Raw genomic sequence first — 57,380 nt, 5'->3', positions numbered from 1 at the left:
GGGCACGGCCGTCTGGCCGCTCGGCGCGGTGAGGGTGATCGGGCCGCCGCTGGCGAGGCCCGCCGCCGTCCCGGAGAAGACCGAGGCGCCTCCCGCGGTCGTGACGGAGACGCGGATCTTGCTGCACAGGTCGGTGGCCGACCCCGTCGTGGCGGAGCCGGCCGTCGCGGTCTGCGTGCAGGTGCCGGGCGAGAGCGTGAAGGTGCGGACGGCGGCCGTGCCCGTGGCCTGGATGCTGACCTGCGTGGTCGCGGCGGGGCCGCCGGGGGTCATGGCGGTGTCGCCGCCGAACTTGTTGATGGTCGAGCAGGTCGCCGCCGACGAGCCGGCGCCGCCGTCGGTGCTGCTGCAGGTGGTGCCGCTCGTCGTGCCGGGCACGGACGACGACACCAGCGCCTCCTTCATGGCCAGCGAGGCCGTGCCGACGGTGTTCTTGTCGTTCGCGATGCTGGCCGTGAACGACGAGAGCGTGCCCGTCATCGTGAGGCTGAGCACGATCGAGCCGATGACGCCGGCCGCGAGGGCGAGCGGGGTGGTGCGGACGCGCCGACGGCGCAGGGAGACGTGGGAGGACATGGTGGAGTGCCTTCGGGGTCGTTCTGCGCGTGTCGGGGTCGCGGCCGCCTCGGGAGCAGGGCCGCGGCGGCGGGTCGCCGCGCGCAGTGACCTGGACGCTAAACGAAGCCCCAACGCCGCGTCACGGCCGTCGTGCCCCCAGTTCGAGGCGTGATCGTGCGTCGGGGCGGCGTGCCGCGCCGTACCGTCTGCGCCCCGGTCCGATCGACCGACGACGCCGACGGTCATCGTCCACCGAACGCGGCAGGATGCGCGGTGGCGGAGGCGGAGGAGGCTCCGGCACGAGCGGACCGTCCGGTTCGGATGACTCCCGCAGCTTCTCCGGGGGGTCTGCACATCGGGGGCCGCCACGCTGTGGTCATGCCCGACTTCAAGCGCCTCCTGGGCGCCGCCGCGAAAGCGCTCGGCGACTCGTCGTCCTCGTCCTCCTCTTCTGCGTCGTCCTCCGGCGGGCGCGGCGGCTCGCGCCCCGGCTCCGGCACGGACTGGCGCGACCTCGTCCGCACCGCGGCCGACAAGCTCACGGGTGACGAGCGCCAGCAGGGTGCGGGAGGCGCGGGCCAGGCCCCGGGGCGCGCCCCCGGTCAGCAGCCCCACCAGTCCGTCCCGTCGGCGGGGCAGGCCGCCCCGCAGGTCCGAGCCTCCGAGGCCGACCGCGTCGCGCTCGGCAAGTACGACTACCTCCTGCGCACGGCCGAGCCGGAGCAGCTCGAGCAGGTGCACCGCGACGCGTTCGCGCGGCTCACGCCCGAGCAGCGCGAGCTCGTGCAGGCCCGCCTCGGCGAGGAGCTGCCCGCCCACGAGCAGCCCCGCAGCGGCGGCACCGACGACCTCGCCCGCGCGGCGACGCGGGGCGAGACGGCGCACCCCGGGCTGATGCAGCGGGTGTTCGGCGGCGGCGCCGGGGCCGGCACCGGCACGGGCACTTCGGGCTCGGGCTCCCGCACGGGCTCGGGCGCCGGGAAGTTCGCGGCGGGTGCGGCGGCCGGGGTCGGGGTCGCCGCGCTCGGCGGTCTCGCCCTGACGGTCGCGGCGGGTGCCGCGGTCAGCAGCGTGGCCGCGCCGCTCCTCTCCGGTGCGCTGGCGGACGGCGTCGACTTCGGCGGCCTGGCCGAGAACTTCGGGCTCGAGGGCATCGCCGGGATCGGCGAGGGCCTCGGCGGCCTCACGGAGGGCGTCGACGGCCTCGCGCAGGCCGGCGAGGAGGGCCTCACCGGCCTCGGCGAGCAGGTCGGCGGCCTCGGCGAGGGCTTCCAGATCCCCGGCCTGGGCGACCTCTTCGACCGCTGACGCGCCTCCCCTGGTCCAGGTGCCTCGATCTGGCCCCTCGGCACCCGCCGAGCCCCAGCTCGAGGCACCTCGTCGCCCCCGCCCCGCACCAACGCTGCACCCGCGCACCTCAGTTGCCGATTTGAGGGGCTCAGCAGCCCGCTGGACCCCTCAATTCGGCAACTGACCGCACCGACCGTGGCCGACCCAGCCCACGGGCTTCACGCCACTCAAGCCCCGAGCGCCCCGAGCGCCCCGATGCGCGCCTGCACCGCCACCGCCGCCGCCCCGCGTGCCCACGCCCCGAAGTCCGCTGCGCCGGTCAGCACCCGCACCTCCGACGCGTCGGGGTCGCGGTCGGCGGCGATGCCCGCGCGCAGCTCCGTCGCGGCGACGGGCACGTCGACGAGGCCGACGCCCTCGCCCGACAGCACCACGGTGCCGACCATCGTGAGGTTCGCGACCGCCGCGACCATCCGGCCGAGCGAGCGGCCGGCCGTGCCGACGACCTGCACGGCGACCGGGTCGCCCGAGGCGGCGAGCGCCAGCAGCTCGTCGTAGGCGACGCGGCGACCGAGGCCCACCGCGGCCGAGGCGCACATGCTCGTCGTCGACAGCATCGCCGTCGAGCAGCCACGGTGGCCGTCGACGCAGATCGGCCCGGTCGGGTCGAGGGGGACGTGCCCGCCGAGGCCGAGGCCCGTGTCGGGCGTGATGACCTGCCGCCCGTGGACCACCAGCCCGTAGCCGACGCCGGCCCCGACCGTCACCACCGCGAAGTCGTCCACGCCGCGACCGAGGCCGAACCAGCGCTCCGCCTCGGTCAGCGCCACGACGTCGTTCTCCACGACGACCGGCACCCCGAGCCGCTCCGCGAGCATCCCGCCCAGGTCGACCTCCCGCCACGCGAGGAACGTCGCCCGCAGCACCGTCCGCTGCCCTGTCACCTTGCCGCCGATGCTCACCCCGACGCCCGCGAGGCCCTCGAGGCCGGCGACGCCGCCGCCGTGCGAGCTCGCCGTGAGCTCCCGCACCACCGCGACCAGCGCCTCCACCACCTCCTCCGGCGACCGACCCGCCAGGTCGGCGACGTGCTCGCCGAGCGCCTTCGCGCGCAGGTCGGTCAGCACGCCGAACGCCTGGTCGCCGGTGAGCTTGACGCCGACGAAGCGCTGCAGGTCGGCCTGCACGTCGAGCGGCTTCGCGGGCCTGCCGACGGCTCCGGCGAACTCGACGGCCCCCTCGACGAACAGCCCGCTGTCGAGGAAGGGCTTGCTCAGCCGCGTCAGGCTCGCGGGCGACAGCCCCAGCCGACGCCCGAGCTCCGCCCGCGCGATCGGCCCGTGGATGAGCACCTCACGCACCAGCTCGCGGCCGGACTCGCTCAGCGCAGGCTCCGTCGTCGGCATGGGCACCCTCCTGCGTCGTCGCGGCCGTGGGCAGGCCCACGGAGGCCGCGGGTCTGCGGTCCGCCGAGCATATCTTCCGCTGTGGACCGAAAGGAGGCGCGGAGAGGGCCCCGAGGTCGACTTGACACCCCTATTCCTTCCGTCATAGAACTAACCCATGCAGCGCCGCACCGATGCCCTCCCGCCCGAGCTCCACGTCCGCCGGGGAGGCACGAGCCTCGTGCTCGACACCTCGGGCGCCGGCCTGCCGAGCATCGTCCACTGGGGCCCCGACCTCGGCGAGCTGAGCGACGCCGCCCTGGCCGGCCTCGTGCTCGCCTCCCGCCCCCAGCGCACCTCGGGCGCGATCGACGAGCCCGCCCGCCTCACCCTCCTGCCCCTCGAGTCCGACGGTTGGCAGGGCACGCCCGGGCTCCTCGGCAGCCGTGCCGGCGCCTCCTTCTCGCCCGCCTTCAGGGTGACCGACCTCCACGTGGCCGAGACCGGCACGACCGGCGGAACCGGCACCACCGCGAGCAACGGCTTCGCCGGCACCCCCGCCGCCGCCCCCGGCATCGCGGGCTCCCCCGGCACCACCGTCACCGTCACCGCCGACGACCCCGCCGCCGAGCTGCGCCTCGTCGTCACCCTGCGGCTCGACGTGCACGGCCTGCTGCACCAGCGCCTCCGCCTCACCAACACCGCGGCCGGCTCGACCGACGCCCTCGACCTCGACGCCTCGGCCGCCGCCGCCCTCGACACCGCCCCGACCTACGAGCTCGGCGAGCTCGCCGCCAGCTTCCCCCTGCCGCACACCGCGGGCGAGGTGCTCGACACGACGGGCCGCCACCTCCGCGAGCGCACGCCCCAGCGCCACGCCCTCACGGTCGGCCGGTACGACCGCGAGAGCCGCCGGGGCCGCCCCGGCGCCGACGCGACCCTGCTCGTCGCGACCGGCACGCCCGGCTTCGCGTTCGAGCGCGGGCTCGTCCACGCCGCCCACCTCGCCTGGAGCGGCAACCACCGCGTCAGCGTCGAGCGCATCGTCACGGGCGCGACGCACACCCGTCTCGCCGAGCTGCTCGCTCCCGGCGAGGTCCGCCTCGGGCCGGGCGAGAGCTACGAGACGCCGTGGTCGATCGGCTCGTGGGGCGACGGACTGACGCAGCTCTCGTCGCGCTTCCACCGCCTCCTCCGTGCCCGCCCCGACCACCCGTCGACGCCGCGCCCGGTGACCCTCAACACGTGGGAGGCCGTCTACTTCGACCACGACCTCGCCCGGCTCACCGCCCTGGCCGACGCCGGGGCCCGCGTCGGCATCGAGCGCTTCGTGCTCGACGACGGCTGGTTCCACGGCCGTCGTGACGACACGACGTCGCTCGGCGACTGGTGGGTCGACGAGACGGTGTGGCCCGACGGCCTGGCGCCGCTGATCGAGCACGTCACCGGCCTCGGCATGCAGTTCGGCATCTGGGTCGAGCCCGAGATGGTCAGCCCCGACAGCGAGCTCGCCCGGGCGCACCCCGACTGGATCCTCGGGCCCGGCGAGGGCCGCCTGCCCGCCGTCGCGCGCCAGCAGCAGGTGCTCGACCTGTCGAACCCCCACGCGTTCGACCACGTCCTCGGCCAGCTCGACGCGCTGGTGAGCGACCACGACGTCGCCTACCTGAAGTGGGACCACAACCGCGACCTGCTGGAGGCGGGGGCCGGCTCGCCCGCGCGGCCGGCGGTCCACGAGAACGTCGTGGCCCTCTACCGCCTGCTCGACGCGCTGCGCACGCGGCACCCCGGCCTCGAGATCGAGAGCTGCGCCTCCGGCGGGGCCCGCGTCGACCTCGGCGTCCTCGACCACACCGACCGCATCTGGACGAGCGACTGCATCGACCCCGTCGAGCGCCTCGTGAACCAGAAGCACACCGGCCTGCTCGTGCCGGTCGAGCTGATGGGCGCGCACGTCAGCGGCCCCCGGTCGCACTCGACCGGCCGTCGCCACGACCTGTCGTTCCGCGCCGGCGTCGCCCTGCCCGGCCACTTCGGCGTCGAGTGGGACATCAGCTCGCCCGACGTCGACGACGCGACCCTCGACGAGCTGTCCGCGTGGATCGCCGTGCACAAGGCCCACCGCGACCTGCTGCACACCGGGGCCGTCGTGCACGCCGACCTGCCCGACGCGGGCATGGACCTCCGCGGCGTCGTCGCGGCCGACCTCGGCCGCGCGCTCTACACGTTCACCCAGGTCGCCACCAGCGCGAGCTACCCGCCCGGACCGGTCACGCTGCCCGGCCTCGACGACGAGCGCGACTACCGCGTGGCCCTCGCGGCCCCGACGGCCCCGCTCGCCGGGCCCGGCCAGTCGCCGCTCGCCTGGGCCCTCGACGGCGTCGTGCTGAGCGGCCGGGCCCTGCGGCTCAGCGGCGTGCAGGCGCCCGTCCTCTTCCCCGAGCAGCTCGTGCTGATCGAGGCGGTCGCGCTCTAGGGCACCGCCCGGGCCCCGGGGCACGCCGAGGCCCCCGGGAGCGCGCCGTCGTCAGCGCGCTCCCGGGCGCCTCGGCGACGGGTCAGGCCTGCGGGAGGCGCGGTGCGGCCTCCTGGGGAGCGGGCACGTCGAAGCGCGCCCCGCCCGGCTTCGGCCCGAGCACCGACAGGATGAAGATCACGAAGCCGCCGAGGTACGGCACGAGGTTCAGCAGGATCAGCCAGCCGCTGAGGTCGACGTCGTGCAGGCGACGGACGCCGATCGAGAGCCACGGGATGATCGTGCCGAACGCGACCAGTGCCAGGACGATGCCGAACGGGTAGAAGCCGGGGCCCGGCTGCGAGGTGCCGTCGACCGCGGTCGTGGCGCCCGCTGCGCCGGCGATGCCGCCGCCGATGCCGAGGACGATGAAGACGACGGTGTTGACCAGCACGGCCCACCAGTACTCGCTGCGGCTCGCCCGCCCCGAGAACGTCGCGTACTTCTGGAAGAAGCGCTTGATCGACTCGACCGGCCCCGCGCCGTAGAGGGGCGCCCAGAGCGGCACCGTGCCGTCGGCGGCCAGCGGGACGGGGGTGCCGTAGAGCGGCTGGGGCGGAGCGACCGCGGCAGCGGGCTGCTGGCCGTACGGCTGCTGGCCGTACGGCTGCTGCCCGTACGGCTGCTGCCCGGAGGACTGCTGGCCGTAGGGCTGCTGCTGCCCGGACGGCGACTGCTCGCCGTACGGGTGCTGCCCCGACGGCGCCTGGGGGCTCAGTCGCGGCTGGCCCTCCGCGGGCGGCGATCCGTACGGCCAGCGCGGCGCCTCCCCGGGCTGCTGCCCCTGCTCGCCGCCCTGACCCTGACCCTGCCCGCCCTGGCCGTTCCGTCCGTCGTCGCTCATGTCGTTCCCCCCTGCTCGCGTCGCACCCTGCGACGTCGCCAGGGTACCGACCCGAGAGAACCTCGTGCGCCCCGTGGCAAGCTGGGCCCATGACCGACCGCGACCTCCCCGGCCTGCTCGCCGCCGCCTCCGTCGACCCCGCCGTCTTCGCGCTCCGGCCCGACTACCGCGCCTCGCTCGTGGCCGTCGACGGCATCGTGCCCGGCCCGAGCGACGACGAGAGCGAGGCGCTGCTGCAGGCCGCCGAGCGGGCGGCCGCCGCGGCCCTGACGGAGGCGCCCGTCGACGAGCTGCCGCACGTCGCTGCCTGGCGCGACGCGTACCGGGCGTTCGGCGCCAAGCCGCAGCGCACGCGCAACAGCGCCGAGGCGCTCATCCGCCGCGCGGAGTCCGGCCTGCCGCGGGTCAACCGCCTCACCGACCTCTACAACGCCGTCTCGGTCTCGCACGCGATCCCGCTCGGCGGCGAGGACCTCTCGCGCTACGTCGGGGCGCCCCGCCTCGTCCGCGCCGTCGGCGACGAGGCGTTCGAGACGAGCGCGGGCGGCGAGCCCGTGACCGAGCACCCCGACGCCGGCGAGGTCGTCTGGTGCGACGACGAGGGCGTCACCTGCCGCCGCTGGAACTGGCGACAGGGCCCGCGCACCGCGCTCCGCGACGACACCACGTCGGCCCTGTTCGTCCTCGACGCGCTCGACCCGCTCACCGACGACCAGCTGGAGGCGGCGGTCGCCGACCTGGAGCAGCACCTGACCCGGCTCGGCCCCGACGTCCGCACGGCCCGCCGCGTCATCCGAGCCGACTGACGTGGCCGACCCCGGCGACACCGCTGCCGCCGCCGCCCTGCCCCAGGGCTGGGTCGTGATCGGCACGCGCGACTGGCGCAGCGTCTGGGGCGTCGGAGCGCAGCCGTTCTTCATCGCCCTGATCAGCCTGCACCTGGTCAACGTCGCGGCCACCTTCGCCGCCGACGGCGTGCCGGTCGTCGTCACGATCGGCACGGCCCTCGCCCTGGTCGTCGTCACCGTGGCGGTCGCCTGGGTCGCGCGCACCCGCCGCTGGCCGCTGGCCGCGGTATCCCTGGGCACGGGCGAGCTCCGCGCCGGGTCACGCTCGGTCGAGCTCGCGTCGGTGGACGCCGCCCAGATCGGCGTCCTTCCCCAGCGACGACGCGAGCCGGTCGTCACCCTGCGCCTGTCGGCCGGCGGGAAGGCGCGCGTCGAGGCCTTCCTGCGCGACCGTCGCGGAGCGACCCTCACCGACGAGCACCGCCTCGTGCTCGCCGAGGCGCTCCGCCGCACGTCGATCGTGCTGCCCGTCTCGCCCGACGACCCCAAGGGCCGCTTCACGCGCATCAACTTCCCCGGTCACCTCGACCGCGACGAGGCCGTCGCTACCGCGCTCCGCCCCGAGACCGCCGACGCCCACGTGCTCGGCGCGAAGCGCCTCTACCAGCGCTGACGCGCGGCCCCGCGCCTCCCCCGTTCATCGAGGTGACCCGTTCCGGGCCCTCACGCGCGCCGAGCACCCAGAACGGGGCACCTCGAGGCCCGCGGGCGCCCCCGCGCGCCCGGCCCCGCGCCTCCTACAACCAGCGCTTGAGCCGGAACGCCCCCCAGAGCCCGCCGCCGATCGCGGCCATCAGCCCGAGCGCGAACGGGTAGCCGAGCGCCCAGTGCAGCTCGGGCATGACGTCGAAGTTCATGCCGTAGATCGCGCCGACGAGGGTCGGCGCGAAGAGGATGGCGGCCCAGGCCGAGATGCGCTTGGTGACCTCGTTCTGGTCCTGGGCGACGAGCGTGGCGTTCAGCGCGAGCGCGTTCTGCAGCACGGCGCGGAAGGTGTCGGCCCGGTCGACGACGCGGATGACGTGGTCCTGCACGTCGCGCAGCCGCCGCTCGAGCTCGGTGCCGAGCCCGTACTTCTCGCCGCCGCGCAGCAGCCCGTCGAGCATCGCGATCAGCGGCCGCGACGCCTTCTGGAAGTCGCTGACCTCGCCGAACAGCTCGTAGATGCGCCGCGCGACGCCGGGCGCGCCGGAGAACAGCTGCTGCTCGATCTCGTCGATGTCGTTCTCGAGGCCGTCGATGACCGGCTTGTAGGCGTCGACGACCGCGTCGAGCAGGGCCCAGAGCATCGCCTGCGGCCCGGCCCCGAGCAGGTCGGGCTTGGTGCGCAGCCGCGAGACGCTGCGGGCGACGTGCCGGGCGTCGATGTGCGAGACGTGGTTGATGCCGATGAAGAAGTCGGGCCCGACGAAGCCGTGGATCTCGCCGAACGCCACGGTCTCCTCGTCGTCGAGGTAGACCGCGGGCCGCACGACGACGAAGAGCGTGGTGCCGTACCGCTCGAGCTTGGCGCGCTGGTGGCCCGAGCCGGCGTCCTCGACGGCGAGCTCGTGCAGGTCGAAGCGCCGCTGCAGCGAGGCCAGCTCGGCGGCGTCGGGCTCGCTGAGCACGACCCACGCGGTGCCGCCGGTCTCGGCGAGGGCCGCGTACGTCTCGTCGAGCGTGTCGTGCGAGGCGTGCAGGCGGCCGTCGACGTAGACGTCGTTGATCTGGAGGGGCATCCGGCCAGTCTCCCAGAGCGGGGGCCGCCCCGAGGAGGCGCGGGTCGAGCCCCCGAGGAGGCGCGGTGCGTCAGTGCCCGGCCGCGAACCGCGTCTGGACCTGCGAGGCCGTCTGCGCCGAGTTGTTGTAGATCGTGCTGCCGTCGACCTGGCCCGCGAACCAGCTGCTGGTCGGCGCCGACCCGAGGCCGGTCAGCGGCACGTAGCCGACTCGCCAGTAGCCCGTGGCGGCCTGGGCGGTCTTCGAGGTGGTGTCGGTGACGACGGCCTGGCCGTCGACGTAGATGACGACGCCGGCGGTGCTCGAGAGCGTCGCGACGACGTGGTGCCAGGCGCCGTCGTTGTAGGCGCGGGGGGTGACGGTCGTCTTCACCGTGCTGGTCGTGGGGCGGACGCCGAGCGCGAGGGTGCCGGTGTTCGTCATGTAGAGGGCGCGGTCGGTGGTCGTGGTGGTGCCGGTCTGCGCCGACGAGAAGCCGACGAGCGCGCCGCCGCGGGTCGTGGTGGTGCGGAACCAGGTCTCGGCCGTGAACGAGGGCTGCCCGCCGAGCATGACGGCCGTGGTGACCTGGCCCGAGGTGCCGTCGAGCTGCAGCGACGGGCTCGAGTTCGCCGCGCACGACCCGCCGACGAACGAGGCGCCGGAGCTCAGGGTGCCGACGCGGGCGAAGGCGCTGCCGTCGGTGGTGGTCGTGCCCGACGTCTCGTTGTACGAGAAGCCGAAGGAGGTCTGGTCGTTGTACGCGTCGGTGAGGCAGTCGAAGGTCGACGCGGCGCCGAAGGCGCTCGACGGGTTCGCGACCTGGGCCGAGAAGGCGGCGCCGGCGCCGCCCGAGACGACGAGGGTCACGGCGAGGCCCGAGACGAGGCCGACCACGGCGAGCGTGCTGCCGGCGACCCGGAGCCGGGCCGCACGACGGACGCTGCGGCGGGCGGCCACGCGACCGCCGGCGAGGGCGACCGGACGGCGGGAGGTGCGGGGCGACTCCTCGGGGCCCTCCAGGCCCGTGAGCAGGTAGCGGTCGGCGCGGGCGCCGAGCACGAGCAGCATCAGGAGGCTGCCCGTGACGAGCAGGTGGCCGGTCTGGCCGGCCTGGGCCCAGACGAAGGGCGTGCCGAGGTACGGCACGCGCAGGTAGCCGACGCCGACGACCGCGTCGCGGGCGACCGGGGTGCTGTCGGCCTGCGGGTTGGCGTCGCCCTTGGTGACGATCGTGGTGCCCTCGCCGTTGTCGAGGTAGCGGTGCAGGCGGAGGTGGTCGGCGCGGTCGGGGTCCTGGAAGAGGAGCACCTGGCCCTGGCGGATCGCCGACTCGGCGACGGGCTTCGCGACCACGATGTCACCGGGGTGGATGCGCGGCTCCATCGAGCCGGTCATGACCGTCGTGGGGGTCCAGCCGATCACGGCGGGGACGGCGGCCCAGAGGAGGAGGCCCACCACGGTGGCGAGGACGGTTCGCGAGAGCACCCCGACCAGCAGGCGGAGCCAGTGCGACCACGACCGAGAGGCACGCCGCGACCCGGCGACCTGCGCCGCGGCGGTGGCCGGGCTGAGGAAGTCGAAGGTGGTCATGGCGTGCCTCGTGGTCTCGTGGTGCGTGCGTGGTGAGTGCTGTCGTGCTGCGGTGCTGTGCTGCGGTGCTGCTGTCGTGCTGCGCTCCGGGTCGGACGGGGCGGTGGTGCGGTGGTGCGTCGGGGGCGGTGCGGTGGTGCTCGGGGTGGGCGTGCGACCGGCGAGGTGGGGGGCCGGGTGGTGCAGTGGTGCTGTCGTGCGGTGCGGCGTCGCGGGCGATCGGGCGTCCTGCGGTGCTGCTGCTCCTCCGGCCGGCTCAGGGGGCCGGAGGAGGTCCTCGCCGTCCGCCCCGCGGGGGGTCGGGGCGGGCGGCGAGGTGGGGCCCGTCGCGACGCAGGGGGGGGAGGAGCGGCGACGGGAGTCGGTGGAGCTCTCAGCGGTCGGGGCCGCCGGCTGTCGGGGCCGGCGGCCGGGCGACTAGCTGTTCTGCGCCTCCCAGGTGAGGGCGATCGCGGCGGTGCCGCCCTGCTGGGCGTTGGTCGCCGCGGCGTTGACCGTGTAGGTCACCTGGTAGGTGCGGACCTCGGGGGTCGTGCCGCCGACGGTCGCCCAGGTGCCGACGCCGTTGCCGTAGTTGGTGGCGGCGGTGCTGAGGCCGGCGACCGTGCCGGAGTAGACGGCGCCCGCGGCGCCCTGGGCGGGCGTGTAGCCGGTGCAGGAGCCGAAGCCGCCGCCGGTGCCCTGCGTGATGTTCAGCGTGATGTTGTCGCCGAGGGCCTTGGTGGTCGAGTAGCTGCTGCTGTAGAGCTTGACGGCCGAGGCGAGCGAGCCGGTCGAGGTGACCGCGATGCACTTGGAGCCGGTCGAGCCGGGCTTGAGGTTCGTGGCCTGGAACATCGCGGCGCCGGTCGAGCCGTCGGCCGTGGTGCCGCCGTCGTCGTCGGTGAGGGCGACGCTGCCCGCGGTCCAGTTGCTGGTCGGGTTGGCCGTGGTCGACGAGAACGCCGAGTAGGAGGCCTGCGAGACGACGAGGCCGGAGGCGACGAGGGCGGCGGGGATGGCGATCCAGGCGGCGAGGCGGGCGATGCGGGGGGTGGGACGCGACATGGGGAGCTCCAGGTGGTTGGGGTGGAACGGGAAGTTGGGGGGAGAGCCTCGGAGAACAATTTGCTCGGTATCCGAGTGGTTGGCCTCTCAAGTGGTACGACAATCAAGTTACTTGTCACCCGAGTAGCACGCAAGCCGAAGCATGCCCCCACTCAAGGGGACATGGCTCGACGGGCGAACTACTCGTCATCCGAGCTATGCTCGTCGTCGAGGCAGTTCGCTCCCCGCCCTCGGCGGGTCGACCTCGCCCCTCGTCGTGACCCCCCGCACCGTGTCGCCCCGCACGCTCGCGCACGACCCGCCCCCGAGGCCCCGGAGCCCACCCCATGACCGACGTCTCCCCCCAGCCGCCCGCCGGCGCCGCGCCTCCCCTCCACGACGACGGGCTGCTCGACGTGTCGGGCGTCCTCGACGCGTTCCGTGCCCTGCAGAAGGAGAACGAGCGCGTGGAGCGCCTCGTCGCGACCTACTACGGCATCGGCACGAGCGACCTGCGCTGCCTCCGCTTCGTCGGCGAGAACGCCGCCTCGACGCCCAAGGCCACCGCCGAGGCGCTCGAGCTGTCGACGGGCGCCACCACCAGCCTGATCGACCGGCTCGGCGCCGCCGGCTTCGTGCACCGCGCCCCGCACCCCACCGACCGGCGCAGCGTCGTGCTCGAGCTGGCCCCGGCGGGCCGCAAGGCCATCGACGAGATCGACGAGTTCTACCGCGGGGCGTTCCGCGACGCGGTCGATCCGCACCACCTCGACTTCCTGGCCGCGGCGATGCGCGCGATCGGCGACTCCCTCGTCCGGTCGGCCGCGCAGGCGGACGCCGACCTGGCCGCCCTGGCTGCCGGTGCGGCCGAGGGGTCGGCGCAGGCTCCGGCATCGTTGGACTAGCTCCGCCCCCGGTCGGCGCTCCTCGCGGCCAGACCCTCCCGCGCAGCCGGTCGTAGGGTGGCGCGATGACTCCCTCCGACGTGCTCATCGACGCCTTCTCGCGCCTGCCCGCCATCGCCCGCTCGGCCGTCGACGGCCTCTCGGTCGACGACCTCGCCTGGCGGGCCGACCCCGAGGCCAACACGATCGCCTGGCTCGTCTGGCACACCGCGCGCGGTCAAGACGTGCAGGTCGCCGACCTCGCGGGCAGCGACGAGGTGTGGTCGGTCGACGGCTGGGTCGGGGCGTTCGGCCTGCCCTTCTCCCCCGCCGAGATGGGCTACGGCATGTCGCCCGCCGACGTCGCCTCGGTGCGGGTCGAGGGCGACCTGCTCGTGGCCTACCTCGAGGCGGTCACCCTGCGCACCCGCGGCTACCTCGACGACCTGGACGCCGCCTCCTGGGACGACGTTGTCGACGAGCAGTGGGACCCGCCGGTCACGGCGGGGGCGCGGCTCGTGAGCATCCTCGGCGACTGCCAGCAGCACCTCGGCCAGGCGTCGTTCGTGCGCGGGCTGCTCGACCGCCGCTAGCCCGGCCACCCCGTCGACCCGGGGAGGCGCGGGTCGGCGGCCAGCACAGCCTGCGGCCGGCAGTGCCCGCCCCTCGATCAGCGCAGGGAGTGCGGCACGCACCTCGCCGGCACCGTGAAGCCCAGGCGGTCGGCCACCTCGTCGAGCTGCGCCCGGGCCGTCGCGTGGTGCTCGAGGTAGAGCGGGTCGACCAGGGCGAAGGCGCGGGGCGAGGTGTCGGCGTGCACGACCAGCCGCCACAGGTCGAGCTCGTCGGCGGCGTCCTCCGTGTCGGAGAGCCGCCGGGCGAGCTCGGCGAGGTCGTCGTGCGGCACGGGCGGGTCGTGCTGCTCGGCCCAGGTGCGGAACTCGACGGGGACGGTGACGACGCCGTCACCGTCGAGGGCGTCGCGGACGGTCCGGCGCAGGGCCGCCGGATCACGACGCGGCCCGGGGACGACGTCCTGGGCGACGGCGGCGAGCCCCCCTCCGACCGCGGCTCCGAGGACGGCACCGGCCGCGAGCGACGCCCACTCGTGCAGGTGACCCACCTCGCGGGTCACCGCGACGCCGATGACGGCCCCGGCGATCGTCGCTGCGGCGTACAGCCACCGCGTCGACCACCGGGTGGGCTCGGCGGCCCAGCCCCGACGTCGGAGCTCCCGTTCCACCGCGGCCGTGGGCACCCCCGGGGCTGCGACGAACCAGCATGACCCCTCGTCGTCACCAGGGATGCTCACGAACGCCGTCATCGGTCCACCTCGGAGTGCCGGCGAGACGGAACGTAGCCGGTCGCGGCCGCGACGGCCCTGAGTTCGTCCACCGCGGTCGCCTCGGCGGCGACCAGCACGGCCACGGCCCGGCGGGCGACTGCCTCGCCGCCCGGGCCCTCGTCGCCCCGGCCGTCCTCGCGCTCCTGTCCGTCGGCGTCAGCGACTGCCCACCTCGCGCCACGGAGCTCCTCGACGAGCCCCACGGCCGCGGTGACGCGCCAGACCGCCTCGGCCGGGGTGTCGTCGCGCAGCCACGAGAGCACGTGACGCGGCACCGGGACGACCTGTGCCGAGGGAGCGGGGCCGACGAGATCGGGCGCGAGACGGTCGCTGACGCTGAACGCCAGGGCGATCGCGCCGACGAGGACGGCGAGGACGCCGACGACGGCGATGCTCATCGCGCCGAACCCCTCCGTGAGGGGCAGCGCCTCCACGCCTGCCGCGACGCCCGCGCCCCCGGTCGCCGTGGTGACGACGAACAGCACCAGCGGCGCCCACCGCAGCACGCGCCGCCCGCGCCCGACGTTCGTCGGGGCCGCCGACCGGCGCAGCTCGGCGACGGCGTCGGCGGCCGCGTCGGGCGTCAGCGCGGGGTCGACGACGTACCAGCGCCGGCGGTCGTGGACGAGCACCGGCACCAGGCCGGGGCGTTCACGGGTCGGGGGCACCTCGCGAGCCTAGGGGCGGTCCTGCCTCCGTGACGCGGGCGGTGCGGGCGGGCCGACCCGCGCCTCCCTCGGGCCCCCCGCACGCGACGACGGGCGCCCACCTCGTGAGGTGAGCGCCCGTCGGGTGCCGTGGTGCTGCGGGGCCGTTACGCGCCCGCGCCGGCGAGGCGGTCGAGCAGGGCGTCGCCGGAGCGGGCCTCGATCATCTCGGCGTCGATCTCGGCGCGGTCGAGCAGCTCCTCCATGCGGCGGCGGCGCTGGCGCGTGATCAGCGTCACGACCGTGCCCTCCTTACCGGCGCGGCCCGTGCGGCCCGAGCGGTGCATGTAGGTCTTGTACTCGTCGGGCATGTCGGCCTGGACGACCAGCTCGATGTCGTCGACGTGGATGCCGCGGGCGGCGACGTCGGTCGCGACGAGCACGTTCACGCGGCCGCTGGTGAGCATCTGCAGGTTGCGGGTGCGACGGGCCTGGTTGAGGTCGCCGTGGAGGCTCGTGGCGCGGATGCCCGCGTCCTCCAGCTGGTCGGCGAGCTGCTCGGCGAAGGCGCGCGTGCGGGCGAAGACGAGGGTCTTGCCCGGGCCGGAGGCGAGCTGCTCGATGACGGCCGTCTTGTCGCGCTGCTCGATCAGCAGCACGCGGTGGTCGATCGTGGCGCTGGCCTGGTCCTCGCCGGCGACCTCGTGCACGGCCGGGTCGACGAGGAACTCGTCGACGAGCTTCGCGACGCCCTTGTCGAGGGTCGCGCTGAAGAGCAGCTTCTGGGCGCGGTCGCCGTTCGGCTTCACGTCGGCGGTCTCGCGGATGATGCGCTGCACCGGCTCGAGGAAGCCCAGGTCGCACATGTGGTCGGCCTCGTCGAGCACCGTGATGGTGACCTCGCTGAGGTCGAGGCGGCCCTGGTCGATGAGGTCCTCGATGCGGCCGGGGGTGCCGATGACGATGTCGACGCCGCGGTTGATGGCGCCGACCTGGCGGGCCTGCGGCACGCCGCCGTAGACCTGCGTCGTGAAGAGGCCGACCGAGCGAGCGATGGGCTGCACGGTGCGGTCGATCTGCATCGCGAGCTCGCGCGTCGGGGCGAGGATGAGCGCGCGCGGCTTGCGGCCGGGCTTGCGGCCCTTGGCGCCGTTGTTCTCCATCAGCTTCTCGACCAGCGGAGCGCCGAAGGCGATCGTCTTGCCGGAGCCCGTGCGGCCACGGCCGAGGACGTCCTTGCCGGCCAGCACGTCGGGGATCGTCGCCGCCTGGATGGCGAACGGAGCGGCGGCGCCCATCGACGCCAGCTGGCGCTCGATGTTGTCGCCGAGGCCCAGGTCGCCGAAGCTCACACCCTCGACGTCGGCCGCGGTGACCACGGCGGCCTGCAGCTTCTCGAGCTTGACGTCGTCCTCGGGCGAGTAGTGGCCCGCGTCGCGCTGGGGGTAGAAGTCGCTGCCGCGGTCGGAGCGCTGGGGGCGGTCGCTGCGGTCGAAGCTGCGCTGGGGGCGGTCGCTGCGGGAGTCGCGGTCGAAGGAGCGCTGGGGGCGATCGGTGCGGGAGTCGCGGTCGAAGCTGCGGGGTGCGCGGTCGTCGCGGGGCGGGCGCCCGGCGGGCGAGTAGTTCTTGGGCGCGCGGTCGTCGCGGCGGGCGGGGCGCTCGTCGCGGTCGTACGAGCGGGGGGCGCGGTCGTCGCGCTGGGGGCGCGCATCGCGGTCCCAGCTGCGCGGGGCGCGGTCGTCGCGCTGCGGGCGGGCGTCGCGGTCGTAGCCGCGCGGGGCGCGGTCGTCGCGGCCGCCGCGGTCGTCACGGCCGCCACGGTCGTTGCGGGCCGGGCGCTCCGAGCGCTCCCAGGGGCGGCTCGGACGACCGTCGCGGCCGGCGCGCGCTGCCTCGCGGCCGCCGTCCCGGCCGAAGCGGGGGGCGCCTCCGTCACGGCCACGCTCGCCGTTGCGGGCGTCGTGGTCGCGGGGGGCGAAGCGGCTGTTGCCGGTCTTCTCGCGGGGCTCCCAGTTGGGGCGGCCGCTGCCGCTGCGGGGGGCCTCGCCGCGGCGCTCGGCGCGGGCGTCGCTGTTCCAGCGGTCCTTGCGGGCGGGGGCTCCGGCCTCGTCGGGGCGGTGGCCGCGGTGCTTGGGGCTCTTGGAGCCGCCGCCGCGGGGGCCGTCGTCGTTGCGGGCGCGCGAAGGCGTCTTGTCGTAGGGGGGCATGGTGGTTCTCTCCGGGCTTGCGCGGTGACGCGAGGTGATACCCGGGCAGCCTTTGGCCAGGACCGTTCACGTTCGTGAATTCATCTCGACGACATCCGTCGAGAATCCGGCCCACAAGACTGACAAACCCTCTATGCGTGATCGTCGCTGTGCTCAGCGCCCGATCGGTTCGCGCCACAGGCGCGGTGTCTTGAGCCGACCCACCTACGGTACCCGACGCCTCCCGCCCGCGGAACCCCCGCCTCCCGAGCCCCCTGTTGCACATGCCGACCATCCGCCCGCGCCGCGCCCCCTGGTACCCGGATATCCCACTACTACAGCCCCCACGGTCGGGTTCTGCAGCCCGACCACGGCACCCCCTCCGAATTTGAGAGTGATCCGACCTGCACGGCCGTCGCAGCCGCACGCCGCCGCCCGCCCCGACCAGATCCCTCCCGCATTCCGAGCGCGGCCAGCCGCGCGGCCCTGCCCAGCGCTCCGCGCGCCGACACCGTCACCTCAGGCCCCCGTCACCCCGCCGCACTCTCAAATTCGAGAGCGATACGACCCGAGCAGCCGCCACAGCCGCACGCCGCCGCCCGCCCCGACCAGATCCCTCCCGCATTCCGAGCGCGGCCAGCCGCGCGGCCCTGCCCAGCGCTTCGCGCACTGACACCGCTGCACAACCCGACCATCCGCACCCGCCACGGCCCCTGGTACCCGGATCTTCCACTACTACAGCCTCGACGGTCGGGTTCTGCAGCACGACAGTGGCACCCCCTCCGAATTTGCGAGTGATCCGCCCCGCACGGCCTCCGCAGCCGCGCGCCGCCGCCCGCACCGACCAGATCTCCCTCGCATTCCGAGCGCGGCCAGCCGCGCGGCCCTCCCCAGCGCTCCGCGCACCGACACCGCTGCACAAGCCGACCATCCGCACCCACCACGGCCCCTGGTACCCGGATCTCCCACTACTACAGCCCCGACGGTCGGGTTCTGCAGCCCGACCTCGGCCCCCTCCGAATCTGAGAGTGATCCGACCTGCACGGCCGCCACAGCCGCACGACACCGCCCGCCCCGACCAGATCCCTCTCGCATTCCGAGCGCGACTCAGGGCGCGGCGCGCATCCCCCGTACGCCCCCGCGCGACGAAGGGCGCCGCCCACCTCGCGGTGACACGGCGCCCTCGGCACGTCGAGCGACCAGCTACGCCGGCGACGCCCCCGCAGCCTCGCGGTCGCCCGAGGCACCCCCGGCGCCCCCGGCGCCCCCGGCACCCCCGGCGCCCCCGGCGCCCCCGGCACCCCCAGCACCCGCGGCGCCCTCCGCCGCCCGGTCGGCCCGACGCTCGCCGACCCGCTCGTAGAGGTAGTACATGACCGGCAGCACGACGAGCGTCAGCACCGTCGACGACACCAGCCCGCCGATGACGACGATCGCGAGCGGCTGCGAGATGAACCCGCCGTGCCCGGTGATGCCGAGCGCCATCGGGGTCAGGGCGAAGATCGTCGCGGTCGCCGTCATGAGGATGGGCCGCAGACGTCGCGACGCCCCCTCGAGCAGCGCCTCGCGCACCCGGAGCCCCTTCTCGCGGTACTGGTTGACGAGGTCGATCAGCACGATCGCGTTCGTCACCACGATGCCCACCAGCATCAGCACGCCGATCAGCGACGCGACGCCGAGCGGGATGCCCGAGGCCAGCTGCAGCAGGATCGCCCCGGTGGCCGCGAACGGGATCGACACCAGCAGGAGGAGCGGCTGCAGCAGGCTGCGGAAGGTCGCCACCATGACGATGTAGACGATCAGGATCGCGATGAGCACCGCGAGGCCGAGCTGCGAGAAGGCGTTGGCCTGGTCGGCCGTCGCCCCGCCGACCACCGCGTCGGCGCCGGCCGGCAGCGAGACGTCGGCGAGCGCGTCGGAGACCTCGGTGCCCGCGCTCGACAGGTCGTCGCCCGAGGGGGTGATGGTGACCGTCGCGGTGCGGACGGCGTCCTTCGTCGTCACCGAGGTCGGCCCGGTGCTCTGGTCGACCGTCGCGACCGAGTCGAGACGGACGGGGCCCGTGGGGCTCGGCAGCTGGATCGCCCGGAGGTCGTCGAGCGTCGCCGGCGGCGTCGGGTCGAGCGTGTAGACGTCGACCGAGCTGTCGTCGATCTCGACCGAGCCGACGCGGAACGCCTGCACGGCCTGCGAGACGATGCCGCCGACGGCGACCTCGCTGAGGCCGATCCGGGCCGCCGCGTCGCGGTCGACGGTGACGCCGATGATCGGCTGGGCCGACTGCAGGTTCGAGCTCGCCTCCGCGGTGCCGGGGAGGTCCTGCACCTCGGCCAGCACGGCGTCGGTCGCGGTCTGCAGGGTGTCGGGGTCGGGCGCCGAGACGTCGACGGTGATGTCGTTGTCCGTGCCGAAGCCGCTCGAGGCCGCCAGCTCGATCGTGCCCGCGTCGCTGACGCCGTCGAGCTGCGAGCGGACGTCGGCCTGGAGGGCCTCCTGGTCGGCGTCCTCGTCGGTCGTGATCGAGTACGTCACCGTGCTGTCGCCGCTGCCGCCGAAGAAGCTCGCGATCGAGGTGCCGCTCGAGCCGATGGTCAGCTGGACGGTGTCGATGCCGTCGACGCCCTCGAGCACGTCCTCGACCCGCGTCGCCGCGGTCGAGAGGGTGTCGAGGCTCGACGCCGGGGCGAGGGTCTGCGTCACCGTGAAGGTGTTCTGCCCGCTCGACCCGAGGAAGTTCGTCTTCATCAGGGGGATGACGGCGCCCGTCCCCGCGAGCACGAGCAGCGCCGCGACGAGGGTCACGGCGGGGCGGCGCAGCGTCCCGCGCAGCACCGGCACGTAGACGCGACGCAGACGATCGAGCGGCGTCGGGTCGGTGGGGTCGGAGGCGGCCGTGGTGAGCGGCTCCCGCGAGCCGACCCGCGCCTCCGCGCCGACGCCGTCACCAGCACCCGCACCCGCACCCGCACCCGCCCCGCCGGCGTGCTTGTGCGCCTTCGGCGCCCGCAGGAACCAGTACGCCAGCACAGGCACGATCGTCAGCGCCACGAACAGCGAGGCGATCAGGGCGATCGTCACCGTCAGCGCGAACGGCCGGAACAGCTCGCCCGTGATGTTGCCGACGAACGCCAGCGGCAGGAACACCACGACGGTCGTGACGGTCGACGCCGTGATGGCGCCGGCGACCTCGCGGACGCCCACCGAGATGGCCTGCAGCCGGTCCGTGCCCGCCGTCAGGTGCCGCTTGATGTTCTCGATCACGACGATCGAGTCGTCGACGACGCGGCCGATGGCGATCGTCAGCGCCCCGAGCGTGAGGATGTTGAGCGTGTAGCCCGCCGCCTGCAGCCCGATGAACGTGATCAGCACGCTGGTCGGGATGCTGATCGCGGTGACGATGGTCGACCGCACCGAGAGCAGGAAGACGAGGATGACGACGACCGCGAACGCGAGGCCGAGCAGGCCCTCGGTCGCGAGGCTGTCGATCGACTGCTGGATGAAGGGCGCCTGGTCGAAGACGACGGTCAGCTCGACGCCGTCGCCGAGGTCGGTGGCGAGGCCCGGGATGGCGTCGCGGACGATCTCGGAGACGTCGACGGTGTTCGCGTCGAGGGTCTTCGTGACCGCCACGGTGAGGGCGTCCTGCCCGTTGACCCGGCTGATCGAGGTGACGGGCGCGCTGGTCAGCTGCACGTCGGCGACGTCGCCGATCGTGACGAGCGAGGTGCCCGACCCGCCGAGCAGCGGCAGGGCCGCGATCTGGTCGGTGCTCGTGATGCGCTCGCCGGCCTGGATCGACAGGGTCTGGCCGTTCTCGGTGATCGTGCCGCCGGGGATCAGCGTGCCGTTCGCGTCGAGGGCGTCCTGGAAGGCCTGGGCGGTGAGGCCCGCCGCGGCGAGCGCCGTCTGGTCGGGCGTGATCGTGACGCGCTGGCCCGCGTCGCCGTAGATCGACGCCTCGCGCACGCCGTCGAGCTTCTGCAGGTCGGGCACGGTCGTGGTCGTGAGGCGGTCGACGAGGGTCTGCGCGTCGGCCTGGTCGTAGCCGGTCACGGCGATCTGGATCACCGGGAGGTCGTCGAGGCTGCCCGTGACGACCTGCGTGTCGACCGAGTCGGGCAGCGAGAGCCGGTTGATCGCCGACTGGATCTTCTGCTCGGCGGAGTTCAGGTCGGTGCCGTAGGTGAACTCGGCCGACACCGTGCTCTGCGAGGTGCTCGACGTGGCCGTCGTGCCCTCGAGCCCGGGGATGATCTGCACCGCCTGCTCGATCGGCGTCGACACGTCGTCGTTGACGACCTCGGGGGTCGCACCGGGGTACGAGCTGACGATCGCGATCTGGGGGAACTGCACGCTCGGCGCGAGCTCCTGCTTGAGGCTCGTCAGGGCGATGCCGCCGAAGACCGCGACCACGATGGTGACGAGGGCGATCAGGGCGCGGTTGCGCAGGCTGAAGACGGAGAGGAGGTGCACGGGGCTCCCGGAGACGTGGCTGGTGAAGGCCGATGAGGAGGACGTGCACGTCGTGCACCCCTCCATTGTCGTCAGTCTCTCTGGGAACGCGGCTACACGACCTCCGCCATCACCGCACCGCGGGGCACCTGCACGCCGTCGATCCCCTCCCACGCCGCGGCGAGCGCCGCGAGGGCCCGGTCGGTCTCGTCGTCGGGGTACGAGAACGGCACGCGGAGGAACCGCTCGAACGCGCCGTCGACGCCGAACATCGGCCCCGCGGCGAGCAGCAGCCCCTGCTGCCGGGCCGCGAAGGTGAGCTGTGAGCTGACGGGCGCCCCGAGGGCCACCCAGGTCGTGAGCCCGCCGGCCGGCGACGGCACCTGCCACCCGGGGAACGCGGAGCGCAGCCCGGCCACGACGCGGTCGCGACCCCGTCTCAGCTGGCCGGCCCGCGCCTCCAGGATCCCCTCCATGTCGCCGAGCAGGTCGGCGACGATCAGCTGCTCGAGCACCGGGGTGCCGAGGTCGCCCGCCGACCGCGCGCGCACCAGGCGGTCGACGAGGGGGCGCTCGGCGCGGATCCAGCCGATCCGCAGTCCGCCCCAGAGCGACTTGCCCGCCGAGCCGATCAGCACGGCGGGCCCGTAGGCCGCCATCGGCAACGGCGAGGAGGCGCGGGGCCCGCCCCCGAGGGAGCCCCCGCCGAGCGGGCCCACACCGAGCGGGCCCCCGATCCGCAGCTCCGCCATCGTCTCGTCCGCGACGACGACCGTCCCCTCGTCCGCCGCGGCCTCGAGCACGCGCACGCGCTGGTCGGCCGGCATGGTCGCCCCGGTCGGGTTGTGGAAGTCGGGCATGAGGTAGGCGATCGTCGGGCTGGTGCGCCGGAGCGTCTGGAGCAGGGCCGACTCGTCCCACCCGTCTCGCACGGTCACGCTGACGGGGGCGAGCCGCGCGCCCGCGCCGCGCAGCGCCTCGAACGCGTGCGGGTAGCCGGGCGCCTCGACGACCGCGCGGTCGCCCCGGCCGACGAGCACGCGCGCGAGCAGGGCGATGGCGTGCTGCGCCCCGAGGGTGACGACGATCTGCTCGGCGTCGGTCGGCAGGCCGCGGGCCCGGTAGCGCTCGGCGATCGCCTCGCGCAGCACCGGGCGGCCGACGGTGTCGTAGCCGCTGTCGGCGAGGTAGCCGCCGATGCTCGCGGCGGCGCGCTGGGCGGCCTCGGCGATGCCGTCGACGGCGGGCAGCGCGGCCTTGGTGAGGTCGAGCAGCCCGGCCGACGACGAGGCGCGCGGCAGGCTCGTCCGGGCCGGCAGCCGGACGGTGCTGCCGCTGCCGCGCACGCTCTGCACGTGCCCGGTCTCGCGCAGCGACGCGTACGCGGCGGCGACGGTGGTGCGGCTGACCCCGAGGTGGGCCGACAGGTCGCGCTCGCTCGGCAGGCGCGTGCCGACGGGCAGCCGCCCGTCCACGACCAGCAGCCGGACGCGGTCCGCCAGGGCGGCGTAGCCGGGAGCCGAGGAGGCGCGCCACGAGTCGAGCAGGGAGCCGAGGGCCCGCGACGAGACGGCCGGTCCGCTGGTGGTCACCGTGGTCATGCGGCCACACTAGGGCGATTGGCACCTTGCGACCAGTCCACCTGACCGATTGGATCGTCGACGTGCCGCACCTCCGCCTCCCCCTGACCTCCCTCCGCCGCGGCGACCACCTCGGGCGCCTCGCCCGCCTCGCCGTCGGCCTCGTGCTCTACGGGGTCGCCCTCGCGCTGATGGTCCGGGCCGGCATCGGGCTCGCCCCGTGGGACGTCCTGTCGACCGGCATCGTCGCGCAGACCGGCCTCTCGTACGGGGTGGTGGTCGTCGCGACCAGCGTGCTCGTGCTGCTCGCGTGGATCCCCCTGCGCCAGCGGGTCCGGTTTGGCACGGTCGCGAACACGATCACGATCGGCCCGGTCGCCGACGTCGTGCTCCGGGTGCTGCCCGAGCAGACGGCGTGGTGGGCCCAGGGCCTCACCTTCGCGCTCGGCCTCGCCCTGCTCGCCGTGGCGAGCGGCCTCTACATCAGCGCCGACCACGGGCCCGGGCCGCGCGACGGCCTCATGCTCGGCCTCAACCGACGGCTGGGCTGGCGGATCGGCGTCGCGCGCACGGCGATCGAGGTGACGGTGCTCGCGATCGGCTGGCTCCTCGGCGGTCAGGTCGGCATCGGCACGGCCCTCGAGGCGCTGCTGATCGGCCCGATGGTCGCCGTGACCATCCCCGCGCTCGCCCGTCGTCGCCCCGCGGCCGGCACCCCGGGCACGCCGCCCGCCGCGACGCCCGCCGAGCCCTCCCCCGGGGCGCCGACCCGCGACTCCTCGACGCCCGTCGCCGACCTGCCGGAGGCGCGCCTCCCCTGAGCCCGGAGCCCCCGGTACGAGACGGTTCGGAGTCCGCCCGACGGATCGGGAATGAACGTCGTCGCCGCCGAGTTGACAGTCCCTCGCCGCGGAGTAGAGTCGCCGCTCGTGACTGACGACGTCCGGTCGCCGAAGCGGTGGCTGATCGGCGAACCCCTCCCCTCCGAGAAGCTCGAGGGGCAGCTGCTGCCGAAGCACCTCGCGCTGCCGATCTTCGCCAGCGACCCGTTGAGCTCGGTGGCGTACGCGCCGCAGGAGCTGCTGATGATCCTGCTGATCGGCGGCCTGGGGTTCCTGACCCTCGCGCCGTGGGTCGCGGTCGCGGTCGTCGTGCTGCTGCTCGTGGTCGTCGCGTCGTACCGCCAGCTGATCAAGGCCTACCCGTCGGGAGGCGGCGACTACGAGGTCGCCCACCGCAACCTCGGCGAGAAGGCAGGCCTCGTCGTGGCCTCCGCGCTCCTGGTCGACTACGTCATGACGGTCGCCGTGTCGGTGGCCTCCGGCGTCGACAACATCATCTCTGCGGTGCCCGAGCTGGCGCCGATCCGGGTCGAGCTGGCGGTCTTCTTCGTCATCGTGCTGGCCGCGGTGAACCTGCGGGGAGTCCGCGAGTCGAGCAAGGCGTTCGCCGTGCCGACCTACCTCTTCGTGTCGAGCGTCTTCGTGATGATCGTGATCGCCCTGGTGCGCACGGCCGTCGGCGACCCGCCCGTGGCCGAGAGCGCCGAGTACACGGTCCAGGCCGACCAGCTGACGCAGGCCGCGTTCATCCTGCTGCTGCTCCGGGCGTTCTCGAGCGGCTGCTCGGCGCTGACCGGCGTCGAGGCGATCGCCAACGGCGTGCCGGCCTTCCGTCGCCCCAAGGTGCAGAACGCCCAGAAGACGCTCGTGCTGATGGGCGGCATCGCCATCGTGCTGTTCGCCGGCCTCGTCGCCGTCGCGCTGATCGCGAAGGTGCACTACGCCGAGGACGCCTGCGACCTGCAGGGCTTCGTCGACTGCGAGGGCACGCCGCAGCGCAGCCTCATCGCGCAGATCGCGAGCGCGGTGTTCGGCGGCTCGCTGTTCGGCATCCCGTTCTACCTGATCCAGGCGTGCACCGCGGCGGTGCTGCTGCTCGCGGCCAACACGGCGTTCAACGGGTTCCCGCTGCTCGGCTCGATCCTCGCCCGCGACCAGTACGCGCCGAAGGCGCTCAACACGCGCGGCGACCGCCTGATCTACTCGAACGGCGTCATCGTGCTGGCCCTGGTGGCCTGCGCCATCCTGCTCGTGTACCAGGCCAGCGTCACCGGCCTGATCCAGCTCTACATCATCGGCGTCTTCGTGTCGTTCACGCTCGGGCAGACCGGCATGGTCGTGCACTGGACCCGCATGCTGCGCGAGGGCTGCGCCGACCGCGGTGCCGTGTACCGGGCCCGCGGCATCAACGCCTTCGGGGCGCTGCTGACGGCGTCGGTGCTGATCGTCGTCACGGTGACGAAGTTCACGCACGGTGCCTGGCTGGTCTTCGTCATCATGCCGATCCTGTTCACGCTGATGCTCGGGGTGAACCGCTACTACCGCGACGTGCTGGTCGAGATCGAGCCCGACGCGACGACGCAGTTCGGCTCGCACGGCGACCACGCGATCGTGCTGGTCGGCACGATGCAGAAGCCCGTGCTCAAGGCCCTCGACTACGCCATCGCGGCGCGGCACGAGTCGCTCGAGGCGATCCACGTCGGCATCGACGACGACTCGACCGCGCGGCTGCAGCGGCAGTGGGCGGAGCAGAACATCGAGGTGCCGCTGCGCATCGTGCCGTCGCCGTACCGCGACATCAGCATGCCGCTGATCAAGTACATCAAGGCGCACCGCGAGGAGCACGGCAGCGAGGTCGTGACCGTCTACACGCCGATCTACATCGTCGGCCACTGGTGGGAGGCGGCGCTGCACAACCACAAGAGCCGGCGCATCCGCCAGAAGCTCATGCTCGTGCACGGCGTCACCATCTCGCTGGTGCCGTGGCTGCTCGACTCGTCCGAGGTGCTCTACGGCCGTCGGTCGCGGCCGGTGCCCGGGCAGGACCGTCGCGGCGAGCCCATCCGCCCCCTGCCGCGCAAGCTGCTCGGACCGGCCGGCACCGCGGCGGCCGCGACCCAGGGCGCCGGAGGCGCGGGTCCCGCCGGCCGGGCCGGCGCGGCCGCCGAGGGCGGTGCGGTCGGCCTCGGGCTGGCCGAGCCCCTGACGACCGACACCGGCTCGGTCCGCACCCCGGCGTCGCCGCACGGCGAGGCGGGGGCCGGCTCGGCCGGTGCCCCCGCGGGCAAGGGCAAGGGCTCGCGGAGCGCCGCCGCCAAGGCCGCCCGCAAGGCGCGCTCCACCGCGCGCAACAGCCCCGGCGGCGCCGCCTCGCGCCGGAAGCGCTAGTGGCGGCTGCGCGACACCGCGCCCCTTCCCCCGCTCGCCCCTCCCCGAGGCACCGCTCCGCGCCACCCCGGCTCACCTGTGGCAGATGCCGACCGCGGGCCCTGCAACACCGCGAAAGTCAGGTACAAGGGCTCCTCTACGGGCCCGATGGTCGGCATTTCCCTACCCCGCCCCACCCCGCCCCACCCCGCCCCGCCGACCCTCCTGATTCGAGAGTGATCGGCGCTGTACGCACCGGAGTTCGACACATCAGCGGGCGTCCGCCCCGGATCCCTCTCCGATCAGGTCAGGCACCCCCGGGAGGCGCGGGGCCCGACCCGGCACCCGCCCGCGTCGTCAGCCCCTAGCGCCACACCGTCCGCGGCCGCAGCAAGCGGTGACGACCCGCCGCCGCACCGGCCGCGTCGGCCGCGCCACCGCGCCGGTCAGCGCCGGCCTCGCCGTCGAGCAGCAGCTCCAGGGCGGCCGTCGCGACCTCCTCGAGGGGCTGCTGCACGCTCGAGAAGCCGAGCGCCGCCGCCACCGGGGTGTCGTCGTAGCCGACGACGCGCACGCGGGGGCCGACGACCGTCGAGGCCCCGAGCGCGAGGGTGTCGCTGGCGCACACGACGGCGTCGAGCTCGCCGGCGTCGAGCAGCTCGCGCACCGCCGCCGCCGCGACCGCCACGGAGTCCTCGAGGTGCAGGTCGAGCGCGTCGAGGGCCGCCGACGGCAGCCCCGACCCCGCCGCCATCGCCTCGCGCCAGCCGCGCCTCCGGTCGTCGCCCGCCCCCGACTCGGCGGGCCAGCCCACGAAGGCGATGCGCCGCGCCCCGTCGTCGAGCAGCGACCGGGTCGCCGACCCGATGCCGTGGCGCCCGTCGACGTCTACCCAGCGGTGCCGGGGGTCGTCGACGTCGTCGAGCCCCCAGGGGCGGCCGAAGGTGACGAACTCGGCGCCGGCCGCGATCAGCCACTCGGTGCGGGGGTCGTCGAACGAGGTCGAGGTGAGCACGAAGCCGTCGACGTCGGCCCCGTCGAGCAACCGGCCGAACTGGGCGATCTCGTCGGCGGGGCTCGCGGCCGTGTAGAGCAGGATCCGGTAGCCGCGTCGATCGGCCTGCTCGGTCACCGCGTGCAGGAACCTGTCGAGCACGGCTCCCGAGATGCCGTTCTGCACCGGGTCGAGGCGGATGCCGATGGTGGAGCTCTTCCGCGTGCGCAGCCGACGGGCCGAGGCGTGCGGGCGGTAGCCGAGGTCGGCGATGGCCTTCTCGACCCGGCCGCGGGTGTCGGGGCGCACGACGGCGGGGGCGTTCAGCACGTTCGACACGGTCTGTCGCGAGACGCCGGCCGCCTCGGCCACGTCGCTGACCGTGGGGAGTCGCGGTGTCGGCACCGAGGGCACGCCCACCTCCGCTCCCGGCCCGCCCCGCTGACCGGCCTGCCGTCACGCTACCCCAGCGCGTCGTCCGCTCCGCGCGGTCGTGCTTGACAGCCGCGAGGGCCGCTGCCTACTCTGACGACACCGATTTGATCGATCAAATATGAACGATCAAGGCAGCACCCCCGACAGCACCCCCGACCGCACCACCTCGCAACGACGCGACGAGAGGCCCCTCATGCAACGACGCACCGCCCGGCTGGCAGCAGCCGCCGCCCTCACCACGATCTCCGTGCTCGGACTCACCGCCTGCGGCGGCTCCGGCTTCAGCGACACCTCTGACGGGGCCGGGGCCTCCGGCGCGCTGACCTCGAGCGACGACGCGCTCAGCGTGCTCATCGCCGCCAGCGGCGACGCCGAGGCGACCGCCGTCACCGACGCGGTGGCCGCCTGGTCCTCCGACTCGGGCACGGGCGCCGAGGTGAGCGTCGCCTCCGACCTGCCGCAGCAGCTGAGCCAGGGCTTCGCCTCCGGCGAGCCCGCCGACGTCTTCTACCTCTCCACCGACGCCCTCGCGGGCTTCGCTGGCAACGGCAGCCTGCTCGCCTACGGCGACCGCCTCAGCAACGCCGACGACTTCTACCCCGCCCTCGTCGACAGCTTCACCGTCGACGACCAGTTCTACTGCGCCCCGAAGGACTTCTCGACCCTCGGCCTCATCATCAACGACGACATGTGGGCCGCGGCCGGCCTCACCGACGCCGACGTGCCCACCGACTGGGACGGCCTCCGCGACGTCGCCGCCCAGCTCACCACGGCCGACCACGTCGGCCTCGCGTTCAGCCCCGAGTACGCCCGCGTCGGCGCCTTCATGGCGCAGGCCGGCGGCACCGTGACGACCGCGGACGGCACTGAGGCGACCCTCGACTCCGACGAGAACGTCGAGGCGCTCACCTACGTGCAGGAACTCCTCGCGAGCGGCGACGCCGCCTACTCGAGCGACCTCGGCGCGGGCTGGGGCGGCGAGGCCTTCGGCACCGGCGCCGCGGCGATGACCATCGAGGGCAACTGGATCGCCGGCGCGATGAGCGCCGACTACCCCGACGTCCCGTACCGGGTGGCCGAGCTGCCCGCCGGCCCCGGCGGCCAGGGCACCCTCCAGTTCACGAACTGCTGGGGCATCGCCGCCGACAGCCCCAACCAGGAGGCGGCGGTCGCGCTGGTCGAGCAGCTCACGGGCACCGACCAGCAGCTGGCCTTCGCCGATGCCTTCGGCGTGATGCCGTCGATCGAGTCCGCCGCCGAGGAGTGGAAGTCCGCGAACCCCGACGAGGCCGCCTTCCTCGACTCCGTCGAGTTCGCCCAGGGCGTCCCGACGCAGGACGGCTCCGCCGCGGTGATCGCCGACTTCAACTCGCAGCTCGCGGGGCTCGAGGACGGCGACCCGAGGACGATCCTCGAGTCCGCGCAGCAGAACTTCGCCGCGATCCTCGACTAGGTGCCGACCATGACCGCCGTCGTCACGAAGCCCCCGCGTCGCCGCAGCGCCGCGACGCGGGGGGAGAGCCTCTCTGGCTGGTTGTTCGTCGCCCCGATCCTGGTGATCCTGGGCCTGTTCCTCGCCGTCCCGGTGCTCATGGCCCTCTGGGTCAGCGTCTCCGACTGGACGGGCCGGGGGTCGCCCTTCGCCGCCGGCGTCGGCTTCGTCGGGCTCGACAACTACCGCGAGCTCCTCTCGGGCGGCGGCCTCGCCGAGCGCGACTTCGGCATCAGCCTCCGCAACAACGCCTGGTACGTGCTGCTCGTGGTGCCGATCCAGACGGCGGTCTCGCTGCTGCTGGCGGTGCTGGTGAACCGCCAGGTGCTGCGCGGGCGCGGCTTCTTCCGCACCGCCTTCTACTTCCCGTCGGTGACCAGCTCGGTCGCGATCACCGTGCTCTGGCTCTTCCTCTTCTCGCAGAGCGGGGCGGTCAACAAGGCGCTCTCGTTCCTCGGCATCACGGGCCCGGCCTGGTTCAACGACGCGAGCGGGGTGCTCCACAACCTGCTCGCGCTAGTCGGCGTGACCCGCCCGCCGGCCTTCCTCGCCGAGCACACCGCGCTCGGCGTGACCCTCTGGGACTGGCTCGCGGGCCCCTCCGTCGCCATGTCGGCCTTCATCCTCATGGCCGTCTTCACGACCAGCGGCACGTTCATGCTGCTCTTCCTCGCGGCGCTGCAGAACCTCGGCGGCGACGTGCAGGAGGCCGCGATGATGGACGGCGCGAACGGCTGGCAGCGCTTCTGGAGCATCACCCTCCCGCAGCTCCGACCCACGCTCTTCACCGTGCTGACCCTCGGCCTCATCGGCACCTGGCAGGTCTTCGACCAGATCTACACGGGCACGCAGGGCGGGCCGCAGAAGACGACCCTCACGCCGGCGTACCTCTCGTACACCTCGGCCTTCAGCGACCAGGAGTGGGGCCGCGGCGCCGCCATCGCCTTCGTGCTCTTCGTCATCATCGTCGCGCTCACGATCCTGCAGCGCATCGTGCTCCGCGAGCGCGCCGTCTCGACGCGCCGCACGGCGCTCTACACGACAGGAGCCGGGCGATGACCGCGACGCTGCCCCGCGAGGGCGCGACCCCCGCGCCCTCCCCCCTCGCCGCGCCTCCCGCCGCTCCCCGCCCCGCGGGCCGGCCCCGGCGCAGCTCCGCCCGGGTGGTCGGCACCTCGGTGCTCTACGCGGTGCTGATCGTGATCGCGGTGATCTACATCGCACCGTTCCTCATCAACGTCGCGACGTCGTTCAAGACCGACCCCGAGGCCGCGTCCGACCCGCTCTCGCTCATCCCGGCCACGGCGACCACGGCGGCGTACCGGCAGCTGTTCCTCAACAGCGACTTCCCGACCTGGTTCGCCAACTCGGCCGTCGTCACGGTGTTCGTGACGGCCGGGCGCGTGTTCTTCAACTCGCTCGCGGGGTACGCCCTGGCCCGGCTGCAGTTCCGGGGGCGCGGCCTCATCTTCGTGCTGCTCGTCGGCGTGATGGCCGTGCCGACCGTGGTGCTGCTCATCCCGAAGTTCCTCGTCATCAACCAGCTCGGCATGTACGACTCGTACTCGGGCATGATCGTGCCGCTGCTGACCGACGCGGCGGGCGTCTTCATCATGAAGAACTTCTTCGAGTCGATCCCCCGCAGCGTCGAGGAGCAGGCGCGCATCGACGGAGCCGGCACCTTCCGGGTCTTCTGGTCGATCGTGCTGCCGATGGCGCGGCCCGCCCTCGTGACGATCGTCATCCTGTCGTTCCAGGGCTCGTGGAACGAGCTCTCGCACTTCATCGTCTCGACCCAGTCCCCCCAGCTGACCACCCTCACCAAGGGCGTCGCGAGCCTCGCCTCCGGGCAGCTCAGCCAGGGGTCGCAGTACCCGATCAAGCTGGCCGCCGCGGCGATCATGACCGTGCCCGTCGCGCTCGTGTTCTTCGTCTTCCAGCGCCGCATCATGAACGCCAGCGACGGCGCGGTGAAGGAGTGAGCCCCGCCGGCCCCCTCCCCACGCCCGCCCCGACCCCCGGAGCACCGACATGACCGAGACCGCCGCCCACCCCCGCCCCGCCGACCAGCGCGACGGAGCCGCCGACCCGGCCGGCACCGAGCACCGAACCAGGACTGACGACCAGGCCAGCACCGAGCACCCCGGCCTCCAGCCCTTCCTCGCCGCCGAGACCGTCGTGCTCCGCGCCCCGGCGCAGGCCTGGTCGTCCGACGACGGCACGATGGGCCGGGCCGCGGTGCACGGCTTCTACCTCGGCGACGTGCGCCTCGTCGACGAGCTGACGCTGACGGTCGACGGGCGCGTGCCCGAGACCGTCGCGACGGTCGCCGTCGACGCGTCGACGCTGCGGGTCGAGTCGCTGCTGCGCGGCGTCGACGACCGTGGGGCCGACCCCGGAGTCCGCCTGTCGGTGCTGCGCTCGGTCGACGTGGGCGGCATGCGTGACCGACTGACCGTGACGTCGCGGCTCGACCGCGAGCTGACGCTGACCGTCGCGCTCGCGCTGCGGCCCGACGCGGCCCCCCTCGAGCTGGTCAAGGCCGGGCTGCCGGGCGGGCGCCCCGACGACGTGACGGTCGCGGGCGACGGCGCCCGCGCCTCCTGGACCTCCGACGGCGTCGCCGTCTCCCTCGACGCGGCCGGCGTCGACGGCGGTGCCGGAGGCGCGGTGCAGCACGACGGCACCCGTCTCGTGACCACGTGGCGGCTGGTGGTGCCGCCCCGGGCCTCGGCCTCGGTCGCCCTCGCCCTCACCGCGTCGCGCCCCTCCCCCGTCGTCGCCGGCGTCGCGGGCCCGCTCGCCTGGGCCGAGCCCGACCCGGCGCCGCGCGACGACCGCCTGGCCCGGTGGCTCGACCGGGCGCACGACGACCTCGCGGCGCTGCGGCTGACGACCGCCGACGAGCCCGGCGACGTGTTCTACGCGGCCGGGGCACCGTGGTTCTTCACGCTCTTCGGGCGGGACTCGATCTGGGCGGCCCGCTTCACCCTGCCGCTCGACCGCACGGTCGCGGCGGGCACGCTCCGGGCCCTCGCGCGCCTGCAGGGAACCGCCTCCGTGCCCGACACCGCCGAGCAGCCGGGCAAGGTGATGCACGAGCTGCGGCAGCAGACCCTCACCATCCCCGGCGAGGGCGTCAGCCTGCCTCCGCTCTACTACGGCACGGTCGACGCGACCCCGCTCTGGGTCTGCCTGCTGCACGACGCGTGGCGCTGGGGCCTGCCCGACGCGGAGGTCGAGGCGCTGCTGCCCGCGGCGGAGGCGGCCCTCGCCTGGATGCGCGACAGCGGCGACAGCGACGGCGACGGCCTGCTCGAGTACGTCGACGAGACGGGGCACGGCCTCGCCAACCAGGGCTGGAAGGACAGCGGCGACAGCGTCCAGTGGCACGACGGCCGCCTGGCCGAGGGGCCAATCGCGCTCTGCGAGGTCCAGGCGTACGCCTACGAGGCGGCGGTGCACGGCGCCGACCTGCTCGACCACTTCGGGCGCGACGGGGGCGCCGCCTGGCGCACGTGGGCGGAGCGCCTGCGCGACCGGTTCCGCGCCTCCTTCTGGGTCTCCGACGCGGCCGGGGCCTACCCGGCCATCGCGCTCGACGCGGCCAAGCGGCCGGTCGACACCGTCACGAGCAACCTGGGCCACCTGCTCGGCACCGGCCTGCTCGACGAGCACGAGGAGGCGCTGGTCGCCGCCCGGCTCGTGTCGCCCGAGCTGGCGGCCGGCTTCGGGCTCCGCACCCTGTCGAGCGACGCCGCGGGGTTCTGGCCCCTGAGCTACCACGGGGGCAGCGTGTGGACGCACGACACCGCCGTCGCGGTCTCGGGCCTCGCGCGCGCGGGCTTCGACGACGAGGCGCGCTCCCTCGCCGAGGGCCTGCTCGCGGCGGCGCCGTCGTTCGACCACCGCATGCCCGAGCTGCACTCCGGCGACGACCGCGGCGAAGTGCCGTCGCCGGTGCCGTACCCGGCGTCGTGCCGCCCACAGGCGTGGTCCGCGGCCGCCGCCGTCGCGGTCTGGGCGGCCACCCACGACGTCGCGCCGCCCCGCTGACGACCGCCCCCGCGCCCCCGGCACAGCACTCGGTCGGGGGGACGGGGGCGGCGGGGCCCCGTGATAAGATCGTGTCCAGTTTTGCAACTGTCATCTGTCGGCTGTACCCGGTTCGTCCGACACCGTTTCCGGGCCGAGAGCAGAGGGGGTCACGCATGGGGCGCGGCCGTCAGAAAGCCAAGCACACCAAGGTCGCCAGAGAGCTGAAATACTTCAGCCCTGACACCAACTACGGTGCGCTCGAGAAAGAACTCGCCACGAAGAGCGACTCGGGCGACGAGTACGTCGACAAGTGGGCCGACGACTTCGTCGACGACGAGTACGACGCTGGCCACGAGCACGACAAGAGCGCCTGAGCCGACGGCTCACGAGCGCGACCTGAGACGACGGGGCTGACCGGCATGGCTCTCACCTGGGAACAAGTGGTGGTCGACTCGAGCGACCCCGCCGCCCTCGCCGCCTGGTGGGCCGAGGCCCTCGGCTGGGTGGTCGTCTCGACGGGCGACGACGAGCCCGAGATCCGGCCCGCGCCCGACGTGCTGCCCGGCCTCCTGTTCGTGCACGTCGACGAGCCCAAGACCGTGAAAGACCGGCTGCACCTCGACTTCCGACCCGACAGCCGCGACGAGCAGGCCGCCGAGGTCGACCGTCTCATCGGGCTCGGGGCGACGCGCGTCGACGTCGGTCAGGTCGACGCGTCGTGGGTCGTGCTCGCCGACCCCGAGGGCAACGAGTTCTGCGTCCTCTGAGCAGCCCGACGCCGACGAGCGGCGCCTCGCCGACGACTCCTGCGTGACTGCTGAGTCACGCCTGGGCAGCGAGCTCGACCGACGGGGCGAGCAGCGCCCCGCCGATCAGCAGCTCCTTAGCCGACGAACTGCGCGAGCACCGGCAGCAGCCCCACGGCGACGACGGCGACGAGGCCCGTCGCGGTGACGACGGCCACGCGGCGGCTGCTCCGCACCGGCGTGTAGCCGGGGCGACGAGCAGCGGAGGCGGCCGGCACCCGGGAGGCGCGGGTCGAGCGGGAGGGCAGGGCGTGCGGGTGCGTGGTCATGATCTGGTCGACTCCTTCGTCGTCCGTCCCGACGTCGTCGTCGGGTCGCGCCCCGGAGGGCGTGCGCTGATCCTACGGCGCGACGCCCGCAGCCGCACCCGCATCCTCGGCCGCCCGTGGCGATCGGCCACCGCCTCGCCGCCCCGGCCGCCCCGTCTCCGCTGACCGCCCCCGCCGACCCGACCCGCGCCTCCTCGGGCAGATGCCGACCGTTCCGCCCCCAGAGCCCCTCTGGTACCCGGATTCCTCCGCATTGCAGGCTCGTCGGTCGGCATTTGCAGAAAAAGGGGGAGTCGCGGGTGAGCGAGCAGCGACCCCGCCCGCACCACCTCAGCCCGCGTACGCCCCCACGAGGCGCACGGCCCCGCCGTCGACGCCCTTGGCGCCCTGCTCGAAGCCGCTGAGGTCGCGGGTCGACGTGGCGACGGTGCCGACCTGCCACGTCTCGACGCCGTCGGCCGCGAGGGCCGCGGTGACGGCGGCGGCACGGTCGGCCGCGACGACGGCGATCATGCCGATGCCGAGGTTCCAGGTGCCCTCGCTCGACTCGAGCGTCGAGCCGGCGAGCTCGCTGAGCACGCGGAAGACGGGTGCGGGCGACCAGGTGGTGCGGTCGACCTCCGTCCACGACCCGCGGGGCAGCACGCGGGCGAGGTTCGCGGCGATGCCGCCGCCGGTGACGTGGCTGAGCGAGTGCACGGCCCCGGCGAGCGCCGGGTCGTCGAGCACGCGCAGCAGGGGCGCGGTGTAGAGGCGGGTGGGCTCGAGCAGGGCCTCGCCGAGGGTGCCCGAGAGCTCGTCGACGCTGTCGGTGTAGCCGAGGTCGCGCGAGGCGAGGATGTGCCGCACGAGCGAGAAGCCGTTCGAGTGCAGCCCCGACGACGCGAGGGCCAGCACGACGTCGCCGTCGACGACGAGGTGCTCGCCGAGCTGCGAGCCGGCCTCGACGACGCCCACCGCGGCGCCGGCGACGTCGTAGTCGTCGAGGCCGAGCAGGCCGGGGTGCTCTGCGGTCTCGCCGCCGACCAGGGCGGTGCCGGTCTCCGAGCAGGCGCGGGCGATGCCCTCGACGATCGACGCGATGCGGGCGGGCACGACGCGGCCGCAGGCGATGTAGTCGGTCATCACGAGGGGGCGAGCGCCGACGACGACGATGTCGTCGACGACCATGCCCACGAGGTCCTGCCCGATGGTGTCGTGCTTGTCGAGGGCCTGCGCGATCGCGACCTTCGTGCCGACGCCGTCGGTCGAGGTCGCGAGCAGCGGCCGGTCGTAGTCCTTGAGGAACGACACGTCGAACATCCCCGCGAAGCCGCCGACCCCGCCGACGACGCCGGGCCCGTGTGTGGCGCTGACGGCCGCCTTCATCAGCTCGACGGCACGGTCGCCCGCGGCGGTGTCGACCCCCGCCGCCGCGTAGGAGGCGCTGCTCGAGGGGGCAGGGGAGGTCACCATTCGTTCATCCGTTCGGTGTCGTGGCAGACTGACGCAGTAACCCCAACTCTACGGTCTGGAGCCAGATCCGCATGTGCGGCATCGTCGGTCTCGTCGCGCACGAGCCAGCAAATCAACTCGTCTACGACTCCCTCCTCCTGCTGCAGCACCGCGGGCAGGACAGCACCGGCATCGCGACCGCCGAGCGCGGCATCTTCCACGTGCACAAGACCAAGGGGCAGGTCCGCGAGGGCTTCCGCACGCGTGACATGCGGGCGCTGCTCGGCACGATGGGCCTCGGCCACGTCCGCTACGCCACGAAGGGCGCGGCGACGAACGAGCAGGAGGCGCAGCCGTTCTACGTGAACGCCCCCTACGGCATCGTCCTCGTGCACAACGGCAACCTCACGAACACGCGTGAGCTGACCAGCGAGCTCTTCCACGTCGACCGCCGTCACCTCAACACGAACAGCGACACCGAGCTGCTCGTGAACGTGCTCGCCCACGAGCTGCAGGAGCAGGTCAACGGCACCGACCTCGACCCCGAGCAGATCTTCGCGGCGGTCACCCGCGTGCACGACCGCGTGCAGGGCTCGTACGCCGCGATCGCGATGATCGCCGGCCACGGTCTGCTCGCCTTCCGCGACCCGTTCGGCATCCGTCCGCTCGTGCTCGGCCGCCGCAAGGCCGCCGACGGGCAGCGCGACGAGTGGATCGTCGCGAGCGAGTCGCTCGTGCTCGAGTCGGGCGGCTACGAGATCGTCCGCGACGTCGCCCCCGGCGAGGCCGTGTTCGTCTCGCTCGACGGCGAGATGGTCTCGAAGCAGTGCCACGCGGCGCCCCGCCTGGTGCCCTGCTCGTTCGAGTACGTGTACCTGGCCCGGCCCGACTCCGTGATGAACGGCATCTCGGTCTACGACGCGCGCCTCCGCCTCGGCGACCGCCTCGCCGACACGATCGCGACCTACGCGCCGACCGGCGACATCGACGTGGTCATGCCCATCCCCGACTCGTCGCGGCCCGCCGCCATGCAGGTCGCCCGCAAGCTCGGCATCGAGTACCGCGAGGGCTTCTACAAGAACCGCTACGTGGGCCGCACCTTCATCATGCCGGGGCAGGCGGAGCGCAAGCGCTCCGTGCGCCAGAAGCTCAACGCGATGTCGAGCGAGTTCAAGGGCAAGAACATCCTCATCGTCGACGACTCCATCGTGCGCGGCACGACCTCGCGCGAGATCGTCGAGATGGCCCGCGCCGCCGGGGCGAACGAGGTCACCTTCACCTCCGCCGCGCCTCCGGTGCGCTACCCGCACGTCTACGGCATCAACATGCCGACCCGGCACGAGCTCATCGCCCACGACCGCAAGATCCCCGAGATCGCGCGCGAGCTCGGCGCCGACCACCTGATCTACCAGGAGGTCGAAGACATGCGGAGCGCCATCACCGAGGGCAGCGACGTCGTCGACCTCGAGATGAGCTGCTTCACCGGCGACTACGTCACCGGCTCGGTCACCCCCGAGTACCTGGCCTGGGTCGAGGCGAACCAGCTCAGCTGACCGTGAGGGAGGCGCGGGTCGGCCTGGGCGGCCGTGCCTCCCCCACGAGACGGTGGCCGACCCGAGCCGTCGTCAATAGGCTCGTGCCCATGAGCGACCTCGGCTCCCCCGTGCCCCCCGACGACACCGCGACCGTGCGCCCGCCCGCGGTGCCCGAGAAGGCCCCGGCCCCCGGCGCCGCCCCGGCCGCGACCGCCGCCCCCGGCGCCGCACCGGCCCTCCGCATCGCCGGCCTCCGCAAGGCGTTCGGCCCCAAGGTGGCCGTCGACGGCCTCGACCTCACGGTGCCGCTCGGCTCCTTCTACGGGCTGGTCGGCCCGAACGGCGCGGGCAAGACGACCACCCTGTCGATGGCGACCGGCCTGCTGCGCCCGGACGCCGGCACCATCGAGGTGCTCGGCACCGACGTGTGGAGCGACCCCGTCCGCGCCAAGTCGCTCGTCGGCGTGCTGAGCGACGGCGTCGCCCTGTTCGACCGGCTGACCGGCGAGCAGCTCGTGACGTACCACGGCCTCCTCAACGGGATGGACCGCGCGACGACCGCCCTCCGGGTGGGCGACCTGCTCGACCTGCTCGACCTCCGCGAGGCGGGCGGCACGCTCGTCGTCGACTACTCCGCGGGCATGACCAAGAAGGTGGCGCTGGCCTGCGCGCTCGTCCACGCCCCGCGCCTCCTCGTGCTCGACGAGCCGTTCGAGTCGGTCGACCCGGTCTCGGCGGCGAACATCCGCGACATCCTGCACGGCTACGTGGAGGGCGGCGGCACCGTCATCGTCTCGAGCCACTCGATGGACCTCGTGCAGCGCATGTGCGACCACGTCGCCGTCGTGTCGTCGGGCCGCGTGCTCGCGGCGGGCACGACCGACGAGGTGCGCGCCGGCTCCAGCCTCGAAGACCGCTTCGTCGAGCTCGTCGGCGGCCGTCAGCACGCACAGGGGCCCTCGTGGTTGCGCACCTCCTGAGCCTCCGCTGGCGGGTGATGCTGAACGGGTTCCGTCGCAGCACCTGGCAGCTGATCGCCGCGATCATCGGGCTCCTCTACGGCCTCGGCATCCTCGCCCTCCTCGTCGGCGGGCTGTTCGCGCTGTCGTTCGCGCCCGAGACCTGGGCGTGGACGGTCGGGGTGCTGGGCGGCTCGGTCGCCGTGCTCGGCTGGGTCGTCGTGCCGCTGCTGCTGCGCGGAGTCGACCAGACGCTCGCGATCTCGAAGCTGCGGGCGTTCCCGCTGCCGGCCGACCGCCTCCTCGTGGCCCTGCTGGCGTGCGGGGTGCTCGGCGTGCCGGGGCTCGTCACCCTCGTCGCCGGTGTCGCGACCGGGCTGAGCTGGTGGCAGCACCCGCTGTCGCTGCTCACCGCCGTCGTCTGCGGCGTCGTCGGGGTGCTCACGTGCATCGCCGCGTCGCGCGCGCTCGAGTCGCTGACGAGCTCGCTCGGCGCCCACCGTCGCTACCGCGAGGTGATGGGCGTGCTCGTCTTCGTGCCGCTCATCCTCGCCGGGCCCCTGATCGTGCTGGCGGGCACGGGCCTCTCGAGCCTGCGCGACGACCTGCCGAAGATCGCCGGGGTCCTCTCGTTCACGCCCCTCGGGGCCGTCTGGTCGGTGCCGGGCGACCTCGCCCTGGGCCGCCCCGGGGAGGCGGGGGTCAAGGCCCTGATCGCCCTCGCCACCCTGGCCGTGCTGCTGCTGCTCTGGCGCGTCGGGCTGCGGGCCGCGTTGGTCTCGTCGCCGGGCGCGGCCGCCTCGGGTCGCTCGAAGGGCCTCGGGCCGTTCCGCTGGTTCCCGGCGACGCCGACCGGCGCCGTCTCGGCCCGCACGGCCGTCTACTGGCTGCGCGACCCGCGCTACGGCGGCTCGCTCGTGATCGTGCCGCTGCTGCCGGTGCTCGCGGTGTTCCTCGCCGCGACGACGGGCAGCGACTGGCTGCTCTACGCGCTCGGCCCGGGCATCGCCGCCCTGCTCGCCGTGACCCTGTGCGCCGACGTGTCGTACGACGGCACCGCGTTCGCCGCGCACCTCTCCACCGGGGTCTCCGGCCGTGCCGACCGGGCGGGGCGCGTCATCACGCTCTCGCTCTTCGCGGTGCCCGTGGTGGTCGTCGCGACCCTCGTGCCCCTCGCCGTGCTCGGCGAGCTGACGAAGGCACCCGCGCTGCTCGGCATCGGCCTGGGCGTCATGCTCACCGGCTTCGGGGTCTCGAGCGTGGCGTCGACCCGCTTCCTGATGCCGGTGCCCGCGGCGGGCGAGAGCCCGTTCAAGTCGCCTCAGGGCGCCAGCCTGACGTCGGCGCTCGGCATGTACGCGGCGTGGGCACTGTCGTTCGCGTTCGCGCTGCCCGAGATCGCGCTGGGGCTCGTCGCCCTGGCCCAGGGCAGCCTGCTGCTCGGGGTCGCGGCGCTGGTCGTGGGCCTGCTGCTCGGCGGGGTGCTCGTGGTGGTCGGCGTCGTGCGCGGCGGACGCTCGCTCGACGAGCGCGGGCCGGAGCTGCTCGCCCGGCTGCGGCGCGCCTCCGGCTCCTGACCCGCAGGGGGCTCTGCTCGAGACCCGGGGGCTCTACTCGAGCTCGCCCTCGACGGCGGGCTCGTCGGGAGCGTCGACGCTCTCGCGCTCGGCCCGCACCCGCTTGGCGCGGCGGATCGAGCTGCGGTCGGCGACGATCGCGACCGTGGCGCCGACCGCACCGCCGAAGGTCAGGCCCCACAGCGCGAAGTAGCCGTAGGTCGAGGCGATGCCCTCGCCCTCGTCGAACGGGAAGAGCGACGTGACGATCAACGAGACGACGACGCCCGCCATCGCGCCGACGATGAGGAAGACCGAGATCTTCGGGGCTCGACGCACGCTGACCTCGTCGTGCGAGCGGTCGTCGACCACCGGGGCGTCGACCGGAGCGGCGTGGACTCCCGGGGCGTCGGCGTCGGGCTGCTGCGGGGAGTCGGGTGCGGTGGTCACGTCGGCCATCCTCCCAGAGCCGAGGTCGCGCGCACGCCCGGTGTCTCGGTGCCGAGCGGTCGTCAGCTCCGCGGCAGGCGGACCGGCACGTAGCCGGTGAGGTCGGCGCGGCTGCCCGAGGCCGAGACGAGGGCCTGGTCGACGGCCTCCTGCCAGGTGAGCGCACCGGTGGCGAGGCGGATGAAGGTGGCGGGGTCGGTCTCGACGACGTTGGGCGGGGTGCCGCGGGTGTGGCTGAGCCCCTCACGGAACTGCACGGCTCCCCAGGGCGGCACCCGCACCTCCACCGTGGCGCCGGGCTCGCCGTCGGCGAGCACCTGCAGCAGCCAGCGGACCGCGGTCGCGGTGACCACGCGGGAGGGCTGCGCGCCCTCGGCGAGCGCCGTCTGGGCCTCGCGCACGGCGGCCGCGCCGGTGCCGTCGTCGATCCTCGCCTTGGCCATGCGGCTCAACCTATACGGGCGGGCGCCGAGGGGCCCGGACGGCCCACTGGGTAGGATCGGCGCGTGCGAATCCTCGTCCTCGGCTCCGGTGCTCGCGAGCACGCCATCATCACCGCCCTGCTCCGTGAAGACGCGGGGCACGAGATCGTCGTCGCCCCCGGCAACGCCGGCATCGCCGAGCAGGTCGAGGTGGTGCAGCTCGACCCGTCGAACGGTGCGGTCGTCACCGAGTACGCGCTCGAGAACGACGTCGAGCTCGTGGTCGTCGGCCCGGAGGCGCCGCTCGTCGCGGGCGTGGCCGACCCGCTCCGGTCACGCGGCATCCCGGTCTTCGGCCCCGGCAAGGCGGCCGCCGCCCTCGAGGGCAGCAAGACCTTCGCCAAGCGCGTCATGGACGCCGCGGGCGTCCCCACCGGCCGGGCCACCCGGGTCGGCACCCTCGACGAGGCGGTCACGGTGCTCGACGAGTTCGGCGCCCCCTACGTCGTCAAGGCCGACGGGCTCGCCGCGGGCAAGGGCGTGCTCGTCACCTCCGACCGCGACGCCGCGGTCGAGCACGTCACCTACTGGCTGCAGCACGGCTCCGTGCTCGTCGAGGAGCACCTCGAGGGCCCGGAGGTCTCGCTCTTCTTCCTCAGCGACGGCCACACCGTCGTGCCGCTCAGCCCCGCGCAGGACTCGAAGCGCCTGCGCGACGGCGACGAGGGCCCGAACACGGGCGGCATGGGCGCGTACTCGCCGCTGCCCTGGCTCGCCGACCGCTTCGGCAGCGAGAAGGACTTCGTCGACGAGGTGCTCGACACCGTCGCGACGCCGACCGTGCGCCAGCTCGAGCACGAGGGCACCCCGTTCATCGGCCTGCTCTACGCCGGGCTCATCCTCACCGAGCAGGGCGTGCGGGTGATCGAGTTCAACGCGCGCTTCGGCGACCCCGAGACGCAGGTCGTGCTGCCCCGCCTCGTCACCCCGCTGAGCGGCCTGCTGCTCGCGGCGGCGACCGGGTCGCTCGGCAACCACGAGGCTCCGCGCTTCGTGCCGACGCCCGCCGTCACCGTGGTGCTGGCGAGCGAGGGCTACCCCGAGGCCGTCGTCAGCGGGCGCGAGATCACGGGGCTCGACGACGCCCTGGCCGTCGCGGGGGTGCACGTGACGCACGCCGCCACCGCGCGGCTCGACGACCGGCTGATCGCCACCGGCGGGCGCGTGCTCAGCGTCGTCGCCGAGGGGAAGGACTTCGAGGAGGCGCGGGGCCGGGTCTACGAGGCCGTCTCGCGCATCCGGCTCGAGGGCTCGCAGCACCGCACCGACATCGCCGCGCGGGTCGCGGGCGGCGCCCGATGAGCACGCTCGACCTGCCCGGCTGGAGCCACGCCTACTCGGGCAAGGTGCGCGACCTCTACGTGCCCGCGCCGGTGGTCGACTCGGTCGGCGACGTCGCGACGCTCGACGACACCAGCCACCTGCTGGTCGTCGCCTCCGACCGCGTCAGCGCCTACGACCACGTGCTCGAGCCCGGCATCCCCGGCAAGGGCGCCCTGCTCACGCAGCTGAGCCTCTGGTGGTTCGCGCAGCTCGACGGCGTGCCGAACCACCTCGTCGACCCGACGACGGCGCCCGTCACGCTGCCCGAGCAGGTGCGCGACCGCGCGATGCTCGTGGCACCGCTCGACATGTACCCGGTCGAGTGCGTCGTGCGGGGCTACCTCGTCGGCAGCGGCTGGGCCGAGTACCGCGAGCACGGCACCGTCTGCGGCGTCGCGCTGCCGGCGGGGCTGCAGAGCGGCGACCGGCTCCCCGAGCCGATCTACACGCCGGCGTACAAGGCGCCGCTGGGTGAGCACGACGAGAACATCTCGTTCGTGCGCACCGTCGAGCTCGTCGGGCCCGAGGTCGCCGCCGCCCTGCGCGACACGTCGCTCGAGATCTACCGGCGCGCGGCAGTCGTCGCCGAAGCGCGCGGCGTCGTCCTCGCTGACACGAAGTTCGAGTTCGGGGCGGACCGGTCGACGGGCGAGCTGACCCTCGGCGACGAGGTGCTCACGAGCGACAGCAGCCGCTACTGGGACGCCGAGGCGTACTCGTCGGGCGACCGCACCGCGAGCTTCGACAAGCAGATCGTGCGCGACTGGCTGTCGGCGAACTGGGACGGCGAGGGCACGCCGCCCGAGCTGCCCGCCGAGATCGTCGAGCGGACGGCTGCGCGCTACCGCGAGCTGATCGAGCGGCTCACCGGCCGCTAGCCGCCCGGGCATCGTCGAGGCGCCCCTCCCGGGGCCCTCACCGCCGCCGAGCGCCCAGGTAGCGTCACCTCGATCGCCGCGGGCCACGTCGCGCGGCAGCGGGAGGCGGCGACGGGAATCCCCACGCCCACCGAGCGGTTGCAGGTCGGTGACGCGTCATCGACCTGGTGCCGCGCCCCGAGACAGGGAGCGACCCCATGACCGACGAGACCTCGGCGCCCGAGCCGACCCGCGACTCCCCGGCTGCCCCCGCCGCGAGGTCGCTCGACCTGCTCGCGCCCGACACGACCATGGGCGCGGTGACCCTGCGCGTCGCCGACCTCGACGGCATGACCGCGTTCTACCGCGACGCCGTGACGCTCGCCGTGCTCTCGCACGACGCGACCGCCGGCCGCAGCGTCCTCGGCCGCGGCACGACGCCGATCGTCGTGCTCGAGCACGCGCCCGAGCTGCGGCACGCGGCCGCCCGCGAGGCCGGCCTGTTCCACACCGCGATCCTCTTCGAGACCGAGGTCGACCTGGCGTCAGCGGTCTACGGCGTCGCGAGCCGCCACCCGGGCAGCTTCACCGGCAGCGCCGACCACCTGGTCAGCAAGGCCTTCTACTTCACCGACCCAGAGGGCAACGGCATCGAGCTCTACTGGGACCGCGACCGCACCGCCTGGTCGTGGACCCACGGCCAGGTCGACATGGCGACGCTCGCGCTCGACCCGAACGCCTTCCTCCAGCAGAACGTCCGCGAGGAGGCGCTGGTCGCCGCCGCCTCCCGCCCCGCCTCCGTGGGCCACGTGCACCTCAGCGTGGGCGACGTGGCGTCCGCACACCGGTTTTACGTCGAGCAGCTCGGCTTCGAGACCACGACGCGGTTCGGGTCGCAGGCACTCTTCGTCAGCGCCGGGGGCTACCACCACCACATGGCGATGAACACCTGGAACAGCGCGGGCGCCGGGCGCCGACAGCTCGCGCTCGGCCTCGGCACCGTGCGCATCGAGGTGCCGTCGGGCGACGACCTCGGCGCCCTCGGCGAGCGCCTCGGCCACCACGGGGTGGCGACGCGCGACGACGGGCGGGTGCTGGGGTTCGACGACCCGTGGCTGAACGCGATCGAGGTGCGGGTCCGGGCGTAGTCGAGCGAGCGGCCCCTCGGCCGCGGGCGTCGGCAGCGGCCGCGCCACCGGCACCGGCACCGGCACCGGCACCGCGGGGCGTAGCGTCGACCGCATGCCTGACCAGCCCGCCCCCTCCGTCGCGCCCGGCGCCCCCGAGCACGACCACCGCCCCGTCTTCGATCTCGTCGCCGAGGGCGACCTGGGCCTCGACGACCACGAGGCGATCGCCGCGATGCTGGGGCTCGCCTTCTCCGAGTACGACCACTGGTACGCCGGGGCCCGCAGCTGGGCCGGCATGCAGCCCGAGCTGCGGGTGCTCGGCCGCGTCGGCGACGTCGTGGTCGCGCACGCCGGCCTGCGACGGCAGTTCGTGACGGTCGGCGAGACCGACCTGCTCGTCACGGCGGTGGGGATGGTGGCGGTGAGCCCGATCCTGCAGGGCACGGGCCAGGGCGGAGAGCTGCTCCGCCGGGTCGACGAAGGGCTCGCCCGGCTGGGCAGCCGGTTCGGCCTGCTCGAGACGGGCGAGGGGGTCCAGGGCTTCTACCGGCGTGCGGGCTGGCGCCCGCTGCACGGCGTCACCGGCCACTTCACGGCGTTCAGCGCCGACGGCGCCGGGGTGCTGGTCAGCCAGGACGAGGGCTGGCTCGTCCGCGAGGTCGGCGCCGACCTCGCCGAGTGGCCCGCCGGCGACCTCCGCTGGAACGGCCAGATGGTCTGAGCAGCCGAGCACCCGCGGCGACCAGGTGCAGGACGAACCACGTCCTCGCCACGGAACCACGCCGCGGCGTGGTTCCACTGCGACGACGTGGTTCGTAGCACCGTCGCCCCCACATGCGGGAGGCGCGGTGCCCGTCGACCGGGCACCGCGCCTCCCGCAGTGCGGAGCTCCCGACTACGCGGGCACGCCCACCGTCGCCGGGTCCTCGTTCGAGCCGGGCGCCTCGGGGGAGACGCCGGCGCGCACGCGGGCGCCGAGGATGGGGTCGACCGAGTTCCAGTACTGGAACACGCGCTCGAGCAGGTCGGGGCGCGTCACCTTCGAGACGTGGCCGACGATGTTGGCGACGAGGCGGTCACGCTGCTCGTCGTCCATCACGTCGCGCACGAGCGAGCCGGCCTGGCCGAAGTCGTCGTCCTCGGCGTGCAGGGTCGCCGCCGAGCGGACGAGCTCGCCGTCGCTCTCCCAGCCGCCGGTGTCGCCGGCCGCCTGCGGGTCGGCCGCGGGGCCGCCCACCGAGTTGGGCGCGTAGACCGGCGCCGTCGCCTCGCTGAAGTGGTAGCGCGCCGCGCCGTCCTTCGAGTACGAGTGCACCTCGGTCTTCGGGGCGTTCACCGGCAGCTGCTGGTGGTTGACGCCCACGCGGTAACGGTGCGCGTCGGCGTAGCTGAAGATGCGCGCGAGAAGCATCTTGTCGGGGCTCGTCGCGATGCCGGGCACGAAGTTCGAGGGGGCGAAGGCGGCCTGCTCGATCTGCGCGAAGTAGTTCTCCGGGTTGCGGTCGAGGGTCATCGTGCCGACCTCGATCAGCGGGTAGTCGCTGTGCGGCCACACCTTGGTGAGGTCGAACGGGTTGAAGCGGTAGCCGGCGGCGTCGGCGTACGGCATGACCTGCACCGAGAGGGTCCAGGTCGGGAACTCGCCCCGCTCGATCGCGGTCGACAGGTCGCGGATGTGGAAGTCGGCGTCCTCGCCCGCGATGCGGTCGGCGTCGTCCTGCGTGAGGATGGCGTTGCCCTGGTCGGACTTGAAGTGGTACTTGACCCAGGAGCGCTCGCCCTCGGCGTTGATCCACTGGTAGGTGTGCGAGCCGAAGCCGTCCATTTGGCGCCACGACGCGGGCAGGCCGCGGTCGCCCATCAGCCAGGTGACCTGGTGGGCCGACTCGGGCGAGAGGGTCCAGAAGTCCCACTGCATGTCGTGGTCGCGCAGGTGGCTGCCGGGCAGGCGCTTCTGCGAGTGGATGAAGTCGGGGAACTTCATGCCGTCGCGGATGAAGAAGACGGGGGTGTTGTTGCCGACGAGGTCGTAGTTGCCCTCGCTCGTGTAGAACTTCAGAGCGAAGCCGCGGGGGTCGCGCCACGTGTCGGGGCTGCCCTGCTCGCCGGCGACGGTCGAGAAGCGGGCCAGCATCTCGGTCTCGACGCCGGGCTGGAAGAGCGCGGCGCGGGTGTACTGCGAGACGTCGCCGGTGGTGACGAAGCGGCCGAACGCGCCGCCGCCCTTGGCGTGGACGATGCGCTCCGGCACCTTCTCGCGGTTGAAGTTCGCGAGCTTCTCGACGAGGCGGTGGTCGTGCAGCACGATGGGGCCGTCGGCCCCGACGGTCTGCGAGTGGGCGTCGCTCGCGGCGGGCGCTCCGTTGTCGGTCGTGGTCACGGGGGTGGCGTCGGTCATGACTCCTCGTTTCGTTCGGTGTTCAGTCACGGGTCGTTCAGGCACCCGGCACGTGGCCGGGGAAGACGGTGGGGCAGGCCCTCAGGAGGCGCGGGTCAGGTCGCCGACGGCCGTCGCGTCGCCGACTCCGCCGGCCTCCGCGTCGAGCTCGACGTCGTCGTCGGAGTCGCGACACGCCGCGCACAGCCCCCAGAAGGTGACCTCGGCGGTCTGCACCGTGAAGCCCGCGTCGTTCGACGGGGTCAGGCACGGCGCGTGCCCGACGACGCAGTCGACGTCGGCGACGTCACCGCACACCGTGCAGACGACGTGGTGGTGGTTGTCACCGGTGCGGAGCTCGTAGAGCGCCGGCGAGCCGGCCGGCTCGATGCGGCGCACGAGACCGGCGCCCGCGAGCGCGGCGAGCACGCCGTAGACCGCCTGGAGCGAGGTGCCCGGCAGCGCCAGGGCGACCTGCGCGAAGACGACGTCGGCGGCCGCGTGCGGCATGCCCTCGAGCGCCTCGAGCACGGCGAGGCGCGGCGCCGTCACCCGGAGGCCGGCTCCGCGGAGCCGGTCGTGGGTGGCGCTGGTCTCGGGGTGCACCTGACCATCATGGCACTTCCCTTGAACAGTTCAAGACAACACGCCCGCATCCGCAGCCGCTGCTCAGGCGCGCCCCCGGGGCCCCGGGCGCTCCCGCGGGCCCGCACCGCGCCTCCCGGACACCGCTTCGCCCCGCGGACGGCGGTCGGAGCCCAGTAGTGGGGGATGCGACCGTGACGACGCGTCCGTAGCGTGGTCGGCGGGACGGCACCCGACGCACAACCCGAGGAGCACCACGTGACCAGGACGGTCGACACCACGAGCACCACCCCGCAGTCGTACGAGCGGCTGCGCCCTGCCATGCGCCTCTGGTACCTCTGGTGGCTCTCCCGGTCGCGCCGCGTCGCGTCGCCCCGCGACGAGCCGTCCGCGCGCTCGACCGCGACCGACGCCGACACCGTGCTCATCGTCGGCAACGGCCCGGCCCACGGCTGGGGCGTGCGCTCGCACGACCAGGCCCTCGTCGGCCAGCTGTCGCGGGCGTCGTCGGCCGCCACCGGCCGCGCGTGCTCGGTCGACTACGTCGGCGACGAGATGATGAGCATCGAGTCGACCCGCTCGTGGATCCGCGACACCGACCTCGGGCTGTACGACACCTTCGTCGTGCTGGTCGGGCTCAACGACGCCGTCAGGCTCACGCCCCTCGACACCTGGGAGCACGAGCTGCGCCAGCTCGTCGCCACCCTCGCCCGACGGGCGCACCCGACGGCGCGCACGGTGCTGATCGGCGTGCCTCCGGTGCGCTCGGTCAAGCCGTTCGAGTCGCTGCTCGGGGCCGTCGCCGAGACGCACGCTGAGCGGATGAACGCGATCACCGAGCTGGTCGCCGCCGAGACGGGCGCGAGCTACTTCCGCCTGCCGGCCGGCCTGCGTCGCCCCGATTCGCCCCACGGCTGCGTCGAGGGCTACCGCCAGTGGGCCCAGACGATCGCGCACCGCATCGCGCCGACCCTCGACAGCGTCCGACGCGTCGAGCTCGACGAGCGGCTGCCGCGCAGCCTGCCCGAGCGCTCGTTCGAGTGGAGCGGCGGCGCCACCCTCGTCGACAACGCGTCGCGGGGCGGCTCCGAGGTGCTGCAGCAGCTGGCGAAGGAGGCGGAGGCCGAGTTCGGCGTGGACGTCGCGGTCGTCAGCATGCTCGACGGCAGCAAGCTCTGGTACGCGAACAACACCGAGCTGCTCCCGGTCTCCATCCCCCGCGAGCTGACCTTCTGCGACGTCACCGTCGCGGAGGACGACGTGGTGGTCGTCGAGGACGCCCGCAAGGACGAGCGCTTCGCCGACAACCCCTACCTCGACCTCAACCACGGGTACTTCTACGCGGGCCACCCGATCCACTCGTCGACCGGTGAGACCATCGGCACCTTCTGCCTCCACGACATCCGGCCGCGGAAGTCGTCGTCGGTGTCGCCGGAGAAGCTCCGCGCGTTCGCCCTCCGCGCCGAGGCCGAGCTGCAGAGCTACGAGAAGTCGGTCGCCGGCCCGGTCGCGTCGCTCGGCCAGGGCGCCCTGCCCGGAGCGGGGCCGGCCCAGCCGGCCACGCGTCGCGAGCGCCGCGAGGCCGAGGCCCGCGCCGCCCTGCACGCCTGAGCCCCGGATGCCGGGGCCGGGGCCGCTGCCCCGGCCCCGGTCGACGGGTCTCGGCCTAGCGCCGCTCGCGCGGCACCTGGACGAGTGCGCCGGCCGCGTCGTTCGCGGCCCGGGCGGCGTCGTGCAGCGAGGCCCCGCCGGCCAGCTCGGCGACGAGCACCCCGGCGAACTCGTCGCCCGCACCGGTCGTGTCGAGGGCGACCACGCGGGTGCTGGTCGTGACGTGCTCGACGCCCGCGGCGTCGGCGACGAAGGCCCCGGCGCCCCCGGCCGTGACGACGGCGGACGGGCTGAGCTCGAGGAGGCGACGCGCGACGTCCGCGGGCCGCCAGGCCCCGCCCTCCCGGACGGCCGAGCGCGAGCCCGGCTCGCCGACCGGGCGGGCGGCCTCCGCCGCGCGCAGCAGCGCGAGCCCCTCGGCGGCGTTCACCACCACCGGGTCGCTCGCTGCCAGCACGTCGCCCGGCACGCTGCGCACCGGGCTGGCGTTGAAGACGAAGCGGGCGCCCGACGCCCGGCACCACTCGACGGCGGCGCGCAGGGCGGCCTCGCTGATCTCGTGCTGGGCGAGGACGACGTCGGGCCGCGTCCGGTCGAGCTCGGCGGCGACGTGCTCGGGCGTCAGCGCGTCGTTCGCGAGGGGCGCGACCACGATGATGTTCTCCCCGTCGGGAGCGACCGTGATGAGGGCCCGGCCGGTCAGCCCCGGGGAACGGTGCACCCCGGCCACGTCGATGCCGTGGCCTGCCGCCCACGCGACCACGCGGTCGCCGACGGGGTCGTCGCCGACGGAGGAGACGAGGGCCGTGGTGCCGCGCCGCACCGCCCCGACGGCCTGGTTGAGGCCCTTGCCGCCCGGCGCCTCCTCGTACTCCGACCCGAGCACGGTCTCGCCGGCGCGGGGGAACTCCCGGACGCGGGCGACCAGGTCGAGGTTGACGGATCCGACGACGGCGACTGTGGGCTCGGTTGTGCTCATGCCTCCATCCTGGACCGCCCCAGGCGCTCGGCGACGCCCTCCCCCGCGGTCAGCCCTGGGGCTGACTTCGGAGCCCGCCTGTGGAGGAACGCCCCGTCGGGGCAGACAGGTCGCTACGGTTCGACCATGACAGCCTCCACGCACGCCGGGCCGCGAGCTGGCCGCCCGGGCGACCCGGCCGCCGCCCGGGGCCTCGACCTCTCGGGGCGCGACCTCGTCGTCGACCTGGCCCGTGTGGCCTGCGTGCTGCTGGTCGTGGTCATCCACGTCCTGATGGTCGGCGTCGCGGTCGACGCCGACGGCGCCGTCACCGCGACGCAGCCGCTCACCGAGCAGCCGTGGTTCGCGGTGTCGACCTGGGCCGGTCAGGTGATGCCCCTCTTCTTCGTGCTCGGCGGCTTCGCGAGCGCGACGTCGTGGGCGAGCGCCCGCCGTCGCGGCGTCACGGCCTCCGAGCACGTGGCCGGTCGCCTGGTCCGGCTCGCCCGTCCCGCCGTGCCCGTGTTCGTCGTGCTCGCCGCGGCCCTGCTCGTCGCGACGCTGCTCGGCGTCGACCCCGCCCTGCTCGACGTGGTGGCCACCGGCGTCGGTTCGCCGCTCTGGTTCCTCGCCGCCTACGCGATCACGCAGGTGGCGGTGCCGACGATGGCGCGCCTGCACGAGACCCGCCCGGCGGCGACCTTCGTGGCCCTGGCGACCGGGGCCGTCCTCGTCGACGCCGCCCGCTGGTCGAGCGGCGTGACCGACGTCGGCCTGCTCAACCTGGTCTTCGTCTGGCTGTTCGTCCAGCAGCTGGGGTTCGCGGTCGCGAGCGGCTGGCTCGGGCGCGCTCCGCGCCTCCTGCTGGTCGCCGTCGCCGCGGCGTGCTGGCTGTCGCTGCCCGTGCTGACCACGGTCGGCCCGTGGTCCCCCGACATGCTCGCCGGCCTGAACCCGCCGACCGTGCCGCTGATGGTGCTCGGCGTCGGCCAGATCTGCGTCCTCACGCTCCTCCGCCCGCTCCTCGAGCGGCTCATGGCGACGACGCCGGCCCGAGCCGTCGTGCTCGCCGTGGGCAGCCGCGGCATGACCATCTACCTGTGGCACCTGCCGCTGCTGATCGCCGTGCTCGGGGTCTGCCTCGCGCTCGGCGGCCCGCTGCCCGAGCCCGGCTCGGCCGCGTGGTGGTGGAGCCGCGGGCCCGTCGCACTGCTCGTGGTGGGCCTGGCTTGTGCGGTGTCGCTCCTGACGGGGCGTCTCGAGCAGCCGCCGCGGCGCTCGTCGGCCGACGCCGTGAGCCCGCCCGTCGGCGTCGTCGTGGTCGCCGCGGCGCTGGTCGTCGCGCCGACCTTCGCGGTGATGCTGTGGGGGCTCGACCTGCCGCTGGCGATCGCGGGGGCCGTGGCCCTGCCGCTCGCCGTCCTGCTGCTCGCGCCGCGCGCGAGGTGAGGGTGACGCCCGGCCGGTCGGGGGGGGTGCCGGCCGGGCGTCCTACGGTGTCGGGCGGATCAGGAACCCTCGACCGGATGTCGACAGGAGGCCCGATCACGAGGCCCTGTTCCTGTCGCTGGGTCCATGGTGCGGCGCGTTCCGATGACGACGCTGGGAGGAGCCTCGGCAACAGCCGACAACCGCCGGTCCCTCCCCAGCCCGGCCGCTCTCGCCGCGGGCCCGGGCGCCTCCCCGGGCCCGCGGGCCCGCGCGTCCCCCTGCCCTAGACTCGACGCGTCCATCCGCTACCGCTTCTGCAGGAGTTGATCGTGCCCACCATCGTCGTCGAGGTCATGCCCAAGGCTGAACTGCTCGACCCCCAGGGCAAGGCCGTCGCCGGCGCCCTGGCCCGTCTCGGCTCCGCCGCTCCCGACCAGGCCGGAGCGACGTTCACCGACGTCCGCATCGGCAAGCGCTTCGAGCTGACCGTCGAGGGCGAGGTGACCGAGGCCGTCCTGGCCGAGGTGCGCCGCCTCGCCGACGACGTGCTCTCGAACTCCGTGATCGAGGACGTCGTGGGCGTCACGGTGCTCGACGCGGCCCCCGCAGCCTGATGCGCGTCGGCGTCGTCACCTTCCCCGGCTCCCTCGACGACCGCGACGCGCAGCGCGCGGTGCGCCTCGCCGGCGGCGAGCCCGTCGCCCTCTGGCACGGTCAGCACGACCTCCAGGGCGTCGAGGCGCTCATCCTGCCCGGCGGCTTCAGCTACGGCGACTACCTGCGCGCCGGCGCGATCGCCTCGCTCTCGCCGATCATGACCGAGGTCGTCGCGGCCGCGAAGTCGGGCATGCCCGTGCTCGGCATCTGCAACGGCTTCCAGATGCTGGCGGAGGCGCGGCTCATCCCCGGTGCCCACACCCGGAACGCGCACCAGCAGTTCATCCGTCGCGACCAGGTGCTGCGGGTCGAGAACGCCTCCACCGACTGGACGAACGGCTTCACGGAGGGGCAGGAGATCACCATCCCCCTCAAGAACGCCGACGGCCGGTTCATCGCCGACGCCGAGACCATCGCGCGCATCGAGGGCGAGGGCCAGGTCGCCTTCCGCTACGTCGGGGTCAACCCCAACGGCTCGATGGACGACATCGCCGGCGTCTCGAACGCCCGCGGCAACGTCGTCGGGCTCATGCCGCACCCCGAGCACGCCACCGAGCCCGGCTTCGGCCCCGACATGCCCGACGCCATGTCGAGCGGCGTCGACGGCCTCACCTTCTTCACGTCCGTCATCGAGAGGGCCCTGTCCAAGTGAGCATCAACGACGACCACGCCGAGCTGATCGACGTCCGCCCCGAGGGCCCCAAGCCCGACACGGTCGCCGACGCGGCGGCGACGCCCGACAAGGAGCAGCCCTACGCGGCGCTCGGCCTCAAGGCCGACGAGTACGCGAAGATCCGCGAGATCCTCGGCCGTCGCCCCACGAGCGGCGAGCTGGCGATGTACTCGGTCATGTGGAGCGAGCACTGCTCCTACAAGTCGAGCAAGATCTACCTGCGCCAGTTCGGCCAGAAGGTCTCCCCCGCCATGAAGAAAGACCTCATGGTCGGCATGGGCGAGAACGCGGGCGTGGTCGACGTCGGAGGCGGCTGGGCGGTGACCTTCAAGGTCGAGTCCCACAACCACCCCAGCTACATCGAGCCCTTCCAGGGCGCGGCCACCGGCGTCGGCGGCATCGTCCGCGACATCATCTCGATGGGCGCCCGCCCGGTCGCCGTGATGGACCAGCTCCGCTTCGGCGACATCGACGCCCCCGACACGGCGCGCGTCGTCGACGGCGTCGTGGGCGGCATCAGCTTCTACGCGAACTGCCTCGGCCTGCCCAACATCGGCGGCGAGACGTACTTCGACGCCGTGTACCAGGGCAACCCGCTGGTCAACGCCCTCGCGGTGGGCGTGCTCCGCCACGAAGACCTGCACCTCGCGAACGCCAAGGGCGTGGGCAACAAGGTGGTGCTCTTCGGGGCCCGCACCGGCGGCGACGGCATCGGGGGCGCCTCCATCCTGGCCTCCGACACGTTCTCGGCCGGCGGCCCGACCAAGCGCCCCTCGGTGCAGGTGGGCGACCCGTTCGCCGAGAAGGTGCTCATCGAGTGCTGCCTCGAGCTGTTCCGCGACGAGCTGGTCGAGGGCATCCAGGACCTCGGGGCCGCCGGCATCAGCTGCGCCACCTCCGAGCTCGCCTCGAACGGCGACGGCGGCATGTTCATCGAGCTCGACTCCGTCCTGCTGCGCGACCCGTCGCTCACGGCGGAGGAGATCCTCATGAGCGAGAGCCAGGAGCGCATGATGGCCGTCGTCCGCCCCGACAAGCTCGACGACTTCCTCGCGGTGACGGCCAAGTGGGACGTCGAGACGAGCGTGCTCGGCGAGGTCACCGACACGGGCCGCCTCGTCATCAACTGGCACGGCGAGGAGATCGTCAACGTCGAGCCGCGCACGGTCGCGGTCGACGGGCCGGTCTACGAGCGCCCGGTGGCGTACCCGACCTGGATCGACGCCCTGCAGGCCGACAGCGCGTCGGCCCTCGCACGCCCGACGGGCAACGCGGTGCTGCGCGAGCAGTTCCTCCAGCTGCTCGGCTCGCCGAACCTCTCCGACAAGAGCTGGGTCACCAACCAGTACGACACGTACGTGCTCGGCAACACGGCGCTGAGCTTCCCCGACGACGGCGGCATGGTCCGGGTGGATGAGGAGTCGGGGCTCGGCTTCGCGATCGCCACCGACGCCAACGGCCGCTACTGCCAGCTCGACCCCAAGCAGGGAGCGCGCCTGGCCCTCGCGGAGGCGTACCGCAACGTCGCCGTCACGGGTGCGGTGCCCGCCGCAGTCACCGACTGCCTCAACTTCGGCAGCCCGGAGGACCCGGAGGTCATGTGGCAGTTCTCGCAGGCCGTCGAGGGCCTGGCCGACGGCTGCCTCGAGCTCGAGATCCCGGTCACGGGCGGCAACGTCTCGTTCTACAACCAGACGGGAACGGCGCCTATCCACCCGACGCCCGTGGTCGGCGTGCTCGGCGTCATCCAGGACGTCGCGAAGCGCGTCCCGTCGGGCTGGCAGGACGAGGGCGACAACATCTACCTGCTCGGCACCACGAAGCTCGAGCTCGACGGCTCGGCCTGGGCCGGCGTCGTGCACGACCACCTCGGCGGTCGCCCGCCGGCGGTCGACCTCGAGGCGGAGAAGCAGCTGGCGGGCCTCCTGGCCGCCGGTGCCGACCAGTCGCTGCTCGCGGCGGCGCACGACCTCAGCGACGGCGGGCTGGGCCAGGCGCTGGCCGAGGCCGTGCTGCGGTTCGGGGTCGGTGCCCGCGTGTGGCTCGACGAGGTGATGGAGCGTGACGGCGTCGACGTGGCGACGGCGCTCTTCAGCGAGTCGACCGGCCGTGTCGTCGTCTCGGTGCCGCGGGAGGACGACGTGAAGTTCCGGGGCCTCTGCGAGGGCCGCGGCTACCCCGTCGCCCGCATCGGCGTGACGGACGGTGCGTCCGGCTCGCTCGAGATCCAGGACCGCTTCACGGTGACGATCGACGAGCTCCGCCGCACGCACCGAGGCACGCTCCCCGCGCGCTTCGGCGCGACCATCCCCGCCTGACGCGCTCCCCGCACCACCCGAGGGCCCCTGCCACCGCAGGGGCCCTCCCCCGTCCCCGGACGTCGTAGCCCGTCCCCCGAGGCGGCGAAGCTCGCCCTCCCCCCGGGCGGCGAAGCTCGCCCTCCCCAGCAGGGGGCGGCGAAGCTCGCCCCCGCGCGTCGGGCGGCGAAGCTCGCCCGACAGCGGCCGGCAGGCCGCCGAACAAGCACGAACAGCAATGCCCCCGGACCGAAAGGTCAAGGGGCATGCATTGCTGGGGTACCTGGACTCGAACCAAGAACAACTGAACCAGAATCAGTCGTGTTGCCAATTACACCATACCCCAATGACAACACCTGTGATGGTGTCGGCATCGTCGGCCCAGAACCTGAACCGATTGTCTACTGTACAGCATCTCCGAGGTGCTCGACACCACCGACGAGATCGCGGTTGATGGTGGCGGCGACGCGGGCCCCCGAGCCGGCGGCGACGATGAGCTGCTGCGGCCCGGGCGCGGTGGACTCCCCCGCCGCGTACAGGCCCTGCACCGACGTGCGCCCGTGGTCGTCGACGACCAGCAGGCCGTCGGCGTCGAGCTCGGCCCCGGTGGGGGCGACGTACTCGAGCGCCCCCGACCACGTCGGGCGCACGAAGCCGGCCGTCCGGGCGACGACCTCGCCGTCGGCGAGCTCGACCCCGTGCATCCCCTCGCGGTCGCCCTGGATCGCGGCCACGCGGCGGCGCTCGACCCGGATGCCCCGGCTGGCGAGCCGGGTCTCCTCGTCGGCGGTGACGATGTCGGCTCCGTGCGTGAAGGCGATGACGTCGTCGCTCCACTGCGACAGCAGGAGGGCACGCTCGGCGAGGTCGGGGTGCTCGCCGATGACGGCGATGGGCTGGTCGCGCTTGCCCCAGGCGTCGCACTCGATGCAGCTGTGGACGTAGGTGCCGTAGAACGCCCGGAGCGACCCGATGTCGGGCAGCGTCTCGTGCAGCCCCGTCGAGACCAGCACCACCCGCGCCGTGGCCGACGAGGCCGCTCCACGGAACTCGCAGTCGATCTCGAAGCCGCCCTCGGTGGTGCGGATCGCCGTGGCCAGGGTTTGGCGGTGCTCGGCGCCCTCGTAGCCGAGGAACTCCTCGCGGCCGAGCTTCCGCAGCTCGAGCGGCGAGATGCCGTCGCGGGTGAGGAAGCCGTGCGACAGCAGGGTCGCGGAGTTCCGCGGTCGGTTGCTGTCGATCAGCAGCACGCGACGCCGTGCCCGCACGAGGTTGAGGGCAGCACTGAGCCCGGCGGGGCCGGCTCCGACGACGGCGACGTCGTACACGTGGCTCACGACCGGTCGAGCAGACGCTGGATGCGGCGGAGCGTCGACTCGCGCCCGAGGATCTCCATCGACTCGAAGAGAGGGGGGCTGACCTTGCGACCCGACAGCGCCACGCGCAGCGGCCCGTACGCGAGCCGGGGCTTGAGCCCGAGCCCGTCGACGAGCGCGCCCTTGAGCGCCTCCTGGATCTCCGGGTGCGTCCAGCTCTCCAGCCCCTGCAGGGCCGCCGAGGAGGCGCGGAGGACGTCATCGGCGGAGTCCGGCAGCGAGGCGATCGCGTCGGCCTCGTGCACGAACTCGTCGTCGCCGACGAAGAGGAACGACAGCATCCCCCTCGCCTCGCTGAGCAGGGTCATGCGCTCCTGCACGAGGGGCGCCGCCTGCACGAGGATCGCCGTCTCAGCCTCCGTGGGAGGATCGCTGACCACGCCGTCGAGGTACGGCAGCAAGCGGGAGCGGAAGTCCTCGGGCTCGAGCAGCCGCACGTGGTCGCCGTTGATCGACTCCGCCTTCTTGAGGTCGAAGCGCGCCGGGTTCGGGTTGACGTCGACGACGTCGAACGCCGCCACCATCTCGTCGATGCTGAACACGTCACGGTCGTGCGTGAGCGACCAGCCGAGCAGAGCCAGGTAGTTGACCAGCCCCTCGGGGATGAAGCCCCGGTCGCGGTGGTGGAACAGGTTCGACTCCGGGTCGCGCTTCGACAGCTTCTTGTTGCCGTCGCCCATGACGTAGGGGAGGTGGCCGAAGCGCGGGATGAACGAGGTCACGCCGAGCTCGACCAGCGCCTCGTAGAGAGCGATCTGCCGAGGAGTGGACGACAGGAGGTCCTCGCCGCGGAGCACGTGCGTGATGCCCATCAGGGCGTCGTCGAGCGGGTTGACGAACGTGTAGAGCGGGACACCGTTCGGGCGCACCACGACGAAGTCCGAGAACGACCCCGCGGGGAAGGTGATCTCGCCCCGCACCAGGTCGTCGAAGCTCAGGTCGCGGTCCGGCACGCGGAGGCGCAGCGCCGGCTGGCGACCCTCGGCGCGGTAGGCCGCACGCTGGTCAGCCGTGAGCTCCCGCTCGAAGTTGTCGTAGCCCTGCTTCGGGTCCCGGCCCTGCTCGACGTTGCGCGCCTCGATCTCCTCGCCCGTGGCGAAGCTCTCGTAGAGGAGCCCCTTCTCGAGGAGCTGGTCGATGACGTCACGGTAGATGTCGTGACGCAACGACTGACGATACGGAGCGTGGGGCCCGCCGATGTCGACGCCCTCGTCCCAGTCGATGTTCAACCAGCGCAGACCGTCGAGGATCTGCTCGTAGCTCTCCTCACTGTCGCGGCTCGCGTCAGTGTCCTCGATGCGGAACACGAGCTTGCCGCCGGTGTGGCGTGCGTAGGCCCAGTTGAAGAGGGCGGTGCGGATGAGCCCGACGTGGGGCGTACCGGTGGGCGAGGGGCAGAACCGCACGCGCACATCAGTGCCGGTGGCGGTGGAGAAGGGAGCAGACATCGGTGATGATCTTACCGGCCGGCCCCCGTGGCCACCTGCGTTAAACACGAAAGGCCCCTCCTGTGGAGGGGCCTTTCGGTGTGCCAGTCATGCTGTGCACTAAAGGAAGTCCGGCGGTGTCCTACTCTCCCACAAGGTCCCCCT

Annotated in this window: 47 protein-coding genes and 1 tRNA gene (1 of these 48 running past the window's edge); 26 read left to right on the top strand and 22 right to left on the bottom strand. The window is 73.7% G+C overall.

The features are described 5' to 3' along the window. A protein-coding gene (locus FHR77_RS15400; protein ID WP_167261762.1) for a hypothetical protein crosses the window boundary here: on the bottom strand, nucleotides 1-576 show its 5' portion. The gene continues 93 nt to the left of window position 1, outside the view; only the first 576 of its 669 coding nucleotides appear in the window; it begins with the start codon at nucleotides 574-576; its stop codon lies beyond the left edge, outside the window. A gap of 360 nt (nucleotides 577-936) precedes the next feature. On the opposite strand from FHR77_RS15400, the gene FHR77_RS15395 reads away from it, so the two are divergent. Beyond that, nucleotides 937-1,866 carry a cation-transporting ATPase gene (locus FHR77_RS15395; protein ID WP_167261761.1) on the top strand — a complete coding sequence of 310 codons (930 nt, stop codon included), beginning with the start codon at nucleotides 937-939 and terminating at the stop codon, nucleotides 1,864-1,866. Nucleotides 1,867-2,075: 209 nt separating this feature from the next. Here the strand turns inward: FHR77_RS15395 and FHR77_RS15390 are convergent, their stop codons facing one another. After that, entirely contained in the window at nucleotides 2,076-3,254 is a 1,179-nt protein-coding gene (locus FHR77_RS15390; RefSeq protein ID WP_167261759.1) for an ROK family protein, read from the bottom strand. Between the two features lie 157 nt (nucleotides 3,255-3,411). Between FHR77_RS15390 and FHR77_RS15385 the strand changes: the two genes are divergently transcribed. Next, complete coding sequence (locus FHR77_RS15385) at nucleotides 3,412-5,709, top strand: alpha-galactosidase (protein ID WP_167261757.1); 2,298 nt, start codon at nucleotides 3,412-3,414, stop codon at nucleotides 5,707-5,709. An 82-nt stretch (nucleotides 5,710-5,791) separates the two neighbouring features. Here FHR77_RS15385 and FHR77_RS15380 read toward each other — a convergent pair whose 3' ends face one another. Beyond that, on the bottom strand, nucleotides 5,792-6,592 hold the full coding sequence (locus tag FHR77_RS15380; protein WP_167261755.1) for a DUF805 domain-containing protein: 801 nt from the start codon (nucleotides 6,590-6,592) through the stop codon (nucleotides 5,792-5,794). 89 nt (nucleotides 6,593-6,681) lie between these two features. Between FHR77_RS15380 and FHR77_RS15375 the strand changes: the two genes are divergently transcribed. Both FHR77_RS15375 and FHR77_RS15370 read left to right on the top strand, forming a co-directional pair. Further along, a complete protein-coding gene (locus tag FHR77_RS15375; protein ID WP_167261753.1) occupies nucleotides 6,682-7,398 on the top strand; it encodes a B3/B4 domain-containing protein in 717 nt (238 codons plus the stop codon). A gap of 1 nt (nucleotide 7,399) precedes the next feature. Continuing rightward, nucleotides 7,400-8,053 (top strand): hypothetical protein, encoded by a 654-nt coding sequence (locus FHR77_RS15370; RefSeq protein WP_167261751.1) that lies wholly within the window; start codon nucleotides 7,400-7,402, stop codon nucleotides 8,051-8,053. A gap of 124 nt (nucleotides 8,054-8,177) precedes the next feature. Here the strand turns inward: FHR77_RS15370 and FHR77_RS15365 are convergent, their stop codons facing one another. The 3 genes from FHR77_RS15365 to FHR77_RS15355 form a co-directional block, all read right to left on the bottom strand. After that, complete coding sequence (locus FHR77_RS15365) at nucleotides 8,178-9,161, bottom strand: magnesium and cobalt transport protein CorA (protein WP_167261749.1); 984 nt, start codon at nucleotides 9,159-9,161, stop codon at nucleotides 8,178-8,180. 70 nt (nucleotides 9,162-9,231) lie between these two features. Then, nucleotides 9,232-10,734 (bottom strand): signal peptidase I, encoded by a 1,503-nt coding sequence (locus tag FHR77_RS15360; RefSeq protein ID WP_167261747.1) that lies wholly within the window; start codon nucleotides 10,732-10,734, stop codon nucleotides 9,232-9,234. 417 nt (nucleotides 10,735-11,151) lie between these two features. Further along, nucleotides 11,152-11,781, bottom strand: coding sequence for a M73 family metallopeptidase (locus FHR77_RS15355; protein WP_167261745.1), 630 nt, complete (start codon nucleotides 11,779-11,781; stop codon nucleotides 11,152-11,154). 326 nt (nucleotides 11,782-12,107) lie between these two features. Between FHR77_RS15355 and FHR77_RS15680 the strand changes: the two genes are divergently transcribed. Continuing rightward, nucleotides 12,108-12,665 (top strand): MarR family winged helix-turn-helix transcriptional regulator, encoded by a 558-nt coding sequence (locus tag FHR77_RS15680; RefSeq protein ID WP_208381104.1) that lies wholly within the window; start codon nucleotides 12,108-12,110, stop codon nucleotides 12,663-12,665. 65 nt (nucleotides 12,666-12,730) lie between these two features. Beyond that, on the top strand, nucleotides 12,731-13,237 hold the full coding sequence (locus tag FHR77_RS15345; protein WP_167261743.1) for a mycothiol transferase: 507 nt from the start codon (nucleotides 12,731-12,733) through the stop codon (nucleotides 13,235-13,237). Between the two features lie 77 nt (nucleotides 13,238-13,314). Here FHR77_RS15345 and FHR77_RS15340 read toward each other — a convergent pair whose 3' ends face one another. The 5 genes from FHR77_RS15340 to yczR form a co-directional block, all read right to left on the bottom strand. Then, nucleotides 13,315-13,956: a hypothetical protein gene (locus tag FHR77_RS15340; RefSeq protein ID WP_167261741.1), complete on the bottom strand. Its 642-nt coding sequence runs from the start codon at nucleotides 13,954-13,956 to the stop codon at nucleotides 13,315-13,317. A gap of 8 nt (nucleotides 13,957-13,964) precedes the next feature. Continuing rightward, nucleotides 13,965-14,657, bottom strand: coding sequence for a hypothetical protein (locus tag FHR77_RS15335; protein WP_167261739.1), 693 nt, complete (start codon nucleotides 14,655-14,657; stop codon nucleotides 13,965-13,967). Nucleotides 14,658-14,803: 146 nt separating this feature from the next. After that, on the bottom strand, nucleotides 14,804-16,843 hold the full coding sequence (locus FHR77_RS15330) for a DEAD/DEAH box helicase (protein ID WP_167261737.1): 2,040 nt from the start codon (nucleotides 16,841-16,843) through the stop codon (nucleotides 14,804-14,806). Nucleotides 16,844-18,025: 1,182 nt separating this feature from the next. Next, the gene (locus FHR77_RS15325) at nucleotides 18,026-21,295 is read right to left on the bottom strand and encodes an efflux RND transporter permease subunit (RefSeq protein WP_341777411.1); all 3,270 of its coding nucleotides are present in this window, start codon (nucleotides 21,293-21,295) and stop codon (nucleotides 18,026-18,028) included. Nucleotides 21,296-21,387: 92 nt separating this feature from the next. Further along, nucleotides 21,388-22,875: a MocR-like transcription factor YczR gene (yczR, locus tag FHR77_RS15320; RefSeq protein WP_167261733.1), complete on the bottom strand. Its 1,488-nt coding sequence runs from the start codon at nucleotides 22,873-22,875 to the stop codon at nucleotides 21,388-21,390. 26 nt (nucleotides 22,876-22,901) lie between these two features. On the opposite strand from yczR, the gene yczE reads away from it, so the two are divergent. Beyond that, nucleotides 22,902-23,675, top strand: coding sequence for a membrane protein YczE (yczE, locus tag FHR77_RS15315; RefSeq protein ID WP_208381103.1), 774 nt, complete (start codon nucleotides 22,902-22,904; stop codon nucleotides 23,673-23,675). A gap of 141 nt (nucleotides 23,676-23,816) precedes the next feature. Beyond that, a complete protein-coding gene (locus tag FHR77_RS15310) occupies nucleotides 23,817-26,084 on the top strand; it encodes an APC family permease (RefSeq protein ID WP_243861953.1) in 2,268 nt (755 codons plus the stop codon). Between the two features lie 343 nt (nucleotides 26,085-26,427). On the opposite strand, the gene FHR77_RS15305 is transcribed toward FHR77_RS15310, so the two are convergent. Beyond that, complete coding sequence (locus FHR77_RS15305; RefSeq protein WP_341777410.1) at nucleotides 26,428-27,471, bottom strand: LacI family DNA-binding transcriptional regulator; 1,044 nt, start codon at nucleotides 27,469-27,471, stop codon at nucleotides 26,428-26,430. Between the two features lie 214 nt (nucleotides 27,472-27,685). Here FHR77_RS15305 and FHR77_RS15300 point away from each other — a divergent pair, with 214 nt between their 5' ends. The 6 genes from FHR77_RS15300 (at nucleotide 27,686) to FHR77_RS15275 (ending at nucleotide 33,789) form a co-directional block, all read left to right on the top strand. Then, nucleotides 27,686-28,945: a sugar ABC transporter substrate-binding protein gene (locus FHR77_RS15300; RefSeq protein WP_167261729.1), complete on the top strand. Its 1,260-nt coding sequence runs from the start codon at nucleotides 27,686-27,688 to the stop codon at nucleotides 28,943-28,945. Nucleotides 28,946-28,954: 9 nt separating this feature from the next. Next, complete coding sequence (locus FHR77_RS15295; RefSeq protein WP_167261727.1) at nucleotides 28,955-30,043, top strand: carbohydrate ABC transporter permease; 1,089 nt, start codon at nucleotides 28,955-28,957, stop codon at nucleotides 30,041-30,043. After that, complete coding sequence (locus tag FHR77_RS15290) at nucleotides 30,040-30,966, top strand: carbohydrate ABC transporter permease (protein WP_167261725.1); 927 nt, start codon at nucleotides 30,040-30,042, stop codon at nucleotides 30,964-30,966. Before FHR77_RS15295 ends, FHR77_RS15290 begins: the two co-directional genes overlap by 4 nt. Nucleotides 30,967-31,015: 49 nt before the next feature. Beyond that, entirely contained in the window at nucleotides 31,016-33,040 is a 2,025-nt protein-coding gene (locus tag FHR77_RS15285) for a glycogen debranching N-terminal domain-containing protein (RefSeq protein WP_167261723.1), read from the top strand. Nucleotides 33,041-33,195: 155 nt separating this feature from the next. Beyond that, a complete protein-coding gene (locus tag FHR77_RS15280; RefSeq protein ID WP_056051837.1) occupies nucleotides 33,196-33,396 on the top strand; it encodes a DUF3073 domain-containing protein in 201 nt (66 codons plus the stop codon). A gap of 45 nt (nucleotides 33,397-33,441) precedes the next feature. Continuing rightward, entirely contained in the window at nucleotides 33,442-33,789 is a 348-nt protein-coding gene (locus FHR77_RS15275; protein WP_056051834.1) for a VOC family protein, read from the top strand. 116 nt (nucleotides 33,790-33,905) lie between these two features. Here the strand turns inward: FHR77_RS15275 and FHR77_RS15270 are convergent, their stop codons facing one another. Further along, entirely contained in the window at nucleotides 33,906-34,097 is a 192-nt protein-coding gene (locus FHR77_RS15270) for a hypothetical protein (RefSeq protein ID WP_167261721.1), read from the bottom strand. Nucleotides 34,098-34,427: 330 nt separating this feature from the next. Continuing rightward, nucleotides 34,428-35,552 carry a phosphoribosylformylglycinamidine cyclo-ligase gene (gene purM / locus FHR77_RS15265; protein ID WP_208381102.1) on the bottom strand — a complete coding sequence of 375 codons (1,125 nt, stop codon included), beginning with the start codon at nucleotides 35,550-35,552 and terminating at the stop codon, nucleotides 34,428-34,430. Nucleotides 35,553-35,623: 71 nt separating this feature from the next. Between purM and purF the strand changes: the two genes are divergently transcribed. The 3 genes from purF to FHR77_RS15250 all read left to right on the top strand — a co-directional run bounded on the left by purF (nucleotide 35,624) and on the right by FHR77_RS15250 (nucleotide 39,602). Continuing rightward, a complete protein-coding gene (gene purF / locus FHR77_RS15260; protein WP_056051828.1) occupies nucleotides 35,624-37,084 on the top strand; it encodes an amidophosphoribosyltransferase in 1,461 nt (486 codons plus the stop codon). Nucleotides 37,085-37,173: 89 nt separating this feature from the next. Further along, on the top strand, nucleotides 37,174-38,046 hold the full coding sequence (locus FHR77_RS15255; RefSeq protein ID WP_167261719.1) for an ABC transporter ATP-binding protein: 873 nt from the start codon (nucleotides 37,174-37,176) through the stop codon (nucleotides 38,044-38,046). After that, the gene (locus FHR77_RS15250; protein WP_208381101.1) at nucleotides 38,028-39,602 is read left to right on the top strand and encodes a transporter; all 1,575 of its coding nucleotides are present in this window, start codon (nucleotides 38,028-38,030) and stop codon (nucleotides 39,600-39,602) included. Before FHR77_RS15255 ends, FHR77_RS15250 begins: the two co-directional genes overlap by 19 nt. Before the next feature lie 33 nt (nucleotides 39,603-39,635). Here the strand turns inward: FHR77_RS15250 and FHR77_RS15245 are convergent, their stop codons facing one another. Together FHR77_RS15245 and FHR77_RS15240 are read right to left on the bottom strand one after the other, a co-directional pair. Beyond that, entirely contained in the window at nucleotides 39,636-40,031 is a 396-nt protein-coding gene (locus tag FHR77_RS15245) for a hypothetical protein (protein ID WP_167261717.1), read from the bottom strand. A gap of 62 nt (nucleotides 40,032-40,093) precedes the next feature. Further along, entirely contained in the window at nucleotides 40,094-40,474 is a 381-nt protein-coding gene (locus tag FHR77_RS15240) for a sterol carrier family protein (protein ID WP_056051822.1), read from the bottom strand. Nucleotides 40,475-40,537: 63 nt separating this feature from the next. Between FHR77_RS15240 and purD the strand changes: the two genes are divergently transcribed. The 4 genes from purD (at nucleotide 40,538) to FHR77_RS15220 (ending at nucleotide 44,544) form a co-directional block, all read left to right on the top strand. Continuing rightward, nucleotides 40,538-41,815 carry a phosphoribosylamine--glycine ligase gene (purD, locus tag FHR77_RS15235; RefSeq protein WP_167261715.1) on the top strand — a complete coding sequence of 426 codons (1,278 nt, stop codon included), beginning with the start codon at nucleotides 40,538-40,540 and terminating at the stop codon, nucleotides 41,813-41,815. Then, nucleotides 41,812-42,714: a phosphoribosylaminoimidazolesuccinocarboxamide synthase gene (locus FHR77_RS15230; protein WP_167261713.1), complete on the top strand. Its 903-nt coding sequence runs from the start codon at nucleotides 41,812-41,814 to the stop codon at nucleotides 42,712-42,714. The genes purD and FHR77_RS15230 overlap by 4 nt, the downstream gene beginning before the upstream one ends. Nucleotides 42,715-43,004: 290 nt before the next feature. Then, nucleotides 43,005-43,841 (top strand): VOC family protein, encoded by an 837-nt coding sequence (locus FHR77_RS15225; protein ID WP_167261788.1) that lies wholly within the window; start codon nucleotides 43,005-43,007, stop codon nucleotides 43,839-43,841. A 94-nt stretch (nucleotides 43,842-43,935) separates the two neighbouring features. Beyond that, on the top strand, nucleotides 43,936-44,544 hold the full coding sequence (locus FHR77_RS15220) for a GNAT family N-acetyltransferase (protein ID WP_167261711.1): 609 nt from the start codon (nucleotides 43,936-43,938) through the stop codon (nucleotides 44,542-44,544). A gap of 174 nt (nucleotides 44,545-44,718) precedes the next feature. Here FHR77_RS15220 and FHR77_RS15215 read toward each other — a convergent pair whose 3' ends face one another. Beyond that, nucleotides 44,719-46,221 (bottom strand): catalase, encoded by a 1,503-nt coding sequence (locus FHR77_RS15215; protein ID WP_056051812.1) that lies wholly within the window; start codon nucleotides 46,219-46,221, stop codon nucleotides 44,719-44,721. A gap of 81 nt (nucleotides 46,222-46,302) precedes the next feature. Beyond that, entirely contained in the window at nucleotides 46,303-46,806 is a 504-nt protein-coding gene (locus tag FHR77_RS15210; RefSeq protein ID WP_167261708.1) for a transcriptional repressor, read from the bottom strand. 237 nt (nucleotides 46,807-47,043) lie between these two features. Here FHR77_RS15210 and FHR77_RS16725 point away from each other — a divergent pair, with 237 nt between their 5' ends. Further along, the gene (locus tag FHR77_RS16725; RefSeq protein WP_167261706.1) at nucleotides 47,044-48,396 is read left to right on the top strand and encodes a GAF domain-containing protein; all 1,353 of its coding nucleotides are present in this window, start codon (nucleotides 47,044-47,046) and stop codon (nucleotides 48,394-48,396) included. A 55-nt stretch (nucleotides 48,397-48,451) separates the two neighbouring features. Here the strand turns inward: FHR77_RS16725 and FHR77_RS15200 are convergent, their stop codons facing one another. Continuing rightward, nucleotides 48,452-49,375, bottom strand: coding sequence for a ribokinase (locus FHR77_RS15200; RefSeq protein WP_167261704.1), 924 nt, complete (start codon nucleotides 49,373-49,375; stop codon nucleotides 48,452-48,454). A gap of 126 nt (nucleotides 49,376-49,501) precedes the next feature. Here FHR77_RS15200 and FHR77_RS15195 point away from each other — a divergent pair, with 126 nt between their 5' ends. From FHR77_RS15195 to purL, 4 genes are all read left to right on the top strand, one after another. Next, nucleotides 49,502-50,803 (top strand): acyltransferase family protein, encoded by a 1,302-nt coding sequence (locus FHR77_RS15195; RefSeq protein WP_167261702.1) that lies wholly within the window; start codon nucleotides 49,502-49,504, stop codon nucleotides 50,801-50,803. Nucleotides 50,804-51,114: 311 nt separating this feature from the next. Beyond that, nucleotides 51,115-51,399: a phosphoribosylformylglycinamidine synthase subunit PurS gene (locus FHR77_RS15190; RefSeq protein WP_056055429.1), complete on the top strand. Its 285-nt coding sequence runs from the start codon at nucleotides 51,115-51,117 to the stop codon at nucleotides 51,397-51,399. After that, nucleotides 51,399-52,094 (top strand): phosphoribosylformylglycinamidine synthase subunit PurQ, encoded by a 696-nt coding sequence (purQ, locus tag FHR77_RS15185; protein ID WP_167261700.1) that lies wholly within the window; start codon nucleotides 51,399-51,401, stop codon nucleotides 52,092-52,094. The genes FHR77_RS15190 and purQ overlap by 1 nt, the downstream gene beginning before the upstream one ends. Then, complete coding sequence (gene purL / locus FHR77_RS15180) at nucleotides 52,091-54,433, top strand: phosphoribosylformylglycinamidine synthase subunit PurL (protein WP_370543588.1); 2,343 nt, start codon at nucleotides 52,091-52,093, stop codon at nucleotides 54,431-54,433. The genes purQ and purL overlap by 4 nt, the downstream gene beginning before the upstream one ends. A gap of 253 nt (nucleotides 54,434-54,686) precedes the next feature. Here the strand turns inward: purL and FHR77_RS15175 are convergent. From FHR77_RS15175 to gltX, 3 genes are all read right to left on the bottom strand, one after another. Further along, nucleotides 54,687-54,758: transfer RNA gene (locus tag FHR77_RS15175), tRNA-Gln, on the bottom strand. Between the two features lie 55 nt (nucleotides 54,759-54,813). Continuing rightward, nucleotides 54,814-55,749 carry an FAD-dependent oxidoreductase gene (locus FHR77_RS15170; RefSeq protein ID WP_167261698.1) on the bottom strand — a complete coding sequence of 312 codons (936 nt, stop codon included), beginning with the start codon at nucleotides 55,747-55,749 and terminating at the stop codon, nucleotides 54,814-54,816. Continuing rightward, nucleotides 55,746-57,236, bottom strand: coding sequence for a glutamate--tRNA ligase (gene gltX / locus FHR77_RS15165; RefSeq protein ID WP_167261696.1), 1,491 nt, complete (start codon nucleotides 57,234-57,236; stop codon nucleotides 55,746-55,748). The genes FHR77_RS15170 and gltX overlap by 4 nt, the downstream gene beginning before the upstream one ends. Nucleotides 57,237-57,380: the final 144 nt, after the last annotated feature.

Source organism: Frigoribacterium endophyticum (genome assembly GCF_011759585.1).
Taxonomy (GTDB): domain Bacteria; phylum Actinomycetota; class Actinomycetes; order Actinomycetales; family Microbacteriaceae; genus Frigoribacterium; species Frigoribacterium endophyticum.
Note: the sequence above shows the minus strand (reverse complement) of the source record. Positions and strands in the feature narration are given on the sequence as shown.

Coding starts and splice junctions, on each gene's coding strand:
- FHR77_RS15395 (WP_167261761.1), top strand. CDS start 937: ATGCCCGACTTCAAGCGCCTCCTGGGCGCCGCCGCGAAAGCGCTCGGC.
- FHR77_RS15390 (WP_167261759.1), bottom strand. CDS start 3,254: ATGCCGACGACGGAGCCTGCGCTGAGCGAGTCCGGCCGCGAGCTGGTG.
- FHR77_RS15385 (WP_167261757.1), top strand. CDS start 3,412: ATGCAGCGCCGCACCGATGCCCTCCCGCCCGAGCTCCACGTCCGCCGG.
- FHR77_RS15380 (WP_167261755.1), bottom strand. CDS start 6,592: ATGAGCGACGACGGACGGAACGGCCAGGGCGGGCAGGGTCAGGGTCAG.
- FHR77_RS15375 (WP_167261753.1), top strand. CDS start 6,682: ATGACCGACCGCGACCTCCCCGGCCTGCTCGCCGCCGCCTCCGTCGAC.
- FHR77_RS15365 (WP_167261749.1), bottom strand. CDS start 9,161: ATGCCCCTCCAGATCAACGACGTCTACGTCGACGGCCGCCTGCACGCC.
- FHR77_RS15360 (WP_167261747.1), bottom strand. CDS start 10,734: ATGACCACCTTCGACTTCCTCAGCCCGGCCACCGCCGCGGCGCAGGTC.
- FHR77_RS15355 (WP_167261745.1), bottom strand. CDS start 11,781: ATGTCGCGTCCCACCCCCCGCATCGCCCGCCTCGCCGCCTGGATCGCC.
- FHR77_RS15680 (WP_208381104.1), top strand. CDS start 12,108: ATGACCGACGTCTCCCCCCAGCCGCCCGCCGGCGCCGCGCCTCCCCTC.
- FHR77_RS15345 (WP_167261743.1), top strand. CDS start 12,731: ATGACTCCCTCCGACGTGCTCATCGACGCCTTCTCGCGCCTGCCCGCC.
- FHR77_RS15330 (WP_167261737.1), bottom strand. CDS start 16,843: ATGCCCCCCTACGACAAGACGCCTTCGCGCGCCCGCAACGACGACGGC.
- yczR (WP_167261733.1), bottom strand. CDS start 22,875: ATGACCACGGTGACCACCAGCGGACCGGCCGTCTCGTCGCGGGCCCTC.
- FHR77_RS15300 (WP_167261729.1), top strand. CDS start 27,686: ATGCAACGACGCACCGCCCGGCTGGCAGCAGCCGCCGCCCTCACCACG.
- FHR77_RS15295 (WP_167261727.1), top strand. CDS start 28,955: ATGACCGCCGTCGTCACGAAGCCCCCGCGTCGCCGCAGCGCCGCGACG.
- FHR77_RS15290 (WP_167261725.1), top strand. CDS start 30,040: ATGACCGCGACGCTGCCCCGCGAGGGCGCGACCCCCGCGCCCTCCCCC.
- FHR77_RS15285 (WP_167261723.1), top strand. CDS start 31,016: ATGACCGAGACCGCCGCCCACCCCCGCCCCGCCGACCAGCGCGACGGA.
- FHR77_RS15280 (WP_056051837.1), top strand. CDS start 33,196: ATGGGGCGCGGCCGTCAGAAAGCCAAGCACACCAAGGTCGCCAGAGAG.
- FHR77_RS15275 (WP_056051834.1), top strand. CDS start 33,442: ATGGCTCTCACCTGGGAACAAGTGGTGGTCGACTCGAGCGACCCCGCC.
- FHR77_RS15270 (WP_167261721.1), bottom strand. CDS start 34,097: ATGACCACGCACCCGCACGCCCTGCCCTCCCGCTCGACCCGCGCCTCC.
- purM (WP_208381102.1), bottom strand. CDS start 35,552: ATGGTGACCTCCCCTGCCCCCTCGAGCAGCGCCTCCTACGCGGCGGCG.
- purF (WP_056051828.1), top strand. CDS start 35,624: ATGTGCGGCATCGTCGGTCTCGTCGCGCACGAGCCAGCAAATCAACTC.
- FHR77_RS15255 (WP_167261719.1), top strand. CDS start 37,174: ATGAGCGACCTCGGCTCCCCCGTGCCCCCCGACGACACCGCGACCGTG.
- FHR77_RS15240 (WP_056051822.1), bottom strand. CDS start 40,474: ATGGCCAAGGCGAGGATCGACGACGGCACCGGCGCGGCCGCCGTGCGC.
- FHR77_RS15230 (WP_167261713.1), top strand. CDS start 41,812: ATGAGCACGCTCGACCTGCCCGGCTGGAGCCACGCCTACTCGGGCAAG.
- FHR77_RS15225 (WP_167261788.1), top strand. CDS start 43,005: ATGGGCGCGGTGACCCTGCGCGTCGCCGACCTCGACGGCATGACCGCG.
- FHR77_RS15220 (WP_167261711.1), top strand. CDS start 43,936: ATGCCTGACCAGCCCGCCCCCTCCGTCGCGCCCGGCGCCCCCGAGCAC.
- FHR77_RS15215 (WP_056051812.1), bottom strand. CDS start 46,221: ATGACCGACGCCACCCCCGTGACCACGACCGACAACGGAGCGCCCGCC.
- FHR77_RS15200 (WP_167261704.1), bottom strand. CDS start 49,375: ATGAGCACAACCGAGCCCACAGTCGCCGTCGTCGGATCCGTCAACCTC.
- FHR77_RS15195 (WP_167261702.1), top strand. CDS start 49,502: ATGACAGCCTCCACGCACGCCGGGCCGCGAGCTGGCCGCCCGGGCGAC.
- purQ (WP_167261700.1), top strand. CDS start 51,399: ATGCGCGTCGGCGTCGTCACCTTCCCCGGCTCCCTCGACGACCGCGAC.
- gltX (WP_167261696.1), bottom strand. CDS start 57,236: ATGTCTGCTCCCTTCTCCACCGCCACCGGCACTGATGTGCGCGTGCGG.